General features: G+C 44.8%; 39 protein-coding genes (1 of these 39 running past the window's edge). 7 read left to right on the top strand and 32 right to left on the bottom strand.

Features of this window, described 5'->3' with window-relative positions:
• Window positions 1-663, top strand: a 663-nt coding sequence (gene ttcA, locus VR7878_RS08725) for a tRNA 2-thiocytidine(32) synthetase TtcA (RefSeq protein WP_077335315.1), incomplete at its 5' end; no start/stop codon positions are given.
• Window positions 664-790: 127 nt separating this feature from the next.
• Here the strand turns inward: ttcA and uspE are convergent.
• Window positions 791-1738, bottom strand: coding sequence for a universal stress protein UspE (gene uspE, locus VR7878_RS08730; protein ID WP_077335317.1), 948 nt, complete (start codon window positions 1736-1738; stop codon window positions 791-793).
• 131 nt (window positions 1739-1869) lie between these two features.
• Window positions 1870-2619, bottom strand: coding sequence for a fumarate/nitrate reduction transcriptional regulator Fnr (fnr, locus tag VR7878_RS08735; RefSeq protein WP_021020298.1), 750 nt, complete (start codon window positions 2617-2619; stop codon window positions 1870-1872).
• Window positions 2620-2952: 333 nt separating this feature from the next.
• Between fnr and VR7878_RS08740 the strand changes: the two genes are divergently transcribed.
• The 3 genes from VR7878_RS08740 to VR7878_RS08750 all read left to right on the top strand — a co-directional run bounded on the left by VR7878_RS08740 (window position 2953) and on the right by VR7878_RS08750 (window position 6318).
• Window positions 2953-3312 carry a hypothetical protein gene (locus VR7878_RS08740; protein WP_077335319.1) on the top strand — a complete coding sequence of 120 codons (360 nt, stop codon included), beginning with the start codon at window positions 2953-2955 and terminating at the stop codon, window positions 3310-3312.
• A gap of 79 nt (window positions 3313-3391) precedes the next feature.
• Window positions 3392-4588: an FIST signal transduction protein gene (locus VR7878_RS08745; RefSeq protein WP_077335321.1), complete on the top strand. Its 1197-nt coding sequence runs from the start codon at window positions 3392-3394 to the stop codon at window positions 4586-4588.
• Window positions 4585-6318, top strand: a complete 1734-nt coding sequence (locus VR7878_RS08750) for an ATP-binding protein (RefSeq protein ID WP_077335323.1) — start codon at window positions 4585-4587, stop codon at window positions 6316-6318. Before VR7878_RS08745 ends, VR7878_RS08750 begins: the two co-directional genes overlap by 4 nt.
• Before the next feature lie 52 nt (window positions 6319-6370).
• Here VR7878_RS08750 and VR7878_RS08755 read toward each other — a convergent pair whose 3' ends face one another.
• From VR7878_RS08755 to matP, 17 genes are all read right to left on the bottom strand, one after another.
• A complete protein-coding gene (locus VR7878_RS08755; RefSeq protein ID WP_077335325.1) occupies window positions 6371-7921 on the bottom strand; it encodes a hypothetical protein in 1551 nt (516 codons plus the stop codon).
• 243 nt (window positions 7922-8164) lie between these two features.
• On the bottom strand, window positions 8165-8893 hold the full coding sequence (locus VR7878_RS08760; protein WP_077335327.1) for a DUF1295 domain-containing protein: 729 nt from the start codon (window positions 8891-8893) through the stop codon (window positions 8165-8167).
• Window positions 8894-8946: 53 nt separating this feature from the next.
• Window positions 8947-9996 carry a hypothetical protein gene (locus VR7878_RS08765; RefSeq protein WP_077335329.1) on the bottom strand — a complete coding sequence of 350 codons (1050 nt, stop codon included), beginning with the start codon at window positions 9994-9996 and terminating at the stop codon, window positions 8947-8949.
• Between the two features lie 2 nt (window positions 9997-9998).
• Window positions 9999-10769, bottom strand: a complete 771-nt coding sequence (locus tag VR7878_RS08770) for a 4'-phosphopantetheinyl transferase family protein (RefSeq protein ID WP_077335331.1) — start codon at window positions 10767-10769, stop codon at window positions 9999-10001.
• The gene (locus VR7878_RS08775) at window positions 10753-11067 is read right to left on the bottom strand and encodes a RedY/HapK family protein (protein WP_077335333.1); all 315 of its coding nucleotides are present in this window, start codon (window positions 11065-11067) and stop codon (window positions 10753-10755) included. The genes VR7878_RS08770 and VR7878_RS08775 overlap by 17 nt, the downstream gene beginning before the upstream one ends.
• 14 nt (window positions 11068-11081) lie before the next feature.
• Window positions 11082-13511: a prodigiosin MBC biosynthesis protein PigJ gene (pigJ, locus tag VR7878_RS08780; protein WP_077335335.1), complete on the bottom strand. Its 2430-nt coding sequence runs from the start codon at window positions 13509-13511 to the stop codon at window positions 11082-11084.
• Window positions 13508-14974: a D-alanine--poly(phosphoribitol) ligase gene (locus tag VR7878_RS08785; protein ID WP_077335337.1), complete on the bottom strand. Its 1467-nt coding sequence runs from the start codon at window positions 14972-14974 to the stop codon at window positions 13508-13510. The genes pigJ and VR7878_RS08785 overlap by 4 nt, the downstream gene beginning before the upstream one ends.
• Before the next feature lies 1 nt (window position 14975).
• Entirely contained in the window at window positions 14976-16919 is a 1944-nt protein-coding gene (locus VR7878_RS08790) for an aminotransferase class I/II-fold pyridoxal phosphate-dependent enzyme (RefSeq protein WP_077335339.1), read from the bottom strand.
• Window positions 16916-17182: an acyl carrier protein gene (locus VR7878_RS08795; protein WP_205409441.1), complete on the bottom strand. Its 267-nt coding sequence runs from the start codon at window positions 17180-17182 to the stop codon at window positions 16916-16918. Before VR7878_RS08795 ends, VR7878_RS08790 begins: the two co-directional genes overlap by 4 nt.
• A 7-nt stretch (window positions 17183-17189) precedes the next feature.
• Window positions 17190-18224 carry a methyltransferase gene (locus VR7878_RS08800; RefSeq protein WP_077335343.1) on the bottom strand — a complete coding sequence of 345 codons (1035 nt, stop codon included), beginning with the start codon at window positions 18222-18224 and terminating at the stop codon, window positions 17190-17192.
• A 64-nt stretch (window positions 18225-18288) separates the two neighbouring features.
• Window positions 18289-20844 (bottom strand): prodigiosin MAP biosynthesis aminotransferase PigE, encoded by a 2556-nt coding sequence (gene pigE / locus VR7878_RS08805; RefSeq protein ID WP_077335345.1) that lies wholly within the window; start codon window positions 20842-20844, stop codon window positions 18289-18291.
• Window positions 20841-23429, bottom strand: a complete 2589-nt coding sequence (pigD, locus tag VR7878_RS08810) for a prodigiosin MAP biosynthesis protein PigD (protein ID WP_077335347.1) — start codon at window positions 23427-23429, stop codon at window positions 20841-20843. Before pigD ends, pigE begins: the two co-directional genes overlap by 4 nt.
• 215 nt (window positions 23430-23644) lie before the next feature.
• A complete protein-coding gene (pigC, locus tag VR7878_RS08815) occupies window positions 23645-26305 on the bottom strand; it encodes a prodigiosin ligase PigC (RefSeq protein WP_077335349.1) in 2661 nt (886 codons plus the stop codon).
• Window positions 26302-28371, bottom strand: coding sequence for a prodigiosin MAP biosynthesis oxidoreductase PigB (gene pigB, locus VR7878_RS08820; protein ID WP_077335351.1), 2070 nt, complete (start codon window positions 28369-28371; stop codon window positions 26302-26304). The genes pigC and pigB overlap by 4 nt, the downstream gene beginning before the upstream one ends.
• A gap of 2690 nt (window positions 28372-31061) precedes the next feature.
• Window positions 31062-32837 carry a diguanylate cyclase gene (locus VR7878_RS08825; protein ID WP_159440445.1) on the bottom strand — a complete coding sequence of 592 codons (1776 nt, stop codon included), beginning with the start codon at window positions 32835-32837 and terminating at the stop codon, window positions 31062-31064.
• 144 nt (window positions 32838-32981) lie between these two features.
• The gene (locus VR7878_RS08830; protein WP_077335356.1) at window positions 32982-33299 is read right to left on the bottom strand and encodes a DUF3634 family protein; all 318 of its coding nucleotides are present in this window, start codon (window positions 33297-33299) and stop codon (window positions 32982-32984) included.
• 15 nt (window positions 33300-33314) lie between these two features.
• Window positions 33315-33764 carry a macrodomain Ter protein MatP gene (matP, locus tag VR7878_RS08835; protein WP_077335358.1) on the bottom strand — a complete coding sequence of 150 codons (450 nt, stop codon included), beginning with the start codon at window positions 33762-33764 and terminating at the stop codon, window positions 33315-33317.
• 165 nt (window positions 33765-33929) lie between these two features.
• On the opposite strand from matP, the gene VR7878_RS08840 reads away from it, so the two are divergent.
• Both VR7878_RS08840 and fabA read left to right on the top strand, forming a co-directional pair.
• Window positions 33930-35618 (top strand): S16 family serine protease, encoded by a 1689-nt coding sequence (locus tag VR7878_RS08840; protein WP_077335360.1) that lies wholly within the window; start codon window positions 33930-33932, stop codon window positions 35616-35618.
• Window positions 35619-35683: 65 nt separating this feature from the next.
• On the top strand, window positions 35684-36202 hold the full coding sequence (gene fabA, locus VR7878_RS08845; protein ID WP_077335362.1) for a bifunctional 3-hydroxydecanoyl-ACP dehydratase/trans-2-decenoyl-ACP isomerase: 519 nt from the start codon (window positions 35684-35686) through the stop codon (window positions 36200-36202).
• A 133-nt stretch (window positions 36203-36335) separates the two neighbouring features.
• Here fabA and rmf read toward each other — a convergent pair whose 3' ends face one another.
• From rmf to msrC, 13 genes are all read right to left on the bottom strand, one after another.
• Complete coding sequence (rmf, locus tag VR7878_RS08850; RefSeq protein WP_059122701.1) at window positions 36336-36509, bottom strand: ribosome modulation factor; 174 nt, start codon at window positions 36507-36509, stop codon at window positions 36336-36338.
• Window positions 36510-36681: 172 nt separating this feature from the next.
• A complete protein-coding gene (locus VR7878_RS08855) occupies window positions 36682-38385 on the bottom strand; it encodes a DUF3466 family protein (protein WP_077335364.1) in 1704 nt (567 codons plus the stop codon).
• Window positions 38385-40334, bottom strand: coding sequence for an ABC transporter ATP-binding protein (locus VR7878_RS08860; protein WP_077335366.1), 1950 nt, complete (start codon window positions 40332-40334; stop codon window positions 38385-38387). Before VR7878_RS08860 ends, VR7878_RS08855 begins: the two co-directional genes overlap by 1 nt.
• 221 nt (window positions 40335-40555) lie before the next feature.
• Complete coding sequence (gene rlmKL, locus VR7878_RS08865; RefSeq protein ID WP_077335368.1) at window positions 40556-42685, bottom strand: bifunctional 23S rRNA (guanine(2069)-N(7))-methyltransferase RlmK/23S rRNA (guanine(2445)-N(2))-methyltransferase RlmL; 2130 nt, start codon at window positions 42683-42685, stop codon at window positions 40556-40558.
• A gap of 419 nt (window positions 42686-43104) precedes the next feature.
• Window positions 43105-43641, bottom strand: a complete 537-nt coding sequence (locus VR7878_RS08870) for a cell division protein ZapC (protein WP_077335370.1) — start codon at window positions 43639-43641, stop codon at window positions 43105-43107.
• A 179-nt stretch (window positions 43642-43820) separates the two neighbouring features.
• Window positions 43821-44831: a quinone-dependent dihydroorotate dehydrogenase gene (gene pyrD, locus VR7878_RS08875; RefSeq protein ID WP_077335372.1), complete on the bottom strand. Its 1011-nt coding sequence runs from the start codon at window positions 44829-44831 to the stop codon at window positions 43821-43823.
• A 46-nt stretch (window positions 44832-44877) separates the two neighbouring features.
• On the bottom strand, window positions 44878-49725 hold the full coding sequence (locus tag VR7878_RS08880) for an NAD-glutamate dehydrogenase (RefSeq protein ID WP_077335374.1): 4848 nt from the start codon (window positions 49723-49725) through the stop codon (window positions 44878-44880).
• 152 nt (window positions 49726-49877) lie between these two features.
• Window positions 49878-50096: a DUF2835 domain-containing protein gene (locus tag VR7878_RS08885; RefSeq protein WP_077335466.1), complete on the bottom strand. Its 219-nt coding sequence runs from the start codon at window positions 50094-50096 to the stop codon at window positions 49878-49880.
• A gap of 77 nt (window positions 50097-50173) precedes the next feature.
• Window positions 50174-52777: an aminopeptidase N gene (pepN, locus tag VR7878_RS08890; protein ID WP_077335376.1), complete on the bottom strand. Its 2604-nt coding sequence runs from the start codon at window positions 52775-52777 to the stop codon at window positions 50174-50176.
• Window positions 52778-52995: 218 nt separating this feature from the next.
• Window positions 52996-53655, bottom strand: coding sequence for a hypothetical protein (locus VR7878_RS08895; RefSeq protein ID WP_139344062.1), 660 nt, complete (start codon window positions 53653-53655; stop codon window positions 52996-52998).
• Between the two features lie 184 nt (window positions 53656-53839).
• The gene (prc, locus tag VR7878_RS08900; RefSeq protein ID WP_077335380.1) at window positions 53840-55846 is read right to left on the bottom strand and encodes a carboxy terminal-processing peptidase; all 2007 of its coding nucleotides are present in this window, start codon (window positions 55844-55846) and stop codon (window positions 53840-53842) included.
• A 17-nt stretch (window positions 55847-55863) separates the two neighbouring features.
• Window positions 55864-56475, bottom strand: coding sequence for an RNA chaperone ProQ (gene proQ, locus VR7878_RS08905; RefSeq protein WP_077335382.1), 612 nt, complete (start codon window positions 56473-56475; stop codon window positions 55864-55866).
• A 90-nt stretch (window positions 56476-56565) separates the two neighbouring features.
• Entirely contained in the window at window positions 56566-57051 is a 486-nt protein-coding gene (gene msrC / locus VR7878_RS08910) for a free L-methionine (R)-S-oxide reductase MsrC (RefSeq protein ID WP_077335384.1), read from the bottom strand.
• Window positions 57052-57331: 280 nt separating this feature from the next.
• Here msrC and rsmF point away from each other — a divergent pair, with 280 nt between their 5' ends.
• On the top strand, window positions 57332-57671 hold the 5' end (the start) of the coding sequence (gene rsmF, locus VR7878_RS08915) for a 16S rRNA (cytosine(1407)-C(5))-methyltransferase RsmF (RefSeq protein WP_077335386.1). Its footprint extends 1088 nt past the window's final position; the window shows 340 of its 1428 coding nt (coding positions 1-340); its start codon is at window positions 57332-57334; the stop codon falls past the right edge of the window.

The raw sequence follows: 57671 nt of genomic DNA on the forward strand, positions 1-57671 counted from the left end.
AAACAACCTGGTTTTCCCGAACATGTATTACCGCAGTATTTTGAGAGTTTGAACATCCCCTATTATATTGTGGATAAGGATACCTATTCAGTCGTTAAAGAAAAAATACCGGAAGGGAAGACGACATGTGGACTGTGCTCTCGGTTACGTCGCGGGACATTATATTCATTTGCGGAGAAAATCGGGGCGACAAAAATTGCGCTTGGCCATCATTTGGATGATATCGTTGAGACCTTGTTCCTCAATATGTTTCACGGCTCGCGGATGAAAGCAATGCCACCGAAATTGCGTTCCGATGATGGCCGTAACATTGTCATCCGGCCATTAACCTATTGTCGGGAAAAAGATTTGATCAAATATGCGGAACATAAAGTATTCCCGATCATTCCTTGTAATTTGTGTGGTTCTCAGGAAAATTTACAGCGACAGGCGATTAAAGCGATGCTGATGGAATGGGATAAGAAAACCCCCGGACGTGTCGAAAGTATTTTTAAATCACTACAAAATGTCAGCCCCAGCCAACTGGCTGACAAATCACTGTTTGATTTCATTGATCTGCCACTGGAACGCGATGGTGACAGAGGGGAATATGCCTATAGTGAAGCTGTTGTATCGTCAACGAATATCGATGAATCTATGTTTATTGATGTCACAAACGTTTAGGCTGAATATTCACTAAGCCAGAAGAGTGATTCGGTTCGAAAAAATGAGCTAAGCAACTAACAAAAAAACCTTGCGTCAATGGCGCAAGGTTTTTTGTATATATAAATGAATTTATATCGCGATTAGTCTATGAGCTCTGATTCGGATCAAGCGGGCTAATATAGCCTTCCGGTTTAATTGCCAACACATCACAATCAATTTTATCAATCACATGTTCCGCGGTGTTACCGATAAAAATTGAAGATAGTCCGGTTCTGCCTGTGGTGCCGATAATCACCATCGCCACATTCAGCTGCTTGGCTTGTTTCGGAATAATATCCTCGGGTAATCCTTCTTCAACAATCGTTTGTTCATCGTCAATCCCAAAAGACTGGCGTAGCTCTTTCATCGATGTCAGACAGTGAGCACGAACAGCATCCCGGTAGGCCGTAATATCGAACTCAGGTAACTCAAGTGTAATGTTACTTGGGGTGACCGGATATGAACTGACCAAATACGGTGTTGCATCAAGATAATCAGCAATACTCAATAGTTGTTCGGTCAACTTTACATTCAATGAATGATGAATCTCATTTTCAGAACCGACATGAACAGAAGCCATCACATTGGATTGTTTTTCCCATTCAGCATTTTTGACCAACAGTACAGGAACAGGGCATTTGCGCATCAGATGCCAGTCGGTCGGGGTAAAGATCACTGACTCAAGAAAGTCATGTTTGCGTGTTGCCTTAATTAAAATATCGTACTGTCCGGAGAACACTTCAGCGATAATCGCCTCATAAGGACGATTGTACCAGACGACTTTGACGGTAAAATCAACGGTATCATCTATGTAAGGTTTCGCGACATTCTTGAGCCAGGTTTCTCGCTGATGAATGACACCGCGACGCATCGCTTCTCTTTCATCGGCAGACAGCATGGACGTCATATCATAAGAAAAATCATAGATAGAGAGGAACAAAGTGATGTGGCTAATATCTTTACTTTTTTTGGCTAACAGCATTGCTCTTGCAAGCGCTGGTTGCTCATCATGGTTAACATTTGCAATCACAAGAATATTATTGTAAATACTCATTATATCTCCCTCATATCATGGGGTTTCAATACAACTTTAGCTTAAAAGAAGGCAGAAGAAGAGAAAAATTGCAGGGGAGTCTATAGAATTTTGATACAGCTCATTCATTGAATGAACTGTATCGTCATGGTTTAGCTGTCAGCAGAGACACCAGCCAGTTCCATGAGAGAATCGTGATCTAATATCGTGATATATTTACCTTTGACACTCAAGATCTCTGATTTTTGGAATCGACCGAGTAAACGACTGATTGTTTCAACGGTCAAACCCAGATAATTACCGATATCACCCCGGGTCATTGTCAGGCGAAATTCCCGCGGACTAAAACCCCGTTGGGCAAAACGGGTCGATAAATTGAAGAGAAAAGCGGCTAAACGTTCTTCCGCATTTTTCTTGGATAACAACAGAATCATTTCCTGATCGCCTTTAATCTCATTACTCATCAGGCGCATAATCTGCTGTCTCAGCTTGGGCATCTTTCCTGACAGATCATCTAAGATTTCATAAGGAATCTCACAAACCATTGAGGTTTCTAATGCTTGAGCAAAACTAGGGTGGCTGTCTCCGGTTATGGCATCGAAGCCCACTAAATCACCTGCGAGATGGAAAGCCGTAATCTGTTCATCACCTTGTTCAGTAATTGTGTAACTTTTGATGGTTCCGGAGCGAATTGCATACAGCGAACGAAGTTCATCACCAGCTTTGAATAATTCCTGTCCTTTTTGGATAGGTTTTTTTCGCTCAATAATTTGATCGAGCTGATCTAACTCAGACTCATTCAAAGTAAAAGGGATGCAAAGTTGGCTAATACTGCAATCCTGGCAGTGAATCGCACACCCTCCAGATTGAATCCGTTTCGTACCTGGCTTATCTGAAATCATAATAACCTTTCACTATCTTGATATACATCAATATTTTACCATTCCTTAATCGTAAAGAATAGTTAAAAAAAGAGTACAGGAATCAGGCGATTATATAGAAATCTTACAAAATTGACAGATAAACTTTACCTGATTGATACCTGTATTCTTGTCACATATTCTTGCTCAAAGTGATGAGTGAACATTGTAATTGTAACACGCTATCTGTGGCATACAAATCTGCGAATCGAATTTCCATCCGTTTAGGCTTCAGTGATATAATAATTGACTTTCAACAGTCGGTTTTTAGTCTTTACCGACTGTTCATCTGAGATTGAGAGCATTAAAGCAACTATGCCAGCAGAAAAACTCACCAAACAGAGATTAATACATATCACCGTGATTTTAGCCATTTTAAGTGCTGCATTTTTTTGGCGAACTTATCACTATTCAGCCTCTGAGTCACTGACCTGTGAATATCCGTGTCAGATTTCGATTGATGGTCGCCTCACTCATATTACGGCCGGTGAAGAAACGGGGACCATTTCGGTTGACCCTGCGCAAAAAAGTTGGTCTGTGATAGAACTCTCACCCCAGATTAAGAACAAGGCAAATGGTCAAGTGAAGCTGATTTTGGCGCTGGCGAACCGCTCTCAATTTACATTAGTGACCGGTATGCATAAAAAATATATCATTCATATAAAAAACAGATAGAAAGGCTACCGAGTCGATTGTATCTCATATAATTATTGTTAAAATGCCCAACAAATAAAATAATCATCAACGGTGGCCGATGCGATTTCTAACTCAAGTTTCTCAGATTATTGATCCTGTTGCGGCCGTATCGTCACTGATTTCTTCGTTAGATCGTCCTCACTTACGTGGTGTATTTTTCTATTATACCGAAGAATACGCGCCAGAAATCTTATGGAAAGAGTTAACTCGCCAGTTACCGGGGGTTCCGATTGTCGGGTGTTCCTCATATCAGGGAATCATGACAGAAAAAGGCTATTTTAACGGGCCAACCGTTGCTTTGATGGCCGTCCATCACGATGCTTGTACGTTCGGAACGGGGTTTGCTGAATTTGCAAATCACGCCACAATCAATGATGCCGTTCAGCAGGCGATTTTTCAGGCATTACAACACGCACAACGATACGGAGAAGTGCCGGACCTGGTTGTGTTACATGCCATTCCCGGGTATGAAGAAGAGATTATTGCTGCAATTGATGCGGTGTTTGGCATGTCGGTACCGATCATTGGCGGTAGTGCTGCGGATAATTTTATTCAGCAACGATGGTCAGTGATGACGGATAAAGGCTGGTCCGGCAATGCTATTGCAGTTCAGCTTTGTTTTTCTCTTAGTCCCGTAACAACCGGGTTTTGTGCGGGTTATTCTCCGACTGAATGCGTCGGAACCATCACTAAATCTCATGGTCGTCTGCTTGAAGAAATTGATGATGAACCCGCGATAGATGTTTATAAGGCATGGATTAGTGATCATTCCAATCGGCTGATTTCGGATGAATATATCTATCAACACATTACGAGTTTTCCCCTCGGCCGTATTGCCGGACAAATCTATGACCAGCCTTATTATAAGTTGACCCATCCAAGAAGAATTACGGAACGGGGTGGGCTGGAGTTATTTGCTGATGTTCAAATCGGTGAAGAGATCACTCTGATGACCGGTTCTCAGGAGCAATTGGTTCACCGGGCAGCCAGAGTCTTGAAAGAAGCAAGTGCAAAGAATCATACCCACTCGGAGAGCCTCGGAGCCATCTCAATTTTTTGTGCCGGAGCCATGGCCCGATTGGGAAGTGATATCCAACGCGTCCAAAAACAGATGTGTGAGCAGTTAAATCACAAACCTTTTATCTGTCCGTTTACCTACGGTGAACAAGGGCAGTTTGTCGGTGGTGAAAATGCCCATGGCAATTTGATGATTTCATCCGCTATTTTATATGAGCCGGAGTCTTTTTCATTATGAAGAATCTTGAGCATATAGAAGAGCTGAATGAAACGTTACTGGAATTGAGGCGTTGCCGTGAGCGGGAAATCAGTCTGGCCGAAGAAAACCGAACCATTCTGGCAACATTATCAGCCTTAAGCTATTCAGAAAACAAATATCAGATATTTGATGGGCTCCAAAAAGTGCTGGGGCAATACATTGATTTCAGCGACTTTATTGTTATTTCCAAGCAGAAATCAGAAGAGACATTTACCACATTTCTGACTACCAATGGTGTTTTTAAAGACAGGCACTGGCGCTACGGCGATAAATTTCAACGCGTACTTGATGGGGAATGTATTTTATTATTCCAACCTGATTCCCTCGATGAATTCAGCTTTTTAAGTGAGTCGCTCAGACAAAGCATCGGAATGGCGCTGATGATTGGTATCCGGGCTCAGGCCAGCGATTCGGTGTTATTGCTGCTCGGTTCTGAAAGTGGTCAGTTCAATACGGAGACCAAATCCACTTTTCTCCGCTTTCGGCCTCTGATCGAGCGGGCAATTAGTGAGATTGAACATAAAGAAGCGCTGCAAAATATCGTTGATCAGCGAACCAAAGAGCTACAGGAAGCCCGGCAGATTGCAGAACAAGCCAATGAAACCAAATCTCAGTTTCTCGCAATGATGAGTCATGAATTGAGAACACCACTTAACGCGGTGATTGGTATCATTGATATTTTGCAGCAGGATTCCGATGACTATCAGAGCGATCTGCTAACCCGCATGGAGCATTCAGCGGAATTACTGCATGTGATTATCGGTGATATTTTAGATGTCAGTCAGATCGAGTCGGGGCACTTTAAACTACATCGCCAGTGGACGAATTTAAATGAACGCCTGCTTGGTTCACTCGAACATTATCAAGAGAATGCTGAACAGAAAAATCTGGCGTTTCACATTTCAGCTCAGGTTGCAGACCACTATGAATATTTCGTTGATCCGGTTCGGCTCATGCAAATTATTTTTAATCTGGTCGGTAATGCAATCAAATTCACCGATGAAGGTGAAGTCAAGGTTGAACTGGACATCACGGATGATCAGTTGACGATTATTGTGAGCGATACCGGGATTGGGATTAAACCGGAAAAATTGCATCATTTATTCACACCGTTTATTCAGGCTGACAGCACCAAAACAAGAAATTACGGCGGAAGCGGGCTTGGTTTAGCCATCACCAAGCACCTCGTTGATCTGATGGGGGGACAGATTCATGTTGAAAGCCAAGTCGCAAAAGGCACCACTTTTCGCGTCAACCTGCCATTGTGTTTAAAAAAACCTTATCAGCTATCTCAACCCACGTTGTCAGCACCTGTTGCTCCCTCGCTCAAAACCACTGCCCAGAAGCATGTCTTGGTGGTTGAAGATACAAAAACCAACCAGATGGTAATTCAGATTCTGTTAGAACAGATGGGTTACAACGTCACAATTGCTGAGAACGGGCAAGAATGTCTGGATATCATCGCAGAGAATACTGCATTTGACTTGATTCTGATGGATGTTTCGATGCCGGTGATGGATGGGATTGAAGCCACCAAAAGGTTACGCCATCATAATATTCTCACACCAGTCATTGCCTTAACAGCCCACTCAACACCGGAAGACCGGGAGGAATGCCTTCTGGCAGGAATGGATGACTTTATTGTCAAGCCATTCAGAAAGCATCATATTCAAGCAATCGTGAATAAGTACCTCAACGAGAACCGCTAACATATTGATTCTGGAGATGTTCAGGGTGACCAAGCATCTCCAGTACCACATCTTATTTTGCGCTCGACGTAAATTCGAAGAGCATCAGATCTTGCATAAATTCAACCGGGATCGAGGTCGGAGAATACTGACAGATATCGGATACCGGGGTAAGTGTCCCACGCCAACCATATAATGTACGGAATGAAATTAGTCGTCCTGAAGCGTTGCGTTGCTGATCTTCCGGGATTTCTGCAAATTTCATATTCCGATCAAGACATCCTCTGCGGGCACTGATAATTCTTGCTCGTGCATCAATATAATAAGGCTGTTCAAATACTAGATCATTTAATGCGGCATCTCGCAGAGCAAGTCTGACTGTTTCTGGCTGAGAGGTAATCGTTTTGATATGAGCTTGGAGTGTGCCAGACCAAAATAGCGGAACATCAAGAGTATATTCACCATATTCATCAGATTTAGGTTGACTGAGATAACCTTGTATCTTGGCACCTTGAACGGGGAGATAGTCTTGCGTTAACACTCGTCCGAAGAGTGTGACCATTGGAAATGGGTGCGTATACAACGCTGACTGTGCAGCCCCGACCAATAAAGTGCCGTGACTAAACCCAAAAGAGTAGCCAAAATTAGGGTTGGGGGAGTCATTCGTCAGAACATTGCTGTACTGCCATTGTCTTTGTCTGTTCAAATCAAAGCGGTAGATTTTTTGCAGTTCATCATCACCGATCAATAACGTCGTACCTTCCAGTTCCACATCATGACCAAAATACCCTATATCAGTATCAATGTCAGACTGGTAGATGGTTTGGGTATGAGTCCAAGGTTGTCCGATATGACGACGCGTATAAATACGAACATAACCCGAGCCCATCATATAACTACTGACAGCAAGAACATGGCGATTGACATCAAATGCAAAAGAGAATTTCACACTGACATCTGAGTTATCGTTGGCCGGAGCTTCAATCACTTGCGTTCTTTGCCAGTGACCTTGGGTTTGTTTAAAGACTAAAAGTCGATCCGCGTCAGAATCACTGATATAAAGTTCATCATCAACTCGTCGTATCGTAATCCCAAAAGATTCTAAGTTAGGACGAGGCAGTTCTTCAGCGCTGAGCGTATCACTGAGTTGCCATTGGCCTTGTGACTGGGTGTAGAGATACACAACTTGCTGACGGACATCTGCGACCGCGATCAGATGGTCATCAACATAAACGGATTCACCGTAAGCAGAACTTTCTTCAACAGACGGGGGCGTTAAGATGGCTTCTTGCAGCCATTGATTGCCTGAACGGCGAAAAACCCAGACCTGTCCCTCATTTCGCGAACCGATCACTATCAATTGATTGCTGATACCAATATGGCGATTCGAGAAACTGCTTCCTTGTACCGGTAGTACGGGGCCACGCTGCCAAATACCATATTGTTTATAAATCACCTGATTATCAATGACACCGACATTCCGGTATAGAGCAGCCGCACCGGATGCGTCATCAATGACGTGCTTTGCACTGAGATCAGGATGTTGTATATGTGCAGAAACCGTCCCAGAAAGTAACAGTAGACCATATATGAGCCACTGTTTTATGTGATGAATTTGTATCATATATATAATTCCTTTGAAGGTAATGAATATTCCGCTTTATTAATTCACATGAATTATCCAGTTGTTCTGTTTTATTTGGAAATTATATATGAAACAAATGAGACATTGTGTCTATATATGTCGCTTTATGTCCCTAAAAGAATTGCTCGATGACCGTTCATTAAAGCATTCACTTACCATTTTTTCTGACCAAAAAAATAACCAGCCCGAATCGGACTGGTTATTTTTATCTGTGCAATGGTATTACACGACAAACGGAATAAAACATTTTACTTTCCGTTTATAATTTTCCCACTGTTCGCCATAACGTTCACCAGACATTTTTTCGCTTTTCGGAATCGCATCACCATAATATTGTCCGATATTGGTAAGCGGTGCGATGAGCCCAATCCAATGATTCGCAAGCAGACCAAAACTGACAAAAATCAGGAAGTCACCAAAATAATTCGGATGACGGGAGGTTCCCCAAAAACCGGTATTTAACAGCTTGCCGCGATTGTTAGGGTTCTGTTTGAAACGACGCTTTTGATAGTCACTGCCGAAGTGATAGATGGTGCCGATAATATAAACAATAATGGCTAACCATTGCATCGCGCCGAACGGCCCTTGAATATCGGCAGCCCAGTAAAACGGTAAACAGTAGAGCCAACCAAAAATGTTGACCATCATCACCGCCAGCATCGGCTGTTGCTGCTCGGGGATGACGCCACCGAGTTTCGCTGCGGCAGTATTAACATACCAACGCGTCAATACAATATTCATCCGCAGCAGATAAATACCGACAAATACAATAATTAACGCTTTATGACCAAAATCACCGCTTCCCCAATAACAATAGGCAAGGGCAACCGGAGCCATGGTATTAAATCCCCAGACAAACATAGGGCGAGTATCCTGTGCTTTTCGCGTAGCCCGATAAGCCAGCCCGGATAAAACCAACATAATGACAATTAACGTGATCCAAATTTCCATAATAACTCCTTCTTGCGAGGACAATTTATATTTTCCCTCTTGTCGCTGAGGGCTTAATCGATGGTTAAAATACTGTTTAAATGACGTCTCGGCGAAACATCTGATGCTATTTTGATCTGCCCGAATCGGGCAAAAAATATCGGCAGATGTGTCATTCCCAACGTATTTGCCAGTGTTGCTTTAGGTAAATCGTGTTGAACAAGTACACTGAGCGGATGGATACCCCAGCCCCATTGTTGCAGCAACAACCATAACCGGGCCAGTGTCATCCCGGTCAGAAACAGGTTGCGCTGGCTGGGCTCGGCAAGACTCAGCGCCAGATATTGCGGCCCTTGTCTGGTCAGTTTCGAGAATTCGCGAGCCATGACCTGAGGTAACCGCAGTAAGCGCGTGAATCGGTTCAGCTTCGGATGAAAGCCGATCCGGAATAACCACTCGGCATAAGCAGGGATCTTGCCGAATAGGTGGTGGAGGTAGAATCCATCCTCTACGGGTTTATCTTTATCAAAATGAATAAAACTATAGGTTTCCTGCCAAGCTTGTTTGTCGGCAAAATCCAATGCTGCATATTGGTAAACTAAATCAGCAACCTGTTTACGGCTGACTTGATCTTGCCATATATCTAAATGGGCTGGAGAATCGGTGAAAATTTCCTGAAGCCGGTACTGCTGTAGCGCGGAAAGTTGTGTGCTTTCGTAAGGCATCCGGTTGGTATGGCGCTGTCGGATCTGTTCGGCCAGAGCAGAATAAGCCTCTGAGTTTGTCGGCTGTAAATCCCCGGGGGAAAAACAGATGAGACCGTCTTGATCCCCGGGAAGTGGTGATGTCGCATGAGATGTATCAAACCATACCCATTGCAGTGGCGTGCCGGCATTTCGCATTAATGCTTCAATATGCTGAAAGAAAATCCCACAGCTCATCAGCATTTCATTTTCTAATGAAGGCAGTCCCTTCAGGGCTCTACGACGATCAATGGCCAGATAACCGGTTCGGGATAAAGGCGAATAGTGAACAGCCCAAGGCTGACAATTATGAGAAGAGGGGGCAGAACGTGCAATCTCAATCGCAGCGGCCAAGTTTTGTTCAAACGATGTCGTAAACATAATCATGCGCTCCTGCCGGATAACATAGTCACAGGTACAGATGTAGATAACGTTGTCACATCCAGTCTCGGTGGATAATTTTCTTCCGGATAGTTTTTTTCCGGGTAATCTTTTGTCGGACAATAACAAATCGCACAGACCCAATATAAGCCATAAAAGAGCCCGAACATGCGTTCATCCAAGTTTGCACTGAGATTCGACACCCGCTGTTGCTGCCAGTCGATATCGATGGTTTGCAATAAATGGGGAAGCCCGACACCATGACTTTTCAAAAATGCTTCACGCACCGCCCAGATGGCACAAAGTAATGGTATAGATTGTGTTCGCTCTTCAGCCGTGAAAGCCCATTGTCGGGCTGACGAACCAAAATGCCGGTAACACTGGAGATCAATCCCCAATGTCTGTCGCGCAGCCGTGGCAATGGCGTACCAGATACCGCTGTGGCTGACGGAGACTCCCCGGACACCGAAATCGGGGTGAACCGCCAATGGCTGACCTTGCTGAGTATATATGATATTAAATTCAAAGCACTTAGTTTTCTGTGCAACGATAGTCCTTGTTTGAGCTGCAAGATCAGATGATGATGGGCTCCATACGTGATTCAGCCATTGCTTCGTCTGTCGGCGCGCTTGCTGCCTGACTTGTGAGCGCATATCAGCCATTGTTGTACAACCATCGAGACACGCTTGGGCAATCATCAGGCGGGGCTCATCAGTCCCCGCTGACAACCACCGACTGGTGATATGCCGATTGTCTTCACTGTTGATAGCCATTGCCGATTCTTTCTCCGGAAATTTCTTCAATGACTTCAGCCATCTGCTCGAAACGCGCAACTAAACTTTGGAACACGGGCGTTTGCATATCTCGATCAAATGCTTCCAGAGAACTGAGACGAATAATCTCAATAAAGTGGAATTGAGCATCGGCAGCCTGACTGACATCAATCACATCAAATGCCAGAACAGAATCAAGCTGGTTGCAGGCTTGATAGTCGGTGTGAACCACCCAGTCGCGAAACTCGTGGTACAGGGCGATATCTTTCAGGCGAATTTTATGCACAATTGTTTTCATTTCATGATCCTTTTCTAATCTGTATGGTTATTTGTCCGTGATTGATTACAACCTGACTCACTATTGGTTTGCTTGATGATATTGGTTTGTTCAATGATATTGGTTTGCTCGATGAGCAGGTGATAATTAATGCCCCCCGTGCCGAAAGCGTTGATGGCGGCCATTCGCCCGCCCGACTGAGGGTAAGACCAAGGGATCGTCTGCTGAGGAATTTCAGCCGGAAGATCTGCCAGCATCAGCTGAGGATTCTGCTCACCGAGGAGCGGGGTCGGGGGAATCTGTTCATGTTCAAATGCACTGAGTACCTTACACACACTCAAAGCTGCGGCACCGGCAAAACAGTGGCCGAAATTGTATTTGACTGAACCGATATACAACGGTGCAGATGGCGGTTGCATTTCTGTTGTGTCCGCTGTGCGTTGATAATGTTGGCGAATTGCGCTGATTTCCGAGACATCCCCCAGAGCGGTTCCGGTGCCGTGGGCCTCAATATATTGAATTTTGCTGGGGGCAACGTCTGTCAGAGACAGTGTTTTTTCGATTGCGAGAGCTTGTCCTTCCGGATCCGGAGCTGTCATCGACCGGCTGTCACATGAGCCGGATATGGCACGAATCGTTGCCAGCGCTTGTGAGCCATCCGATTGACGGGAAAGAATAAAGATCCCACCGCCATCTCCGGGCGTAAATCCGTCATTTTTATCGGCAAACGGACGAATCCGAGATGTTGATAGCATCATTTGAGCACTGCACAACACTAAATCGCGTTCTGTCGTTGCCATCTCAATCCCAGCGACAATCACTTGATCGTAACGACCCGACTGCAATGACCTGACCGCATCATGGAGCGCTGCCATAGCGCTGGCACATGCAGCCTCTACCGCATAGCAGTCTGCCTCAATTCCCAATTGTTGTGCGAGCAACATTGCAGAACCAATACCACTGGCACCATACCAGTTCCAACGGTTAAGAGGGGCTGGCTGAGGGCGGGGGAGCGCAACCGTCTGAGGCAATTCATCCCATAAGTGACGTACGGTTCGAATTCGATCCGGTGTCAGTGATAAATTGGTAGCAACAATAATGGCTGTACGACGATTGGTCTGTATTGATTGTTGCGATAAGCAAGTGCTGGCGTTAAGCAGATATTGCTGAGTAACATCCAACCGATGTTGCTTCACCGGCATCATCGGTTTACTGGCAGCTACATGCTGAATATTATGGCTGGGGAAACACATTGCCTGACGGATATAGGTACTGAGTTTCTGAGGATTTGGCCGAAACAACGCAACCTGATGGAGCTGTTCGGAGGATAAGGTCTCAAGAGTGTCTCCGCCTTGTGCTAATGTTTGCCAGAATGACTGTTTATCCTGACCGAGTGCTGTCAGCGGTGCATAATCCAGAATCTGGATCGGTGCCTGTGGCTGTGTGATATTTTGGCTCGATGATGTCGGACTGATTTGCCAGCCGGTACCCGTAAATGAATGACCGGCGCAAGATTGCTGCTGCTGGCGTAACATATCAAGCAACTGACAGAACACCTGATTGGCACCGGCAAAATAGTCGCAATCGTTTTTTGTAACCTCTGTCGCTGGCAGCGTATCAATGTCGCTCAACTCAGCCAGGATTGGCCATTGATTCGCCTGAGCTATATTGACCGGGCAAACCAGCAGACTGATCGCACCTTCCAACCACGTCTGATTCGCAGAGACGCCTTGTTCCAGTAATAGATTGGCTTGTTCCGGATGGTGAAAACACTGAACCGATGTCAGCAGCGCTACCCGGCTGTCTTGAAAGCGAAAACTATCTTGCGCCAGTTGCAATAACCGTAAACCGCCTAAATCGGCACCATCGATAGCCTGACATTTGCCCCGGGTCTGAGCGAAATGTGCAATTCGGGCAGGGATACTGGAAGCCATTTCTCCGACACGGTCATGAGAAGAAGCTCCTAAACATTGCGCCAGTTGCTGTTTATACGTATCGATTTGCTGTTCGGTTGTTTGAAGAGTGTGTCCCTGTTCGAGCAATTGATCGCCAAGCAAGCGCAGTGCCTGAACTTTCGCAGCATTTCGATAGGCCGAATCACTCCCCAGATGTACCGCACAGAATTGATCACAGTGATCCCGCAGTGATTCGGGAATGGTGATCTGTCTGAAAACCTCATCTGCGGCTAACAAAGCCAGCCGTGTTTCTTTACTGACAGCCTTGCGAAACAGCGGCGGGATGGCGAACTTTCTGAAATCAAAGTCCTGATCACTGACTTGGCCGATAGAGAGCGCCGCTTTTACGTTCAGCTCAGTATCTACATGTTGCCATGGCGAAACATAATGCTGTTGCACCAGTTGTTGCCATGCTTGTGGCTCTGCCAGATGGTTAAAATTGCGTTGTCCGGGGAAAACACATCCAATACTAACGATCGCCAACGGGTGACTCGATTGGTCTGAACTCATCTTGATGTAACCTCTGCTAAACGTCTGCGGTCTACTTTGCCATTCGCATTCATTGGCAATTGATCAGTGATCACCAGTTTTTGGGGCAACATATAGGCGGGGAGCTTCTCCCGGAGAAATTGTTTGATAGCAAGCAGACTCAATTTGGCTTCCGGGTCTTTCAGCACAGCGACCATCACCAATTGCTGGCTGAGTTCCCCGAGTTCGACAAACAAGGCAACCTGTTGAATGGCCGGATGTTGGTATAAAGCCGATTCGATTTCTCCCAGCTCAACCCGATAACCGTTGATCTTGACCATATCGTCGATTCGGCCACGATAAATGAGACCGTCTTGGGTCATTTCCACACGATCCCCGGTTGTATGGCACTGTTTGGCATGAAGCGCAGTTTGTCGCGATTCGGGGGCGTTCAGATAGCCCGGTGTCACGCATGGGCCTGAAATTAGCAGTTCACCACTGATACCGACGCAATCCGGAATTTGATGGCGTTGACCGGCATCATCCTCAATTTCGCCTTGCAGACCAGAGAGTGGATAGCCGATAGGGATATGACTCAGCTGAGACAAGCGGTCACGATCAATGGTGTAGGCAGTACACACATTGGTTTCTGTCGGGCCATACCAATTGCTGATCCGGCAGTGCTGGGGGAGATGTACAAGTAACTGGCGAAATGCCGCAATCGGATAGGCCTCACCAGCAAAAATAACTCGTCTTAGTGACGCTGTCACATCTTGATTCAATAAACCACTTTTCTCCATCATGGCCAGAATTGAAGGAACGCTGTACCACACCGTCACTTGATGTTGCGCGATACCTTCAATCAATGCGGGACAATTTTTTTGTTCCGACTCTTGAATGATCCAGACACAAGCACCGACGGAGGCTGCTGCAAACAGGTCGAAAGTGCTCAGATCAAAAGCAAAGCTGGCATGATTCGACAGAGTATCTTCCGCCTGTAATTCAATATCATCAATCGCCCATTCAATGAAAAAGTTCAGCATCTCATGGGTCAGCTGAACACCTTTCGGCTGACCGGTCGATCCCGAGGTGTATAACACCGCAGCAAGTGAATGCGTGAAGGTCTGAAAATCTTCAATGGCAGCCACCGATATCTGTTGATGATCGAGTGAATCCAGCCAATCCTGATCAATGATCAATTCTGGCCGGGCAATGTCGATAATCCGCTGAATTCTCGATTCCGGTTGACTGAAATCAACCGGAATGTAGTGGTTATCCGTCAGCCATACCGCATAAATCGCTGCAACCGTATCCGGGCTTTTGGGCAGATTGAGCAAAATCCCCTGACGGGATAAGCCCATCTGTTGTAGTGCTGCAGCAATTTGCAGCACTCGGTGACCCAATTGCGCGTAACGCCAGTGCTGCGTTCCACAACGCAGCGCTGAACGATCCGGGGCATAACGAATATGAGATAACAAACGGTCTAAAATCGTTGGTATCGCCATATTATGCCTCCGCGATGGCAACTTTTTCCCGTACCCGAGCGGTATCAGCAACAGGGACACCCACCTCAAGTGCTGAATCGACTAAGATTTGATAGGCTTCATCAAGATCCTGACGGGTATGTTCACTGGTGACACTAATCCGCAACCGGGCATCACCGACACTGACACCGGGGAAGACAACAGTCTGGCAATACATGCCACGTTTTCTGACTGCGCGACCAAACAGTAAGGTTTTCGCATCATCACCGACCACGACCGGGATAATCGCTGAATCAGAATTTTCCAGATCAAATCCGGCATTGAGCAGACGCGTCCGGAAATAATAGATATTATCCCACAGGCGAGTCAGCCGCTCCGGTTCGCGAAGCATGATATCGATAGAAGCGATAACGCCAGCGGCCACATGGGCAGGGATGGTTGCGGCAAAAACGTAAGAATTGGAATAGAAGCGCAGATACTCGACCACGTCACCATCGGCACACACATATCCGCCCAATCCGGAAAGGGATTTACTCATGGTTCCCAGCTCGAGATCAACCTGACCTTTCATATTGAAGTGTTCAGAAGTACCGGAGCCGGTTTTTCCTAACACACCGGTTGAGTGGGCATCGTCAACCAGCACTTTGGCACCGTAACGCTCGGCCAGTTTGACCAGACGCGGCAGATCAACAATATCCCCGTGCATACTGAATACACCGTCGGTGACAATCAGTTTTCCTCCGGGATGATCAGCATATTTCGCCAGCGACTTTTCTAAACTGGTCAGTGAATGATCGTAAATTTTGCGTTGTGCGCCTGCCAGTTTACAACCATCTTGAATACTCATATGGTTAATCGAGTCAGTAAATACCAGATCATGTTTACTGGTCAGAGCCGAAATACAGCCGAGATTGGCTGAGTAACCGGATGGATAGACGATACAATCATCTCGTCCTTTCAGTTTTGCCAGCTTACGTTCCAGTTCTAAGTGCAGCATGTTACTGCCGGCAATAATCCGGCAGCCGGTATTGGTCGCACCGTATAAACCGGCTGCGTCCTGAATGGCTTGAATCACTTCCGGGTGACTTGATAATCCAAGATAGCTGTTTGAGCCAAACATCAGAAATTCACGGCTTTTCCCGGTTGTTTCGTCAAAGATTACCGCCCGGTTTTTACAAGGGGTTTCCAGTGGCATTCCATACCAGTAAAGCTGATTATCGCGTTTTTCATGGTAGAACTTACGGAACTCACGAGCCTTGTGAAACAGATCGGGATGTTGAATCCCGACGAAGTCGCGCATCGTGCGCGGATCACCGACTTGTTGGCGGTCTTCTGCTGAAGACATCGCCAGATGCGCATATGGGTCTTCATCACTCAGGAGTGGTTTTTCTGCTTTTGCAATAACCGGCGGTTGATAACCTTCGCCGTTTTGCGGCAGCTGATTGACAAGGGCAGCTTTCATTGCTGCCAGTGTTTCGGCTTTAGGTAATTCCAGTTTTGGATCCAACCCCAGCAGGGTCAGTAATTCACTTTGAACTGAGAGCACATTGATCGAGTCAATCCCTAAATCATTTTCAATCTGAGCATTCATACTGATTGATTCAACAGGATAACCGCTGTGACTGGCGAAGACCTGACAAATCATATCATCCAGCCAATGCGTATCAGAGGTTGCTTTGGCAGCAGACGACGCTGTCGGTAACTGATATTTCGTGGATTCAATCGCTGCAACAATATCCGCGAGTGTATTAAGTTTGTCGGTCGCCAGAGGCGTTGCAAGCTGAAGTTGCTTGGTCAGCGTGGTGGCAATATCCGCCAAGGCAATTGAATCAACACCTAAATCATTTTCCAGATGGCTGGTTACTGACAATGCATCGACCGGATATTCAGTGATTGCGGAAAACGTTTGCAGAATGAACTGCTGTAGTTCTGATGCATCAGAGACTGCTTGGTTATGTTCTGTCATACTTTTTCTCCTTGAGTTTGATTCGCCTTCAACCGTTCGACAAGGGCAACCATTGCGGAAACGGATGCAAAGTTTTCCGGGTAGATATCTTGCATTTTGATCTCAACCTGTGCTTCATTTTTTAAAAAATCGACCAGATCAAAAATTGCAGCAGAATCAACAATGTTCAGCTCAAATAGCGGGGTATCGCTGGTTAAACCGTCCGTGTCTCCGTCAAGAAACTGTTGGGCGATATGTTGAATTAATTGGTTCGTTAGCATCATGGTTTCCTTACAGATTGGTTGATTGAGGCTTATCACCGCAGATAAGTGTCCGCGGACCGGAAAGCTCGATAATCCGGACATTTTCAAACCCGACAGCCCGGAAACGCTCCAGATATTCCTCGGTACTACTTTCAATGCCGCCATCCGTTGAAACCAGCATGTTCAGTGAGAGCAGGGCGGTAAACTCAGGGCCGGATTTCTCATCATTCAACGGAGTTTCTGATGCCATGAAGCGCCCGCCGGCTGGCATTGCTTGATAAATGTTCTGCAAAATAGTTAGCTGAATTTCTGGTGCGTAGTCATGCAGCATCCAGCCTAAATGAATCAAATCGTGATCCTGTAACGCCAGTTTGCCGGAAATGACATCGCCTTCGATAACATTGATTCTGTCACCGTAGCCTTGAACGGCTAAGCGATCGCGCAGAAATGCACACGCCTGAGGTAGTTCGCAAATTGTCAGATTAATGTCGGGATGACTCTCGGCGACAGCAATTGGCAATGTGCCGATGCCACTGCCGATATCCAGAAATGAATGATGTTGAGAAAAATCGTAACCCTGAATAAATCCTTCAATAAACGGGGCTGCAAATTTCCCCAGAAATTCTTGAAAATCAGTCACATCTTCCGGGTTCTGATAAAGAATGTCGAACCAGCTCCGGTTGTCACCAAACACCTTCTGCCGTTGGTTGCTATCACTGACAACGGCGGTGTTCAGTTCCCCCCATAAGGGGTATAAAAATGTATCGATATGGCGACCTAACCATCCCAGCCACATCGGTTCACTACTGACCAAAAATGAAGCGTGTTCCTGTGGCAGGTGGTAGCACTCGCCCTGTTTGTCCAAATAACCCATTGCCCGCAGTGCAATCAGCATTTGCTCAACAGAGCGAAGCGGGCTATTGAGTTTGTCAGCGACGGCCTGAGCACTCAAATCTTGGTTATGTAAATGGTCGAATAGCTTTAAATCTAATGCTGCTGTAAGTGTCTTCGCCTGAAAAAAGCCCATCATCTGATTAACGGCATCTTGTTTCGTGAGTGTCATGAAAAATTCCTTTATCGGTGTTCAGTTAATTTCAGCAATTGAATTTCGTGAATGAATTCAGTGCTCAGTCCATAAATGTCGAGAGTTCTTCACAGACATCTGCGAACGCAGTTATAAACCGTTCCATCTCTTCCTGTTCAATGATCAACGGGGGTTGAATCCGAATCACGGTTGAGCTGTTGGCGGTGATAAATGTCAGAATGTTGTGATCCAGACATAGCTTCGTGACAAATTTCATACAGAACATTTCACCAAGGGATTGCTCCATACGGGTCATAGCAATCTGGAGATGTTCACGGACCGGATCGGGTAAAAACTTCCACATGGTGTGCCAGTCCCCGGGCAGTCGTGTCGCAAATTCACGGGCTGATGCAGCAACAGCTCCGGCAAAAGATTGCTCAAACTGAATGCCCAGCATCAGTCCGCGTCCCCGAATTTCCTTAATAAACGGATATTTTGCGGCAATCTCTTCTAAGGCTTGCTTGAGATATTGGCCGGAGCGGGCTGCTCGCGTCGGCAGATCTTGTGCAACCAGCTCCCGCAGCGCATTGAGGGCAACCACGGAAGCAACGTTACCGCCACCAAAGGTTGAACTGTGAACCAGAAAACGATCCGCTGTGCCATAAGCGCGCTGCCAGATTTCAGCACGACACAAGGTAGCGCCAATCGGAACCAGCCCTCCGGAAAGGGATTTCGAGAGCATCAGAACATCCGGTTCAATGTTGTCCCATTCACAGGCGAACAGTTTTCCGGTTCGGGCAAGGCCGGTCTGAACTTCATCGACCATTAACAGCGTTCCGGTTTCCCGGCATAACGCTTGGGCGCGTTGCAGATAACCTTCGGGGAAGAGATGTACACCACCTTCGCCCTGAATCGGCTCAAGGATCAGCGCACCGACATCATCCCGGCGGATCGCGGCTTCCAGTGCGTCCAGATCAGCAAAGGGGATTTCCACCATGTTTTCTAACAGGGGTTGGAAATAACGGCGGTGTTTATCACGACCGGTGAGTGAAAGTGCACCGAGTGTTTTACCGTGATAACTGTTGTTGATATACGCAATGCCCGGTTTGCCCGTGGATGCTTTCGCAATTTTGATCGCAGCTTCGACGGCTTCCGTACCTGAATTGCTGAAAAAGACGCGTCCCATGTTTCCGGGAGCGAGATAACAGAGCAGTTCAGCCAGTTTTGCCGTCTGTTCCGGGATCGAAATATACTGAATAAAATTTGGCCCTTGTGCATCGAGATAGTCTTTCAATGCATTAACCAGTGGTTGAGGGTTGTGCCCGAGACTCAGACAGCCATATCCCGCGACCATATCCAGATAGGCGGTGCCGTCTGCCGTCCACAATGTTGTTCCGGCGGCCCGTTGGAACACATTGTCACAATGTTGCAGACGGAGAAAATCAACCATCATTGGATTGACGTACTGACGATAACGATCCAACGTGTCTTCCCGTTCAGCATTTTGATTGAGCAACCCGTCAATAAAGGCTAACTGTGTCGCGGACGTGTTATCGGATGTTTGATCATAAATGTCGTGGTGGTAATAGCGTTTAAGGTTGGTCACCTGCTGACGTTCGAGACGTTCGCCAAAAGACGCAAGCGGATAGGCGTAAAACCCGTGTTTCTCTGCTATTTCACCAATCTCAAGCACTTTTTCCGGTGGCAGGTAGCGGCCTAATGAGAATTTTTCCCGGCGGCCTTCTAAAGCCAATACGATCGTCTCAGCCATACAACCATTTAACTGTTGCTTGATGGTCACGTTCAATGACTCACCACCGAGTTTGACGGCATCGGTTGCGGTAACACAGCCACCGTCGATGATCAGAATGTCTTCCCGCTGCGGGCGAACTTCGGTATCGACGTCCCGGGGCAGTGCAATATCAATAAAGATCGAACCGGGTTGAAGACGAGCCGTTTCGATAATGCCGCCTGAAGAGGTTGCCCCCGCGAATAAACGACATGACTGATAAAGTGTCTCCGGATCACCGGTTAATGTGACACGATGGTGATACTGTTCCGGCAAGTGGCTGAGGAGTTCAGCCTGATCTTTGTGGCTGGCACGGTGGAGCAGGTAAAGAGAATAGCCTTCGGCCAGCAATAACCGGCTTAAAGCCAGACAGATTGACCCGGGATAACCGACGATGGCAATCGGTTCTTTCTCCGGATTGATATCCAGCCATTCGGTAATCTGACGCAGTGCGCGGTAACCTGCATAGGTTGTCAATGAATTCCCGGAGGTGACCGGTACGGGAGATTTTTCAGCAGTCGCTTCGCCACGTCGGCCGACAATAGAAGTAAATCCACCCAGACCAACCAGTTCCGCGCCATCTTCAACGAGTTCTTCAATACCTTGTATTACCCGTTGGGCAATCACGCGTGGTTCTGCCAACATTTCGTCGGCAACCAACGGCATATAGCGGATGATCCCTTCACAAGTCGCCCCGGTTGCTGAGGTGATATGCGCAAAGTTCATAAACGGGACGAGATTTTCTTTATGCCATAATTCCCGATTGTAGCCACTGTGGAGTTCATTTGAACTGCGCTGCAGCATATCCAGCATTTTGACATAACGTTTTAAACCAACCGATGTTGGATGAGCAATGAACCCGAACTTCATGATGTGATTTCCTTTGCTTGAATTTGGTCGAATGATTGACTGGCAGACTCTGACGGGCTGGCAGCCGCTGTACGTTGGCGTAATGTTTCTTTATCGCAGGGGTCGCGCTGCCAGCCTTTGGCGGTTGCCAGTGAAATCCCGTCCCCTTCATTGTTGTGGCCGAGAACCACAGAAAATAAGTTAAGGCGTTTCGGACTCGTCAGCGCATCCCGGATGACGGTTTCATCAAAATGGGTCAGCGTTTGATTTTTGATCTGAAAATCATTGATGTGCTGTTCGAACGCCGGCTGATCGAGATTCATCAGACGCATTTGCCGGGATGTCCGGTTGAAGAGAATACGCTCCTGATAGGTATTGATGACGGATAATCCGCCGTTGCATAAATAGAACACCGTAATGCTTTTATTGAGTGATTCCGGATGGGTGAGAATGTTGTCGATAAACGCCGGTAACATATCTGGCACAATACCTTTCGCACCGTCACCGATGAATGCGATGACATGGGTCGGGCTGGTGTGTGCCAGATAGGTAGTTGCCATTAAGGCGTCTCCCATCAGGGCTCGGCCATACCAGCCAGAAAAACCGCGGCGGGTTCTGGCGACATTCCTGACCGCAGAGATCCCACACCGGCCAACATCGTAAACCCCGGTATAGTCGTACGACTGGGTTTCAATTAAATCTTCAATCACTCGATTGAGCTGAGAAAAGAAATAGTTCGGTGACATCGGTAATGTCGGTAAACGACTGACCACATCTGAAGGTGAGTCCAGATAAGTGCGGATCAATGACTGACGTTTTTCCCGCAGACTGTCACTGACATTGAGATTCGCTTTGACCGCCTTGAGGAATGTCAGGCAATCCATCTGCAGATGGATATTGGCATAAGGCGACAGATGGCGTTCATCATGGGTTAACTGGACAAGATGAACCTTATTTTCTAACCGGCCATCAGAGAAGGGCGTGGTGATCTGCGCGACACGGCTTTTAATCATGAACAGGCTCTGCTCATGGAGTGGATTGATCTTATCTTTCGTATGCATGAAGTTATAGACGCGCGGACTATAACCGTAAATCGCCAGTGTGCCGAGATAGTGCGGGTTCAATTTCCCCTGATAATATTTCGGTGCCGTACCGGGGTGTGCCAGTGAGTCAACCAGTGCAATCCCGGCCATGTCAGCAATCTCATGAATCAGGGCATATTCATCGTCAGTGACCGGACCAAGTTGCCAGATGAGCTTTTCCGGCCCGGCGTTGATCAGTTGCATGGCCTGTTCAAATGCTTCACCGGCTACCGATGCATTATCAGAGGATTGAATCGGCAGGGTGGATACATCGCTGATCACATGATCCAATGGCAAGCTGGATTCCAGCACATTTTGAGTGGCGAGAAGCACGACTGGTCCTTGATTCAGGTGATAAAGCCGGAAAACTTCTGTCAGTCCTTCAGTCATCTGGCTGACATCATGAATGTAGACATGGGGAATCCGCCGGGCTTGCAGGACTTCACGCATATCTTCGGTTGGTGTCAGGGTGCCCTGAAAGCTATACCACTGGTTCGTGCGGTTTTCTGCAACGACCAGAATACCTTTGGCTGCCGTCTCACGCAGATTGGCTAGCGTTCCTTTGAACTCATCCATCATGCCGGAGGTTACCACCCCCAGAAACGGCATTCGGTAGAGCTGCCAGTTGGCAATCGCACCACAGGCGATCGCATGTTCATTCGGGCCTCGCAGGGTTAAGGCACCGTGCGCTTGCGCATGTTTATCCAGATAGCCAATCAAATTAGAGACAATTGAACCGGTGTAATAAGAGAACAGCCACCGATCCGGTGTTACATCCTCGAAAAACCGGATCAGTTGATCCGCCAGAGTGTTATGTAACAATGCGGCACCTTCAGGTTTTACCCGTCGGTTGGTGTAGTTCATCTCAAAAAAGTCCATCCATAAACAGAGGAGCTCGGTTTGGAACACTTGCGGATCTTGAGAACGAACGATTTCCCGGTATTGCTGTGGTAAATAACGACAGGGGGAACGCAGACTACGAATAAATGTCACCGTAGAAAACGTGGTATAAAATGCCGGAATCCCCGTTTTTTGCATCGCACAATAAAATGCATCCAAATCCCGGTCGATTTTCTCGATCTGATCATCACTTTGCCCTAAAGAGGCTTGATCGTAGAACAACATTCCGACCTGAAATGCCGATTGTTCTTCCAATGCATGGGAATACACAATTTTACCCGTGGCTTCTGCAAGACTGCTGCATTGAATGACCTGAATGTTGATAGCTTTTCTCTGTTCTTTGAGAAAGTGAATGGCTTTGCCTCGTGTTTCCAGATAAAGCTCATCATAAGATAAATCGAGTAACTGCAAAGGCAGGTCTGACTGAATATGGACCTGATTAAATGAATAATCCCGGATATCATTCAATACACTCAGACCCGTCTGAAAAAAGTCGGGATCTTGAGTGACGACAATCACACCGACAGTAATTGTATCCAGTTTCATCTGAGACTGATCTTCGTGACTTGCTTGCCAAAACTGCTCATATAAGGCGCCGGAAGCGTTTGTTGCTTGTCCTATCATGGATCGGTTCCTTGTTTTCGCTGAAATCATGGGAGTCATCCAACTCGCATGAGTACCTGTTCAAATGGGTGAGCCGTAGGCAAAAATACAGCCGTTGCCCGATTAAAAAACGTAGCAATCCCCGTCGAGTCATCAGTGATGATTCGATGTTATGTGTTGAATCATGTTGTGGACGGTGACAGGCGTGCTGTCACCGGAGTAGTTGATTCGTTTGTCTATGATTCCTGACGCTGGATCCTGACGTGCCCGTTATCACCATCAATAATCAGCGTGTCGCCACTCTGAATCTGCTGCGTTGCCGTTTTCAGATTTACAACTGCCGGAATTCCGAATTCACGCGCCACAATACAGCTATGGGAGAGGGCAGAGCCGATATCGGTAACAACCCCTCCGGCCAGCGCAAATAGGGGCGTCCAACTGGCGTCAGTAAATTTTGCGACCAAGATTTCACCGGGTTGTAATTCTCCGGCTTGGGTCTGCAAGTCGGTAATCACCCGGGCTTTGGCGACAATTTGTCCGGGACTTGCGGCTAAACCTTTTAACTGATCCGGGTTATCGTTCGTTTCTGACACTTTGATCTGTGGCGTATATCCCCCGATAATCGCCATCGGGGGCTCATCCGCATGAAGATTCAATAAATGCTGATGGCGGTTTCGATTAAGCAATTCGGGATCAAACGCTTCATCGGTAGAAATCCGACCGGCGACATAATCACGAAAACGCTGAAAATCGATATAAGGCAGATCCTCACGGCACACAATGTTCTGTGCTTCCAAGCGTCCCAGCACTTCAAGAATAATTCGGCGATAGAACCATGTTTCGGTGATAAATGTCGGACGCGTTGCTTCGCGCCGCTCGGCCATCACACCATAAAGTTTCATCAGCATTTTCAGCTTGAATCGTCCCGCAAAAGGCAGCCCGCTCAATAATTGTTCACTGTCCTGATTGCGAAGGCTCTCTGTCTCTTGTAATTTCTTTTGTAAATCAACCGGATGCTGGATATACATCTTCATGACTTGTAACAAGTAACTTGGATCATCACGCCAGCGTGGAATACTTAATTCAAATTCTTGTCTTCCACGGGAGCCGAATTCAAACAAAAAGTCTTCAAACGGTCCGTTCCAGAAGGCTTGACCATCGGAATCTTTCTGCAAACGTTCGACCAGCTCAGTTGCTTCATATTTGTCAAAAAGCTGTTTCAACGGAGGTTGCTGATTGATCGTTTCAACCAGCTTAAGAATACCGAGGGTGACTTCAATCGTCCGTAGATTATTCATCGACGCTTTGATGCGATTTTGCAGACCATTGCCTTTGTCGCCCAAATATGTCTCACAGGTTTCCGTTAATGCATCATACAGCGCAAAAGATTGCAGGAAGAAGGGCATATAAGCGGCACAACTTTCCAGAAAGTATTGATCCGCACGCTCTAATTCACGATTCAAATCGGCCAATGTCATTTTGCTGAAATCCAATGCCAGAAAACGTTGTGTTTCTTGCTGACGCAGGGCGATCATGCGTTCAACGATTTTCGGTGCATGACGGACATTATGAACCTGCTGTTTAAGCCAATGCCAGGCACTTTTGGCATAATCCCATCCCTGAACGCCGGGACCATAAGGATTCTGATAGTGGGAAAAATCAATATCGTCGGTCGCATACCGCGTGGTAAATTTCATCTCATCACGAGTCGGCGGACACTGTCTGAGCATGTGGGCTGAGCCGGAAATGTTCAGATAAACGTGCCCCTGAATGTAACCCATGTAGATCGTCCAGTCCGAGATATCTGCCATGCCCATTTTCTGAATCGCCGGCCCGTGAATATGTTTCTGATAATACTCACAAAATGACAGCCCCAGCGGGGTCATCAGCCCGGTCACAATTTCACCGGTATCCATCCGGGAAAACAAGGCGCCATCTTTCACAGACTGTCTGGATTCCCAAGGGTTTGCGTAAATAACGGTCGCTTCTTTTGCCTCGGTGGTGACCGGCCGAGCCTGCAGTAACCAAACTTTGTTATCTTTGACTGCCCATTCGATATCTAAATCTGTACCGTAAATTAACCGGGCCTGACGCGCCAGATTGTTCAGCTCGCTCAAGTGTTCCGGTGTCAGGCTAGGTTTTTCTTGCAATGCTTCCGGGGTCGGAAGAATGGTGACTTGTCCCTTTTCGTCACACTGGCAATAGTGCGGCTTATGGCGAATTTCCTGTGCGATCACGCTGCCGGTATTTTTGTCCAGTGTAAAGGTATCGGTCGTAACCTGACCGGAAACAACGCCTTCACCCAGTCCCCAGCAACTATCGATAACAATTTGATCCTGATTGCCGGACAAGGGATCGCAGGTGAACATGACCCCGGCTGCATCTGCATCGACCATCTCCTGTAAAACCACAGCAATTGCACTTTCACAGGCATGTCCTTGGCGATAAAGTGCAGCCCGATCAGCCCAAAGCGATGCCCAGCAGGAACGCACTTTTTGCAGAACGTCTTGAATTCCCTGAACATGCAGATAAGTTTCATACTGACCTGCAAATGACTGAGATTGCCCGTCTTCATCCAGTGCAGAGGAGCGCACCGCAATACGGGGGTTTTCACCCAGATTTTGATAGGCTTGCTGAATTGCCTGCTTAATCGGCTCGGGAATATCAGCATTTAAAATCGTTTCTCGCACCTGCGCCATTTCTCCGGATTCGAGCAGGGGGGCTGGCAGAGTTTCCCGTATAAACTGCTGATAAGCATCGGCAGTGACACAAAAAGCGACCGGAACGGGCAGGCCCGCATGAACCAAATGGTTCAGTGAATACCCTTTACCGCCTAAATGTTGATGAGCCAGTTGCTGATCACCGGAGATCCCGACGACGATATGTGCATCCGTCATAGTGTTGCTCCTGCTAAAGAATCTTCAGTTTGATGTTGAGATACGCTGGCCTCCGACTGAGGAGCAATCGCAGCATTTAGCCGTTGTTTGACTGCTTTGGATGTCTTCAGGCCAGAGAAAATCGCCCCTTCAATGTTTCCGATTCCGGCACTGTCCTGGTTGGCAAATTGAATACACTTGAATGGCTGGGCAGCAGTCTTGAAAATACCACGACTATGATGTCCTTTAATGGCTGTAACCAACCCGCCAGACCAGTGCCAAATTTTGATATCTTGAATCACATTCGGATTGATACCGATATTGGTCAGCAGTTTGGAAATTTCAAAGTGAGTTTGTTTTTGCAGCGATCTGAATTTTCCATAAGCATCGCGACCTTTACGCTCAGGGCGTGTTGTAGGCATGAGTAGTGAAAGCACACCGACTTCAGCGTTGCTGTCAGGATCCATCCAGTTTGCGACCAGACAAGTGCCGGGTTTACACCAGTAATACGGTTCATTCACTGAAGCGTGTTCAGGTTCGATCATATACCCGCCAAACGCATGACTGAGCACCGGTTTTGATAACAGCACGCTGGCCATATAATAATCTTCGTAACAAATCGTCTGAATGGCTTCAACCTGAGACTGTGGTAAGTCTGGAACATGAGGAACAATAGCGCTTTTCTGTGCAGCCCAAATGACTTGACGTGTATTGATCTGTATCGTCTGGCCACCAACCATGAGTTGTAATTCAGCATGCTCATCAGCAAGTTGATTGATGTTCTCCAAAGTCGTATCGGTCACCATCGTCACATTTGCTTTTGCATCAAGGTAACGACATAAACCTTCACCTAATCCGCCATTTCCTCCGGGCAGAGCCATGAGGTTGCCGCGTAAATAACCGATAAGGAAGTAAAGACCGGCATAGGCAGACACATCATTGAGATCAGAACATTCAACCCGAAGAGCAACCCGAATTGCATTTTCAACTAATTTGCCAAGAGAAACGGGTGGACGCAGGTGTTGGGGGAAATGGGTAATTTTTTCAGGTTCAAACAGATAAGTGTACAGAGAAATATTATCCAGCAGTTCCATTTCTTCCCGAGGCCAGCCACTTTCTTCACTCCATGGCACTTGAGGATAGAGCCGGGTTCCGGGAGCGAACCGATCAAGAAAACGATAAAGTTCAGCAAAAGTGGGATCACCAAGTTGTTTGGATGAACTCACATAGGGTTTGCCAATAATGGCGTTAATAAACAGCTGGCAAGTGAGTCCCCATACTTCAGGCTTGAGCAGAAATGCCGGTTTTTTAAGAAAACCAACAATCACTTCTCCCAGACAGCGCATCAATAGCATTGTATCGAAGAAAACCAACATGTCTTCAGCATTGGAGCGGTAACTTTTATCCATGCCGATTTTCTTCAGAATGTACATCATTTCAGAATCAGGGAGCGGTTCTTGAAAACAGACACCGCCGACAGGATGTTTAAGCCCCTGATAGGATTCATGGCGGGCATTTCCTCCCAGAGATGCAGTTTTCTCGACGACTAAGACGCGTTCGTGATCAAATTCGCTGGCTGCAGTTAATCCGGCAATACCGCCACCAATGATGACAACATCGTAGGCGTCGCCATTTTGCAGTTGATCTGTCTGATTTGTAGTTGACGACTGAAGTGTCGAAAAATCTTGTGTAGGGAAGGGGCGAAATGCTGTTTTGCGGTGAAATTGATTACGGAGCATATACAGGGCAGCTAAAGCAAACACAGCATCGAGTAATATGACCTGAGGTTGTGAGCGGTGCAAAATGGTGACAAAAACGACCATCATCAAAAGCTGACCATAAATAACCCATTTTGTCCAAGGTGGATTCAGCAACAAAACCAGACCTGAAATGAAAAGAATTGCACCGGAGAGAAGATTAAAAAATTGGGCATGAGTACCAATCCAGGCTGAAACGCCTTCATACCAAGTTCCCTGATTTGCGACTGCTGCGATTTGAAGTTCTGCAACAACATTTTCAAACTGAGGGAAAAGTTTAGCAATGCCGGCAAGCATATATAGTACGGCGAAAATACGTTGAATTATCATTCGATAGTTACCTCTATAAAGCCTATTTTAAGAGCAATAATCACGGATTATCACTCGAAGCGGACAACTCATCGGGTGGGTAACTTACCTTATTCCTGAAACCATCGATTCAACAAATCACATGATGCTATCAATAACCGTTGAAAGACGGTAAATCTGGTTATTCAGTTCGTTATATCTTCAACAAGCTTTAAAGTTTAAACAGCACTCAACCTTACATCTGTATATATCAGATGTAAGGTTGAGATGATGATAATGCTGATAAAATAAAGCCCATTAGCCTAGCCCCGACGTTGTTATAATTATTTGCTCAAAAAAACACGTAATGATAAATATGTAAATATAGTTTTTTTGAAGCTATACCTCGATTTTCATTTTTATAATTAGCCATTGTATATTGATGGCTATCTGAAGTCATTTTATAAAGCAATAAGGTTAAACTTTTAAGTCAAAGAATCTTATTTAATTAAAATTCTTGTTCTTTGTAAAAATAGAGTTACCACATAATCCGAGAGGCTATCAAGATAGAAATTTTAAGGTGAATATTTTCGCAACAATAACTAAGTGTTTTTTATCAATAAAAATCAATAGGATAATGCTTTCATTTCATATTTGGAAATATTTATTGAAAATTTCAACATGAGATTTACTTCTCAAAATCTCAGGAAACAAGAATTAAGTTTTGCACTTCATGTTGAGTCGGTATTTGTTCTATTTATTTGATTGATATCTTATTTATATCAGCATTTAAGTGACAGAATTGTGAAAAATAAAATAGAGCTTATACTTTAACAGATAAATTGTAGACGAAAAAATGCATTTTGCGAGAATTACTCCAATGAAAATTGTTGATACACTATCAGGGAGAAAGTATGTTAAACACAAAAGCAATAGTTTACATTTCTATCAAAATAAGTACATTGTTATTTAAGGTTATTTAAAATAACCACTAACCAATAATCAAAAAAATATAAGATAAATCCCTCCATAGATAGAAGGAAAATACCTAAGGTCTTCATTCAGATTTTGGGTGAGAAGCTATCCGTGGATTAATTCAATATTTATTATTTTTGTCGAAGTATTTGTGTCTATTTTGGAGCAATTACTCCAGAAATTGAAAGTGAGAAATATTAGAAAAGGCAGTTTTTAGTCAGGCTAAAAACACCACTTAAATACCAGAATAGAAGCCTTACAAGATATGTAAATAACGTAAAATTTCAGATACAGATATCAGCCAGAAGGCATAGATGAGATAAAGATAACCGTCGGTGACTTGTGGAGAAATTCGTTCAAAAGGAAAAGAAAATAGTGAATATGTAGAGATATGACTTAAGTTAGTTAGCAGCCAATTACTCAAGAACACAACTCAGCAGATATGAACATTAATGTATATAGATATACTCAATATGATAAGCAAAATTTTTGTATATCAGTTAGAATTAACAGGATGCGGAGCTCGCTGAACCTCTTTCTATGCTAACGGCCCCAAAATGAAGATGAAGCAAGCGGTAAGACTTAAGGCTACGGCCGTATGCAAGTGAAGGAAAAGCAATTAGGCATGAAAGACGTTACAAAAAATTCTTATCGGAGTCGCTGCTGCTGTTGCTGGGGCGTATACCATCAAATTGCTATCAAAAGCAGTAACACCTGATAGATATATTGATGTATAGGTGATGTTAATACAGGCTAGCTCTCAAGAATACAACTCAGACAATATGAATCATTGTGTATATAAAAACATTTAGAGGGCACAGTAATGAAATCATATCTTATGGATCGAATGAAGCTACTTTCGTTAGCCTTATTATTTGTGTCTATCATGGTTCTGGACAGTGTATATCTTCATAACTATATCAAAATTGCTTTGGCCTGTGCTTACGGCCTTTATTTGATATTGAGTATTTATTACAAGATAAAAAACCGTAATCAGAACCCGCCAACATAGGCGGTTTTTTCTTATTCAGCAAAAAATAAGAACTGATGATTTCGGGTGTTAGGGCGCTGAGTTTTCATCTAACACTCAATATCTGAGGAATGATGTGAATGATTGCTATGAATGTATCAATTAGGGGGTGAGAAGCGTTAACGCATTGAATAGTCTCGAAGTCGTCCCGAATATTATATTTAACATAATATATATAATACGCACTAATATTGTAGGTAGATAAAACACTGTAATGCCAGTTTACATACAATTCAATCGAGCTCACTGGCTCTAGCCCTTGTGACTGAGTTCAATGATTGGTTCGCCAGCGACTTGTACCGAAACAAAACCGGCAACGATTTAAGTGCCTGCCAGCAATCAATATATCCAGATATCCATCAAAATTTATCACCGATAATTGCCTTGGCGCTCTGTTTAAGTCCGTATTTTCCCAGAGATATACCCAAACCATACCAGTAAAATCATCCGCGGCCAGCGCTGTGATGACAGCGATTCAACTCGCACACATACCATTTTTTCCATCAGCACGGGATAACTGCTTCGTAGCTTTTCATGGTTCATATGGGTTTTTCTGAGCTTAAGTTTGTCAGTTGTTCCTCCTCGGACTTGGTGATTTTATGGTTATGGGAACTACTGTCTGTTTTTTTTGTATGTTGATGTGATGATTTGTTTTTTAACTATTCATCTAGTTATAGTGTATTAGCATGTAATAAAATCTAGCTTTGCTGTACGATTTACAGCAGTTTTACCTGTCTCTTGCGTGTTTGATTTCTGAGGTTGCACAGCTCAAACGTCCGACAACCTGACAACGTCCACGGTCTTTGGCTTCATATAACCCTTGGTCGGCTTCATTCAATAACTCAGCGACAGAGTCTTTGCCAAGCGACGAACTGACACCTAAACTAATGGTCACTTGGCCGGTCAATCTGAAATGGTGTTGCGCGACAATATTGCAAAGTTTATTAGCTATATGAAATGTTGTTAAATAATCCGACTGAGGACAAATAACGACAAATTCCTCACCACCCCAGCGACCAATTTCATTCGGTTGATTCAGAGATTGTTTCAGCAGTCGGGTCATTTCAATCAAAGTATTATCACCAACCAAATGGCCATATTCATCATTAATGGTTTTAAAATAATCAATATCAATCAGAATGATGGAGAATTCATGGCCTGATTTTCGTGACTGCTCGAGATATTCTCTCATTAACTCATCAAGTTTCATCCGATTATAAATACCGGTTAATGGATCTCTTTCAGCCATTCGCTCGACTTGCTTACGGTCGGTTCTGTCGGTAAAAATGGCCATATATCCCGTCAAATTCTGGAGTTTATCAAACCTCGGGATAATTGATGTATGCAACCACAGTTCGTCGCCACTACGTGTTTGACTATGGAGCTCACCTTGCCACTGTTTCCCGGGTAACAGTGTTCTAAACATTGAAAAAGAAACTTGGTTTACTACAAGTGAATCGCTGAGCATACCGTAAGATTGTCCGAGTAAGTCATTTTTTGTATAGCCGGTTAATTTTAAAAATGCATCATTGCAGCGCAGAATCAAACCTTGTCTGTCGGTGAAAATCACTGGAATATATTGATCGATGATATTAAGACTTGCCTGATTTTCTAATTGGTTGAACATTATCTTACGGTACCACATGATTAATGTGCCGACCAGAATTGAAAAAGTAATCACAGCCATGACTGCTGCAATCACTAACAGATTTTTATCAGTGTGATAAAGCGTCTCCCCTCGCATTCTGTATACCAGTGTCAATTCATTATGACTGGAGACCAGATGAGATAAACTAAACGTCGTAAATCCGGAGGCTTTCCACATCGCTAAAGTTGTCGGCAGAGATGTCAGATGAACTTGCTGGGGATCAACACTTCTGTCATTTGAGTTTCGATTCGCATATAAAATCTGACCGTGTTTATCCAGCAAATAAATGTCTGCATCCGGCTGAAAAAATAGGTGTTGCAAAAATTCAGTCATATCGAGGTTCACAACCAGCGCACCAAGCAGCCTTTCTTGCCTGAAAATCGGTAAGCCAATTTGCAGCACCAATCGTTGTGCTCTGATTAAACCGGATTTCAGCATGATCTCAGAAAACCAAATGTCATTCGGTTTGGCGCGATGCAACGAGTGAATACGAGGGAAAATGGCGAGGTGCTCAGACGATAAAAAATCTATTTGAGTATTCTGTGCAATTGTCTTCACAAAATGGAGCAGTGAGTTGCCGTTTTTGTTCAGAATATCCAGCTGTTCAATCGCGGGAAAACTCTGTGTAAGCTGCTCAATCATGGCACGAAGAAAGAACTGATTATCAGGCTCTGAACGGATCAGATAATCATGTAGAACCTCGCTTTTTTGTAGCGGCTGAAGCGAATGTCTCACCTGTTTCACATAGAGTTCAGCATATTTTTCGACACCGGAAAAGAAAGCCCGAGCATGATTATCTACAATGGTATCTCTTTGATTCTGCAATGTAATCAAAATAAAAGATACAGAGGCCATCGAGAGAATGACCCCAAAAATGAAGTATATATACTTCACATATGTTTTTGACAGAACCATGGCATTGTTCTTATTCCTTATTTAAGCCATATAAAAGCTAGCTCATAATCAAGGAATTGCAAACAAAAGTCAGGTTTATCGCATTTAGTGTTTCTTTTTTTTCTCGATGCCCGATTTCTTCAGGCCGTTGAAAGGAAAAACATTGCGAATTCGTTGTTGAATACTCTTTGGTACCGACGGCGAAAATTTGAGTCGAATCCCCTCTCGGCGCTGGTAAGCTTTCAGGTATCCATTAAACGGAGAATGGTGACCAATTTCAGTCAAATTATGCTTTAACGTCACTGGTAAATGACCTTTCACTTTGACTAACTGCCCGCCTTTAAAATGAACGTACAACACGGGTCGATCGAGAACAAGCAACCAGAAAATCACAATCGCAGCAATGATTATGATGTACATCATAATATAACCTCTTGATTATTCAGATAATAGTCGATTTAAATCTTCTTTCAGTGAGCTCATTTTCTGACTCGCTTTTTCAGTTTTAGACGCTTCGCTGAGTAAATATTCAATCGCTTCAGATAAGGTGCATCCTAATTCATTCGCACGAAAAGCCAGTTTTTCCCAGACGCGATAATCCAAATCAATTGATTTTTTCCGGGTGTGTATCTGTTCAGCATTATAGTGTCTTTTCCGTTTGGCCCGGATCGCCTGTTTCAGCTTGTTATCCAGTTCAGGTGACATATGTTGCTCGATCCATTCCAAAACATGGATAGGCTCATGTTCAATCTGACTCAGCAATGCAATGGCATGATCAATCTCACTGTTATCGATATAACGAGTAATCTGAACCCCCTCTTTATATCGGTGCATGAGATATTGCCATTTCCATCCACATTCCAGATTTTCAAGTTGCTGGTATTTCATTTGGGATAACCTATTGTCTAATGCAGAATAAGTTTAGATGCAGTGACAGCGTAACCCATCATATGAATATCTGCAAATAGATCATTGATCAATGAGACTTGAATCTGTTTTCCAGATGACTTTTTCTATATAATCTTTCATCTTTTAATTCATATCGAATATGCAATGACAAATGATATATGGCGCTTTGTAACGCCTCAGTTTGACGACTACAGCACACAATTTGCACAATACCCATCCATTCAACCTGCTGATTTTATGTCAACCCAGCCTCGACTCCAATCGACACTACGTCGCTTTACCGAGCTGACAGGACTGAGCCGCTTATTAATTATTCATGCACCGGACAATTCCGTTTATCGCCATATCATCCAGAATAGTCTCTCAGCCCTGCTGCCTGAAAATATACCGGTGATTACCAGTGAATCTCTGGAAAAAAGCCACCTGTTCACCACAATTAAAGCCGAAAACGGCCACCTTGTCAGCGAAGTTTCCGGTCTGCTCGATAAAGCTGACGGCGGGTATCTTATTATTTCACCGAACTGGCTGATCAAAAATGCCGATAGCTGGCCGATTCTGAAAAGTGTTCTGTTTGGTGAAGAAGTCTCGGCACTGAACTGTGATAACAGATCGCCGCTCCAGTATGAATGGTCAAAACGTTACAATATTAAACTGATCATCTCCGGTGATCGCGAACAGCTGGCTACGGTCGATTATATTGATGACGATATCAGGAGCGGTTTATCTCTTTATACAGAGATTGAGCTGGAGATGAAAATTGAACCGGACAACCTGACTCACTACTTCGCTTATTTGAAATGGTTGCTACATACATATCGTTACCCGGCACTGTCAGAAGATGCCGTCAAGCTATTGTTGACAGCCGGCGTCCGTCAGACAGAGGATCAACAATACATTCCTCTGTGTTTATTCTGGCACCGTACTTTGCTGGAAGAAGCAACAATTGAAGCTGGCAATAGTACCATTGAGCCAGCTCATATTCAGGCTGCGCTGGATAAACGCTATTATCGCGAAAGTTACCTGCCGGAACGAGCCCTGAGTGATATTCTCAATGGTCAGGTCTTAATCGAGACACAGGGAAAACAAGTCGGTCAGGTGAATGGTTTAACCGTGATTGATATTGCGGGACATCCTGTCTCTTACGGAGAGCCGGCTCGAATTTCATGTGTTGTGCACTTTGGTGACGGGGATATCAGTGATGTCGAGCGTAAAGTTGAGTTAGGTGGTAACCTTCACGCCAAAGGCATGATGATTATGCAGGCATTTGTCAGCAGCGCGCTGGAACTCAATGCACCGCTGCCCTATTCTGCATCGGTTGTATTTGAGCAATCATACAGTGAAGTTGATGGCGACAGTGCATCTTTGGCTGAAGTCTGTTCACTGGTGAGTGCACTATCAAATATCGCCATTGATCAACAGATTGCGGTCACTGGCGCAGTCGATCAATTTGGCCGGGTTCAGGCGGTCGGTGGTTTAAACGAGAAAATAGAAGGGTTTTACCATGTTTGTTGTCACCAAGGCTTAACCGGCAAACAAGGTGTCATTCTCCCTAAAACCAATTTAAGTAATTTAGCTCTTCACCATACACTGGTGAGTAGTATACAAGCAGGAGAGTTTCATATCTGGCCTGTTTCAACTGTTGATGAAGCGATTCCTATCCTGATGGGAAAACCCTTTCGTCGAAAACACACTAACGCTGTCCCGAACAAAGATAGCGGCTTTGAAAAAAATAGTGTTCTTGAAAAAATAGCGGAAAGAATTGAATTATTCGAGCGTGAAGAAAATCCAGAAACTTTGTGGAAAAAACTCAAAAATAGACTGAATTTTTACTGATCGGAGTTGTTTCACATACACCGCTTCACTAACATGCTCGCTGTTAATATTTGGAGTAATAAATAATGCAAAATAAACGTGAATCTTATAATCGTGACGACCTTCTGGCATCAAGCAGAGGTGAACTCTTTGGGCCAGGATATCCACAATTACCAGCTCCCAATATGTTGATGATGGATCGTGTCACCAAGATGTCAGAAACGGAAGGTGAATTTGGTAAAGGTTTGATTCTGGCTGAGCTTGATATTACTCCTGATCTATGGTTTTTTGACTGCCACTTCCCTGGTGACCCCGTTATGCCGGGATGTCTCGGACTGGATGCAATGTGGCAATTGGTCGGCTTCTTCCTCGGCTGGGTCGGCGGCAAAGGTAAAGGCAGAGCTTTAGGTGTCGGTGAAGTGAAATTTACCGGTCAAATTCTGCCAACTGCTAAAAGAGTTACTTACGAAATTAACATGAAACGTGTCGTCAACCGCAAACTGGTCATGGGTGTTGCAGATGGCCGGGTTTTGGTGGACGGTAAAGAAATTTATGTCGCTAAAGATTTGAAAGTTGGTTTGTTCCAAGACACGTCAACCTTCTGATAGCACCATAATATAAGCGATCCTTAAATGGGTCGTTTTTTACTAATACAAAAAATTAGTTATAGTGCACTAGAACAAGATAATAAAGCCCCTGTCTATAGGGGCTATTTCTCAGTGTATGTGGAATGTTTCGTTATTTATAGAGACCCGAATTCTTATCATCTCTGGCTTCGCGCCAACCGCCCATCCAATAGGAGCGAACATCCATCTGTTGGTAAGGGCACTCTTCAGCAGAGCGACCATTTAACCCTGCTTTGTACCCTTGAGACTGTGCTCTTCCCAGACGATCTCGCTTTTGTCTCTTCATAGTAAAGTCCTCATACATTAACGATTCATTAACTGATAACTGTTACAGCGATGTGGCTTTTTTATGACCACATCTCTAAGAATCGCTCAATTAAGAATCAGACTCAAGCATAAAAAGAGGCCAGAAAGCGTGCAAATCCAAATCTGTGACCTATTCCGATTATTGACAAAACTCACCATTTTCGACGGAACAAAAGCAGTGTCAGTAGTGTCAAACCTGCGCTACCCAAAGCACCACCACTGCGCTTAGCTGCGTTTGATTCCAGTCCTCTGGGGCTGATATCACTACTGGTTGCGTTTTCGATCGGGATCAACTTCACCGCAACGGTTGTCTCTGTCTGTCCGCCATTACCACATGTTGCATTGTGAGCCGTTGAATCGTATCCGCCACTACATTTAATCGCAGTTGCAGCAATCACACCCGCATCGTTGATATCGGATGCGTTGAGAATGCGATACTGGTTATTATTGGCAGAGAAATTACCACCATTGGTCAAATCATCCAGTAACCAAGCCCGGTTGGCAAAGATGCCCATTCGTGTGGCGTTACTACCGGCTGTATTATACGGATAGATAAAAGCACGTTTTCTGCGCGGCTTACCACTACTTTCACGGTTGGATTCTGTATCGACCTGACCAACAATTTCGTTAAAATTATTGATCGCATTGGCATGGCCGCCCGCACCGGAAAACGAAATATTATCCGAGATAAACTGCGCTGACGGAGATGCAGCACTGACATCCGGCACAACAAAAAACCGATTGGCGGCCGCACCACCCGATGGCCGGCTTCCCGCCCGTTTCGCTTCACCTATTGCAACCAGATTATCATTCACGGCAGTCAAAACAGTATTGCTATAGATACGATCACTGCCTGACTTGGTCTTCGCGTTATTAATCTCAGTCGGAGTCCAGTTTGATGCTGTTGCATAATCACTGCTAGCGACTTTAAAGACCGTTGCATTCATAAAATTATTGTCCCTGTCATAAGTATTGTAACCAACCCCGTAGATGGTTCCGCTCTTAACGACAAAATCACGTATACTACCCTGAGCCAGACGTTGATCTTTCTCCTGACTGACACCAGAGCCCCAACCAATTTTAACCACTACACCATCACTGCCCCAAATCGCGGCATTAGAGCTGTAATAGTTACCAAAAGTATTGGTCCGATTATCAGATACACTACCGACCGTGAAAGTACCGTCCGTTTTCCAGGCCCGGGATTTATCAAATCCATTCTTTATAGGTTTTAAAGATGCTGGAACTTGGGCTTCAACAGTCTGACGATTATCCCCAGTCGAGCTTCGAATACCAACAGGCTTTGAATCTGTTGTCAGGCTATTAATTACTATATTAAAATTAATACCATCTACAATAGAAGGACTACCTTCAACGAACGCCATCGCGTTAACAGTGATATCCCCGCTCAACTCACGTTGCCACTCCGCCCAATGGACTTCACCCCAGGCATCACAAGTTGAGTAGAGTAACTCACTCGCACAATAATTCTTCATATCGTTTTCGGTCTGAGCATAAGAGAACGCGTTATCCATCCCGAATGGTGCTTCCTCCCGGTAACTCATCCCGTCAACCGCCTGACCGGCCATGGTTTTCTGAATCCGCGTTTCTCCGGCGAGCGTAAAGTCAGAACAAGCCGTCCCGCCGATTGAGCTGGCGAGAAAACAACTATTGAAGTTGGTGGCTGAACTACTATCATCCGTCGAGGGTTGAATCGCGACACCAAAGGCACTTTGAAAACTCCCTGAAGAAACGGGAGGCGTCACTTCAACCACTTGATAAAGGGCTGCGTGCGCCTGTGTGGCTGCAAATACAGAAAAGGCTAAGAGCGATATATTTGTCTTGATTGGTGTCATTATGATTTACTGTCCTGTTGTAATGCTTCAAGCTCTTCCCAGCGGTTAAATGCCTGCTCAAGCTCTGCTTCTGCTGCATCTAATCGTTCTAAAATGGGTTGAGTCTGTTCCACACCCTGCGAAAAAAAGTCAGCATCGTTGACTTGTGCCTGAAGTGTCGCGATCTCTTGTTCCAAAGCTTCAAGCTGTTCCGGAAGCGACTCAAGTTCACGTTGCTGCTTATAAGATAACTTTTTACCTTTACTGACCTTCGCAGGTGGGTTGTTTGTTGCTGAAGACTCCGAGGTTTGTGCCGGCGGTAAATCCGACGGTGACGCCTGGCGCTTCATCTCTTCATTTCTTGCGGCCAATACTTGTTTGCGCTGTTGCTGCGCATCGTGATATCCGCCGACAAATTCTTCAATCCGGCCATTGCCTTCAAAAATCCAGCTGGTCATCACCGTATTATCTACAAAATGACGATCATGGCTGACCAGAAGTAATGTACCCTGATAATTGGCAAGTAAATCTTCCAAAAGTTCCAATGTCTCGATATCTAAATCGTTCGTTGGTTCATCCAACACCAAAAGGTTATTCGGACGCAGGAAGATTCGGGCTAACAATAATCGGTTTTTTTCTCCGCCAGATAACGCTTTTACCGGGGTTCTTGCCCGCTTCGGAGAAAATAGAAAATCTTGCAAATAGCTTAAAGCATGGCGCTGACGCCCACCGACCATGACTTCCTGCTTACCGTCAGCCAGATTATCAATCACTGTCTTTTCAGGATCCAATTTCTCCCGATACTGGTCAAAATAGGCAACTTCCAGTTTTGTCCCACAATGTAAGCGGCCATGAGTCGGTTGAATTTGCCCTAATAACAATTTTAACAGGGTACTTTTACCGCAACCGTTTGGCCCGATCAAGGCAATTCGGTCTCCCCGCATAACATTAAAGCTAAAATTATCAATAATGCAGCGCCCGTCAATCTCATACGAAAGATTTTCAGCCTCAAAAACAATCTTCCCAGAGCGAACCGTATCATCAAGTTGCAGGTTGACTTTACCTTGAACATCACGACGCTCAGTGCGCTCTTGGCGAAGTTTCTTTAATGCCCTTACCCGCCCTTCATTGCGGGTTCTACGGGCTTTAATCCCCTGACGAATCCAAACTTCTTCCTGAGCCAATTTCTTATCAAATTCAGCATTTTGTAATTCTTCAACCCGTAACAACTCTTCTTTTTCAGTCAGATATTGTTCATAACTGGCGGTGAATGAAGCCAGTTGTCCGCGATCTAAATCGACAATCCGAGTAGCCATTGACTGGATAAAGCTGCGGTCATGCGAAATAAAGATAATTGACCCTTTAAAATCTTTGAGAAAACTTTCCAGCCATTCAATCGTCGTTACATCCAAATGGTTTGTCGGCTCATCAAGCAACAACACATCCGGATCACAGACCAATGCTCGTGCCAGTGCAGCCTTACGCTGCCATCCGCCAGACAAATCAGTCAGTAAGGTATGTTCATCAAGATTTAACGAGGCGAGGACATTCTTAATCCGTTCATCAAAACGCCATCCGCCATTGTGATCCAGTTGTTCCTGCACTTGTGCGAGCCGTGCAATATTTTTCTCGCTCGGATCATGTTCCACCAACGTCAGTAACTCTTGATAGCGTTGGAGCTGCTTACCAACCTCAGCAAGACCGTCAGCAACATACTCAAATACAGTCCCTTCCTGATTTCTGGGCGGATCTTGCTCCAGACGGGAAACCACAACGTCCTGCGTCACCGTCATCTTTCCATCATCCAGATGAATCTCCCCGCAGAGAACTTTCATCAGGGTTGATTTCCCCGCACCATTTCTGCCCACCAGACAGACTCGCTCGTTTTCTTGCAAAGAAAAATCAATATGATCGAGCAACGGATGATCACCAAATGCCAGATATCCGTTATGAATGCTTATTAATGCCATATGCTGCTAACCAAATCTTGAATGCTGTGAATATAAACGGCTACTTTCATACTAATCTCTAAGAAATCCGAGCGCCACCAAGTGACAGCGTCACTCAAGTTAAACTTGTATTATTTTCAGTCGTAGCCATTCATTGACAAAGCAGGCTGACTTTCGGTCAGTCTGCTCAACGAAGTAAATTACTGAACTGTATGCTATCGGGAAATGAAGCAATATATCAATTATTCCGAATCAGCTTCGCAATGACGAATGATCCAACAGTTATGGATCTGCTGATGCCGTTTAAAATCTAAAGGCAGTGTTTGTGATGAGATATTCTCTGCAGAGAGCTGCAATGCACTCATCCCTTCCATATCCATCTTAAACTGCCGCTTATTATTGGAGAACACGATTACACCATCCTGACGCAGAATACGCTTCAGATGTTGCATTAAATGGATGTGATCCCGCTGGACATCAAATGTCCCTGCCATACGTTTCGAATTCGAGAATGTCGGGGGATCAATAAAAATTAAATCATACTGGCCTTTGGCTTGTTCAAGCCATTGCAGACAATCGGCTTGCTCGTAGCGATGTTGCCGCCCTATCTGCTTATTCAGAGCCATATTATCTTTCGCCCACTCCAGATAGGTTTTCGACATATCAACCGTTGTGGTTGATTTTGCCCCGCCTAAAGCTGCATGAACCGTTGCTGTCCCGGTATAAGCGAACAAATTAAGAAAATCACGCCCTTTTGCCATTTCTCCCAGACGCCGGCGCGTTAAGCGGTGATCGAGAAACAGCCCTGTATCGAGATAATCATATAAATTGACAATAAACTGAACACCATATTCCTGTACTTGTGAAGTTTTGGCTTTGGTGGACATTTTCTGATACTGCGTATGTCCTTTCTGTTTTTCCCGCACTTTCAGGACAATATGATTCGCATCGACATCCATTACCTGCGTTGTAGCCCGGATCATATCGGTCAGACGTCGTTTGGCCTTCTCCGGTGCAATCGATTTTGGTGCCGCATACTCCTGTATGACAACATGGTCACCATACACATCAATCGCAGCATTATAGTCCGGAAGGTCGGCATCATAGACGCGATAGCAATCAAGTTGTTCTCGCTTCGCCCATACTGAGATTTTTGCAATATTCTTGCGTAAACGATTAGCAAAATCGGCAGCAACTTCCTGAGTTGCCGACTGCCGCTGGGACTCATCCCGCTCAGCAATAGAATAAAATTTTAAGTGACAAGGTAACGAACCATTTCTCATTTTGAATTGTTTATCAGCCCGCATCCGCAGACAGCTTAATAACTCATCAGAACTGGAAAGAAACATCGCCTTGCATCCGCCAAACTCAGATTTCAGTTGCGCACCTAGCGAAGCATACAATGCAATCAGACTTGGCTCCGTCCCTAACCGCTCACCGTAAGGTGGATTAGAAATAATTAAACCCGTCTGAAAAGATGCCGGACACTGTAACTTTGTAGCATCCATTGACTGAAACTCGATCAGATCACGAACACCGGCACGACGCGCGTTTTCTTTTGCCAAATTCAGCATCTTCTCATCATAGTCATAACCATAAATCGGCACAGAAACTTGTTTGATTCCCTTTTTCGACTGAACAGTGGCTTGTGTTTTAACTTGTGTCCAAATCTCCGGCTCATAATCAGGCAGAGACTGAAATCCCCAGTGAGATCGTTTGATACCAGGGGCGATCCCTGCGGCGATCATCGCAGCTTCAATCACGATCGTACCGGATCCACACATCGGATCCAGCAGCGCAACATCACCCTGCCAACCACTGCGCATAATCATTGCAGCGGCAAGGGTTTCTCTCAACGGTGCAGCGCCGGCTTCGGTTCGGTAGCCTCTGATATGCAGACTTCCGCCAACCATATCGATCCCCATGATTGCTTTTTCTTTATTAAGCCGTACATGCACCCGAAGATCCGGACGATCTTTACTGATCATTGGTCGAGGTAAGTTTCCTTTCGTAAAATGATCAACGATCGCATCTTTTACTTTCACAGCGCCGTACTGACTATTGCGGATCGATTGATTGGTACCGTTAAAGTCAACAATCAACGTTCCCGATGGCTGTAAGTAATCACTCCACCGGATGGCTGATGCTGAGAGATAAAGATCCATATCATCCTGACACGAAAATTCGGAAAGAATTCGGATAAAACGTGAAGCAATTCTGCTCCAAAGACAACAACGATAAATAAGTTCATTGCTGGCGCGGAACCGGACACCGGCCTGAACGACTTGGGTGTCACTGACACCTAAACGGTTCAACTCTTCTGCTAATAAATTCTCAAGTCCGATTGAAGTCGTGGCTAAATACTGATGCATCGTTGGTCTTTATACTCTGAAAATTGGTTCGCAATTATACCTGACATTCGACTATTTGGGTAAATCAAACCACGGAATTTTTCTTTTTCTACTCTGAAAATCTTCATTTTTCACTTCCTTATATATCAACACTTTCCCAGTAAGTGAGTATTTATTCACTTATAAATTGGTCTATACCAGAACCCTATTTACAATGTAAATTAATTACAAAAACAGACAAAAAGAGGAACTTCTATCTTAAAAAGGTCATCACTGTAGGGGTTATCATCACCGCATTGGTGATAAATTTATCGAAATTTATGGATGAATCTCACAGTTGAGATATCCAACTTCATGGAAGGGAGAGAATATCAGACAAAAAAAATCGGCCTTTCAGCCGATGGGAAATAAAAAAAGGAACAAAATACGAATGGAAATCACTAGCCAACTAAGGCTACTGGTTGTGAACCTAGGTTCACGTACTCCATACGATCATGCATCACTTTGATAGCCTGACCATATGTGAGTTCTTTACCCGGAGCAAGTGTAAATGCTTCAAGTTCAATGCTGGCGCATAAACTGGCATATTCACCCACTTCCAGAACAATAAATCGGCCTGCGTTCATCCGGTTCTTCAGCTGGATAATGTCCCCGACATGTGGGACAGTTTCAGTATTCTGGATATCAAAGAACCAACTTTTCGGCTGAACCGGTTTATGAAATCTTTTCGCTGCAACACAGTTTAGAATCAATTCCACTTTTCTTGGTTCCGACAAGTCCAGATACTCAACGCTCTCTCTAAACACTTGGTAATCACTGGCATCATCAACGGTGAACTGACCAGAAGTAAAAGCGCAAGTAACAAGCAATTTTTTGGGTAAAAGGGTTTTAAAAACCATCTCATTTCCCAAATCGAGCATTAAGTAGCCTTCTCTGTCACAAAAATACCAGTTCCATTTGTCACTCGGTTTTAGCATATTACGACTCTTTTCATGCGGTTCATTTATGATACTCGTGCCCTGTCAGAGCAGGTTTACCAACGTAATCAATACCATTCTAAAAGTGAAAAGAGAAAAAAAAAGAGGAAATGAAATCTCATTTCCTCTCGATAATTTCAGGCTAATTTGGTGCAAATCAGCTCAATATTGTCAAATCACTATAAATTTTTGACGATGTCTCTTACTAGACCAGGCCCATGGTAAATAAAACCAGTGTAGACCTGCACCAATTTAGCACCGGCTAGCAATTTTTCTTTCGCGGACACATAGGAATCAATCCCGCCGACACCAATGATCGGAATCTGTTCTCCCAATTCCTGATATAACTTGCGAATCACTTCAGTACTTCTGAGTTGTACAGGACGCCCGCTCAACCCTCCCGCTTCAGTAGCGTGTTTCATCCCCGTTACGATTGAACGATCCAAAGTCGTATTGGTTGCAATTACCCCGTCGATATTATTACGAAGCAAGGATTGACAGATCTGTTCTAATTCATCATCGCTTAAATCAGGTGCTATTTTTAATGCAAGCGGCACATATTTATCGTGCTGCTTCGCTAATTCGGCTTGCTTTGCTTTTAATAACGTCAGTAATTCATCCAACGCTTCTCCATACTGCAACGAACGTAGCCCCGGTGTATTCGGTGATGAGATATTGACGGCAATATATCCGGCATATGGATAGACTTTTTCCATACAGATCAAGTAATCATCAGATCCTTTCTCGATCGGTGTATCTTTATTCTTACCAATATTGATCCCCAAAACACCATCATAGTTAGCCTTTTTGACATTTTCGATGAGTTGATCAACCCCTTGGTTATTAAACCCCATACGATTAATAATCCCTTCCGCTTCCACCAGCCGGAACAGTCGGGGTTTATCATTCCCGGGTTGTGGTTTTGGTGTGACAGTGCCGACTTCGACAAAACCAAATCCCATCGCACCAAATGCATCGATACATTCTCCGTTTTTATCCAGCCCTGCCGCCAATCCGACCGGGTTTTTGAACGTCAGACCCATGCATTCAACCGGACGATGCGGTAAATGCTGACGGTAAAGGAGATCGAGAGGTGTACCGGTGAAACGTTTAAAGTTTTGAATTGCAAGATCATGTGCCTTTTCGGCATCTAACTGGAAAAAGCCACTTCTGGCGATACGGTAAAGCATTGTGCCTCCGAAAGAAAAAAGCCCCGTACAAACGGGGCATTATTATTTACTCATTTGCCGCACAATTCAAATTTAATAGTGTCAGTTCCCTGAGTGCCACTGAGAATTTGGCAAATTCATGAACAGCACCGACTTTAAACTCGTTGAGAATATTTTCCCACCGTTGCAGAGTTGTCTGATTCGCTTCGATCCATTGTTCCAATAGTTCAATCTCATCAAATGAATCCCCGAGACAACCACAGGAAAGTACCTGAGATGTTAACTGACGCTGTTGCCAGTCAAGATCTTCTCTGAATGCAGCCCGGGCCAAAGCTTGCCAGTTATTGTCAACGGCCTGATGATTGATTTGCTCCAGGAACCAATGGAGCGATAACCGGACACCGAGATGGAAATACAATTTCGCCGTTTGCTGCACCGTAATCCCTTTCTCTCTGGCGACAATACAAATATCCAGTGCAGAATTGAGACTGGAAAGCCGGGAAACATAACGTGCCATCTCTTCCTCAATCCCCTGTCCGATCCAACGGTTGGCAAGTGCATCATGATCACTGATTTCTCTGCCGACCAGAACCTCATTCAGATGAGCCGCGATTTGTTGTACATCATCTTTATAAAGTTCAATCAGTTCATTGACCGATTTTTTACCCATATGATTACGGAGAATCCAACGGGACAAACGTCTTAAAAACCGCCGGACAACTCCCAGCACTTCATATTGTGCTGCGGTTGTGGCCTGATTATCCAGTACCCGGATTTTTTCCATAATATGGTCAAGATTATAAATATCCCGGGCCGCACAATAAGCATTGGTTATCTCAACGACACCGGCTCCGGTTTCATCCTGCAAACGAGAGACAAAATTACAGCCCATTTCATTGACCATCTGATTCGCCAGTGCTGTTGCAATGATTTCTATCCGCAATGGGTGGGTCGGTAGCAACTCACGATAGTTACGGCGTAACTCAGAAGGGAAGTATTGAATCAACTGCTCAGCATGGTAGCTGTCACTGGCTATCCTTTCATCGGCCAGTTGTTCTTTCAAGACCATTTTTGCGTAAGCAATCAGCACGGAAAGTTCAGGGCGAGTCAGCCCGACTTCCTGTTTTTCGCGCTCCAAGAGTGTTTCATCATCAGGCAGGTATTCCAGCGCCCGATCCAAAGCACCACTCTTTTCAAGTGCATGAATAAAGCGGATCTGCTCTTTAACCTGAGATACTCCCTGCACTTCTGCCACTGAAATTGACTCAGCCTGCTGGTAAGCATCGGCAAGCACAATCTCTCCGACTTCATCCTGCATGGATTGTAGTAACTGATTACGCTTCTTCATGGTCAACTCACCATGAGCAACCAAGGTGTTGAGGAAGATCTTAATATTGACTTCATTATCCGAACAATCAACACCACCGACATTATCGACAAAATCAGTATTGATTCGTCCGCCTTTCAGGGAATATTCGATGCGTCCTAACTGGGTCATTCCAAGGTTACCGCCTTCACCGACAATTTTAGCCTGCAAATCAGCACCATTAATTCTCACAGCATCGTTAGCCCGGTCACCGACGTCAGCATCCGTTTCCTTAGCCGCCTTCACATAAGTACCGATTCCGCCATTCCACAGTAAATCGACATCCATTTTCAGGATTAAACGGATCAAATCATTCGGCGCCAGCCGTTTTTGATCCGTTTGCAGCATGGTACGAACTTCCGGTGACAGTGTGATTGATTTCGCCTTGCGCGAGAAGATCCCACCACCTTTTGAGATCAGTTTCTGATCATAATCTTCCCATGATGATCTGGGTAATTTAAATAAACGATCCCGTTCCTGCCAGCTTCGTGCAGGATCCGGATCGGGATCCAAGAAAATATGCAGATGGTTGAAAGCGGCGAGCAAACGCGTATGTTGCGATAACAACATACCGTTACCAAACACGTCACCGGCCATATCACCGATCCCAATAGCAGTAAATTCAGAGGTCTGACAATCCACACCTAACTCACGGAAATGGCGTTTAACTGATTCCCAGCCACCTTTGGCGGTGATACCCATCGCTTTGTGGTCGTAGCCATTCGAACCACCGGATGCAAATGCATCCCCTAGCCAGAAGTCATAGGCCTGTGAAACAGCGTTGGCGATATCAGAAAATGTTGCCGTTCCTTTATCTGCCGCAACAACCAGATATGGATCATCAGGGTCATGACGAACTACATGAGCCGGCGGTACTACTTCCCCTTCTTGAATATTGTCCGTGATATCCAGTAATCCCTGAATAAACTGGCGATAACACCGTTGTCCTTCCGCAAAAATTTCATCGCGGTTACTGAACAAATACTGTTTCTTACAGATGAAGCCGCCTTTCGCTCCCACCGGAACAATAACGGTATTCTTGACTTGCTGGGCTTTCACCAATCCCAGAATTTCGGTTCGGTAGTCTTCCAGCCGATCTGACCAACGTAATCCCCCCCGGGCAACTTTGCCCCCCCGTAAATGGACACCTTCAACATCCGGCGCATAAACAAAAATCTCATAAGCGGGTACCGGAGCAGGAATATCGGGGATGTCACGCGGGCTCAGTTTCATCGACAACCAAGGCTTGGGCTGCCCTTGTTCATCAGTCTGGAAGTAATTGGTTCGTAGTGTGGCCTGAATCATTTCCATATAACGCCGCAAAATCCGGTCATCATCAAGGCTTTCAACATCTTCAAGTTGGGCTGAAAGTTCATGCACCAGCTTCTCAAATGCCCGAATCCGTTTTTGCTCATCCAGAGCCGGATTGAAGCGCACGGTAAATAAGCCGACGAGACCTTTGGCCAGATTCGGATAGTGATTCAGTGTATCTTCAATATATTGTTGGCTGAACGGGAACCCGACTTGCCGCATATACCGGGCATAAGCTCTCAGAATAGAGACTTCTCTTCCCGTCAGTGAAGCGCTCAGTACCAAACGGTTAAATCCGTCATTATCGAGCTCTCCGCGCCAGATCGCAGCAAAAGCCTGTTGGAAACGATCTCGTGATTCACGAATATCAATCGCCATGTCAGTTTTATGCAACATGGAGAAGTCGAGAATCCAGTAAGTCTGGCCGTTCGTTTTATCAACCTCATAAGGAGACTCACCAATCACCCGCAGTCCGAGATTTTCGAGCATTGGCATGACATCGGACAAATGGATCGGTTCATCCCGATGATAGAGTTTCAGTTTAACCACTTTGGAGTGACGATCTTCTTCCTGTGGGCGATAGAACAGCATATCTAATTTATGTGATTCACTTAAAGACTCCAGCCGCTCAATGTCCGCAACAGCCGTACTTGGCATCATGGCTTCTTTATAAGATCGCGGAAAAGATCGCATATACTCTTTTGAAAGCGGTAATCCTTTACTCTCACCCAAATTGGCAACAATGGCTTCAGATAATCGATCATCCCAACTGGTGGATGCTTCCATCAGGTTCTGCTCTATTCTTTTCACATCAACATCCATATTGTTGTTATCAACCCGCACAATGTAATGTGTCCGGGCTAACGGGCTCTCAGAGAAATACACGGTGTAATCCACCGGTTGTTTGGAGCCAAAATAATCAGCAAGTACCGCTTGAGTTTTCTTTCTCAGCTCTGTCGTATGCCGATCTCTCGCGACATAAACCATACAACTAAAGAAACGTCCGAATGGATCTTTGCGAACAAATAGCCGTAACAGATCCCGATCCTGCATCTGAACCACGCCCATGCCGACTTCGAGTAACTCTTCCTCATTGGCTTGTAACAGTTCATCCCGCGGATAATTTTCAAGAATATTGTGCAACGCTTTATACGAATAAGCGCCCTCACGATAACCGCTGGCAGCAAGGATCCGGTCGACTTTATCACGGATCAACGGGATACTTTCGACGGTTTGGTTATAAACCGCTGAAGTGTACAAACCCGTAAAACGATGTTCCCCGATCACTTTGCCGTTTTTATCAAATTTTTTGATCCCGATATAGTCGGTATAAGCCGGACGATGGATCCGGGACTGACCATTCCCTTTGGTCATGATCAATAAGAATGGTTTGGTTGCCTCTAAGCGCGCTGAATCAGAAAAATCTGAGAGCTTGACTCCTCTTACCCGCTTTGGATTGGAAAAAAGCCCCAGTCCGGCATCGTCGGTCGGTCTCAGTTCCCCGCCTTCCGAGGTATCGATCAAGTCGTACTCTTTGTAGCCCATAAAGGTGAAATTATGGTTGGCCAACCAACGTAAAAATTCAATGGTTTCTGAGAAGCGCCCTTCATCAACCGGTAGTTGCTTCCGCTGTTTTTCTAGTTGCTGAATGACACGATTCAGTTGTTCGACCATCGGCAACCAGTCCCTGACAACCAATCCCGTATCAGCGATCACCCGGCTGACTTCATCACGCAGGTGTTTTATTTTTTGGCTATCGGTTAATCGATCCACCTCGATGTGAAACATCGAATGTAATTCGCCCTCACGCTGACCAATGGTGATAATTTTATTATTCTCATCACGCTGAATCTGAGCAGGACCATGCAACATAATATGACAAGCCAGATCAAGACGGTTCAACACCATTTTGATGGAATCAACCAGAAAAGGCGTATCGGGAACAACGATTTCAATAATTGTATGCGTCGATTGCCATCCGTGTTTGCTGACCACCGGGTTAAAAACTTTGACGGATTGTTCTGTGACTTTGGCTTCATTCAAATGATGCCAAAGGCTAATCACCGCACCATAAAGATCGGACTCCGTTCGATCAATCAGGTCATCCTGTGACACGTTATTAAAAAGATGCTGCGCTAACTGCTTCACGACCGAATGTTGCTCAGAATCTAATTTCGACTGAATCAGTTGGTATACTTTCTCGACTAAAACTGGCTGTAATGTATCGCGGGAGCCCATAGAAACCTCATCTATTACTGGATTACCTGTTATTCTTATTAGTTTATGCGTTCAAGAGAATATTTTTGTAAAACAAACAACTGAATTGTGAAGTAATTTTAATAAAAATTAACTAATTCGCATCACAAAAGAGAAAATGTGTTGCGTAAATGTCAAATTAATTCGAGGCGCTGGAATTTATATTGGGCATCAGTGGTGAGCCGGAATCTGCCCTTCAAACCAAACTGAGTCAAATAAGGACGAAAATGTGTCGCGGGGAGTTGCAGTGTCAGTCCATTATCCGTTTTCACCACAAGATGACTGGCGGAACCGGAGTAATGTGCAAGATATTCCTGATAAGGAATATAAATCGAAAAATAAAAATATTTCATCAGTGAACAATGACCGTAGCAAACGATGACCGTGGCCAAGCCACGGTCTTTCCTCATTTTAACCAATGATAATACAACTAAGCTTCCAGAGCTTTGGTGACTTTTTCATATAAATCTTTCGCTAAATTATCCATACTGAGCAACGCTTCTAACTCTTGCTTCATCAGTTTCTGACGAGCTTCATCATAACGTTTATATTTCAGTAACGGATCAATTAAACGCGAAGCAACTTGCGGGTTGGTCGTATTGAGTTGCTGTAATATTTCACCGGCAAAACGGTAACCACTACCGGACTTGTCATGAAAATGCGCAGGGTTCTGATTCAGGAATGAACCGATCAGACTCCGGATGCGATTCGGGTTTTTCAGCGTAAATGCTTGATGACTCATTGTTTGCTGAATCACCGTTAATGCGTCATCAGCCGGATTCGTACCTTGTAACGCAAACCATTTATCCATCACCAGACCATCATGTTTCCACTGACTGCTATAGTCAGACATCAATGTTTCCCGACAAGGCAGCTCAGCCTGATTGGCCGCAGTCATTGCCGCGATTGTATCGGTCATATTGTTGGCATTTTGGTATTGCCGGCGTACCAATTCATCACCTTGCTCTGTCAATGCTAAATAGGATAAACAGGTATTTCTCAGCGAACGTTGACCAATTGCGGCGTGCTCAATCGTATACTCATTTTGCTTCAACGAGTGATAAAATGCAGAGAATTCATCTTGTAACGATTGCGCTAAAGCAAGTTTGATCGCTTTCAGCACCACTGAGATAGCATCGACATCAACGGTTTCAAACCAACCTGACACTTCATTATGATTTGGCAATGCCAACATTTCGGCAATAAATTCATGTTCCAAAGACGGGTCAAGCAATACCCCACGGAAAGCATCCATCACCGATTCAGGCAACGCCACTGATTGTCCCTGTTGCACTCGCTCAATATTGGCACGGATATATTTAGCAATAAGCATCTGTCCGGCATCCCAGCGAGCAAATTCATTTCTCGCATGTATCATCAAAAATGCTAACGCTTCATCCTGATAGTCATAAACCAATTTTACGGGAGCTGAAAATTCTTTCAGCAGTGAAGGAACCGGCTCACTGGTAATCGATTCAAACACAAATGTCTGTTCACCTTGGGTAACATTCAATACATCAGATACTTTTTCACCGTTACAGCGTAACTCAAAAATATTTCCCTCGGCATCGTAGAGTTCGATAGCAAAAGGAATGTGCAGTGGCTGCTTTTCTTTTTGATCGGCCGTCGGTGGTGTGTGTTGTTTCACTGATAAAGTAAAGGTTTGTGCATCTTGATCATAAACACCACTCACATGAAGTTCCGGTGTTCCCGATTGGCTGTACCACAAACGGAATTGCTGTAAATCAACACCCGACGCATCTTCCATTGCAGCAACGAAATCTTCGCACGTTGCAGCCGTACCATCATGGCGTTCGAAGTAAAGCTTCATCCCTTTCTGGAAATTACTTTCACCGAGCAATGTATGAATCATCCGAATCACTTCACTGCCTTTTTCATAGACCGTCAAGGTATAGAAGTTATTCATCTCTATCACTTGTTCCGGACGAATCGGATGTGACATCGGTGAAGCATCTTCGGCAAACTGTGGCCCACGAATAATCCGAACATTATGAATGCGATTCACAGCCCGGGAGCCCAAATCAGAAGAGAACTCTTGATCACGGAAAACAGTCAACCCTTCTTTCAGACTGAGCTGGAACCAATCCCGGCACGTAACACGGTTCCCGGTCCAGTTATGAAAATACTCGTGACCAATCACCGACTCAATTCCGAGATAATCAGTATCTGTGGCCGTCTGGTCATTGGCTAAAACGAATTTAGAGTTAAAGACATTTAATCCTTTATTCTCCATCGCCCCCATATTAAAGAAATCGACAGCCACGACCATGTAGATGTCGAGATCATATTCCAGCCCGAATCGCTCCTCATCCCACTTCATTGCATTGATAAGCGAACGCATCGCGTGGTGTGCCCGGTCTAAATTGCCTTTATCAACAAAAATTTCAAGCGTAACATCCCGGCCAGATACAGTTTGATAAGAATCGCGAAGCACATCAAAATCACCGGCCACCAGCGCAAACAAATATGATGGTTTCGGATGTGGATCTTCCCAGCGAACCCAGGATTTCCCCTCATCAGTTGTTCCTTGGGCAACTTTATTCCCGTTACTGAGCAGATAAGGATAATTCTGTGGCGCTATAATTGTTGTGGTATAACGTGCCAGTACATCAGGCCGGTCAAGATAATAAGTAATTCTGCGGAACCCTTCAGCTTCACATTGTGTGCAGAATGCACCGTCAGATAAATACAATCCTTCCAATGCAGTATTTTCTGCCGGATTAATCAGCGTCTCTATTTGTAATTCAAATTGAGTCGGGAGATTATTCAATTCTAAACCAGCTTCGACAATCCGGTAGTCTGTCCACAATTGCTGGTTAACCTGAACACTCACCAATTCAATATCTTCTCCATCGAGTATCAACTGATTGCTTTCTTGTAACTGTTTCACCTGAGAAACCGCAACGACGCGGGTTTGATTTTCGTGAAGATCAAATGTGAGATTGAGATCAGTGATCGTATGAGAAGGCGATTGATAATCTTTACGATACTTGGCTTGAAGCATACTTGCCATCTTGAATCCTTTTACGTTAACGATATAAAACTTTTCCAGAACATGCGGAAATAGATTTTGTCAGAGATATAGAACGTCTTTCACGCCTATAGATAGAGCTACTCTAGGCGATTCTTGTATTAATCTCAATGACCGGAGCGAGATTAATCCGAAGATACACAGCTTGGTTATCTCATTGTGATTTAATCGGTTCCATACTGAACAGTTCGTTCCCGGACTCACTGAACCCGGTTCAGTACTGCGACCATCGCTCCGTTTTCAAAATTGACTGTCAGCTGATCGGCATTAACCTGAAAACGGGTATCGTGTTCCCCCTGCTCATACAGTAAAACCAGATGGTCATTTTCGGTATAATAGACACCACGGTGAACGGCTTCATTACCCTGTCCGTCAACAGAACGGATAAAAAATAAAAAATCCGGTTGGAGAATCAATTGCATTTGTGTCACCCCAATCACATCTAACTCCGTTCCCGATAGGTGATCACTTTGCCAGTAGCCGACCAAAGAGCGTGAAAGCGCTTTGAAGAAAGTCACACCATTTAACATGAGCCGATTATGGGTGGTTTGATAGACATAAGTTTGTGGCTCCATACTGTGGGTACCGAGCATTAATGTATTCTGACTGACTGCATATCCACCTTCCCAATATTCAACGGAACTATCACGCTTTTTAACCTGAACAGCAAATGTGTAACTGGAACTCAGCGTCAAATGGATGGACATAAAATCTTGATGCGGGTCGTCGGGATCCGGATTAACCAGATACCACTCCCCGACCAAAAAGGGAAAATCAAACTGAGTGAGATCATTCTTGTGACTAGTAGTAAACCCGCTACCGGAACACACGAAGCTGAGGATGGCAACATACCATTTCACATTTCGCATCAGACAGACTCCTCACTTTTTTCTTTAAGCTTAGAATCCATATATTGATAAAGCGAACAATTCCATCATTTACTAACAGAGCAAGGAAGACAATGACAGGCGATCTAAAAGCAGACAAAAAAGAAAACGCGCTTGTAAAAAGCGCGTTTGTCTAAGCTAAAATCAAAAGATGAAATTAAGCACCAATCTTGACCATATCAACAGTGATTGCGACAGCTTCATCCAAATAAGCATCCGGAGCGACATAGTCCTTCGGCACATCTTCTAACTTGGCGTAAGGCTTTTTGCCTGCTTGCTTCTGACGCAGATTGATCCGTTTTAATTTCAACGCATCCTCAGTTTCCATTTCCTGACGTCTGACAGCTTCATTCAGAGAAAGCCAATTTTCACCCTCTTTCTCCTGTTTATACTTGGCAATATCTTGCTCGATAAACTGAAACTCCATGTCTTTAGCAATGCGTTTTTCATGGCGTTTTTGTAGCGTCTGAATCAGCTTCTGATAGTGATGAACTTGGCTGTAATCAGCACGGCCAATACTATCCCAAGGCAACGCATTGTCTTCAACACTTTCGCCAGTCTCACTCGGATCGACGGCTGTCGGGAATGCAATATCAGGGGCAACGCCTTTATCCTGAGTGCTCCCGCCATTGATGCGATAAAACTTCTGAATAGTATATTGAATGTATCCCAGTGGTTCACTGAACAAATCATAAATACTATTCAATGAGTAATGTTGCTGAACGGTTCCCTTGCCATAAGAGTTTTCACCGAGAATCACCGCGCGATCATAATCTTGCATGGCTGCCGCAAAAATTTCAGAAGCCGAAGCACTATAACGATTAATCAATACCGTCAGAGGGCCGTCATAACTACTCTTGCCATCCGTATCACTGTTGATATTGACTTGACCACGACTGTCACGCACCTGAACAACCGGCCCTTTTTTAATAAACAAGCCAGTTAATGCCGTCGCTTCCGTCAAAGCGCCACCACCGTTATTACGCAGATCAACAATCACACCATCAATGTGCTGCTTCTTAAATTCTGTCAGCAATTTATCGGTATCCCGGGAAAGTCCGACATAAAAACTAGGGACTTCAAGCACCCCGATTTTCTTACCATCCCGCTCAATAACTTTTGATTTAACTGCGCGGTCTTCCAGACGAATCTTATCTCGTGTAATTGTGACAATGTGACTTTTGGCGTTCTTCCCTTCAGGCAGAACTTGCAGCTTGACCTCGGTACCTTTTGGCCCTTTGATCAATTGAACCACATCATCCAGACGCCAGCCGATCACATCAACGATTGCCTTACCTTCCTGACCGACACCGATGATACGGTCACCTTCAGCAAGTTTGTGACTTTTATCCGCGGGGCCGCCAGCAACCAATGAACGAATCACAGTGTAATCATCTGTCATTTGCAAGACAGCACCAATCCCTTCGAGGGACAGATTCATTTCTGATTTAAACTGCTCGGCACTGCGGGGAGAAAGATAGCTGGTATGCGGATCGATCTGACGCGCAAAAGCATTCATATATAGTTGAAATACATCTTCACTATGAGTCTGGGTTAAGCGCTTGATCGCATTATTATAGCGTTTCGTCAGCGTCTCTTTGATTTCCGGCCATTTCTTTCCGGTCAGTTTCAAATTCAACGCATCATATTTCACTCGCTTACGCCATAAATCATCCAATTCCTGCTGATTCTTTGGCCATGCCTCTTTAGAACGATCTAATTCAATCGATTCTTTGGTATCAAACTTTATTTCATGATCCAATAATGAAAGCGCATATTTAAATCGTTCATAACGCTTTTTAACTGAGATGTTATATACGTCAAAAGCGATTTGATCGTTGCCTGAATTGAGTTGGTCATCCAATTCAACCGACCACTGTTTAAACCCATCGATATCTTTCTGAGTAAAAATATTACGGTTGTAATCGAGTAATCCAAGATAACGCTGAAATATTTTTTTGGAAAAAGCATCATCCAGATAAATATGCTTATAGTGAGACTGAACAAACTTATTCTTGACCCGTTCCGTGGCGAGCGAATGTTGACTTTCGGGAGTAAGAACAGGCAAATCCGATTCACGGATTGAAGGTGCAGAGGCTTGAACAGAAGAGACTGCCAGCCAAAGGCCAGCAGCAATTAATGTCAGTTTTGAACGGCATTTCATGCGTAGGAGGTTCTCCTTTATGCGCTTAAGTACTCCGCTTTAACGACCATTTGCAGGCCATTTCCAAGCTGTACGCGCACATCTTCCTTATTGATCTCAACAATGGTCGCAGCCATGTTACCTTTACCCATGTTGACTTTGACCTGACGACCTACACTTAGTTCATCAGCATTCAACGCCCGGGGTTGTACAGTTTTTTCCTGAGCACGTTTTGCAGTTTTTGCCTTAGGATTTGGCTTTCTGGTCTTAGGCTGTGCATTGTTCTTTTCTTGTTTCTGTTTTTCTTTGCGTCGAGCCTGAACTTTTGCCTTACTCTCGGCCAGCGTATTCTGGGCATGTTCGACATGTTCTTGCTCTAATGTACCACATGGATTCCCATCTAAGTCAACTCGTTCAGCACCGGGTTTTACGCCATGCAGATAACGCCATGATGAGGTGTACTGTCTTAACGCTGCACGAAGTTGAGTTTTACTCACCTTCGGATCACCTTCCAAACGTTCAACAAGATCTTGAAAAATGCCAATTTTCAGTGGCTGAGCTTCACCTTCAAGAGTGAAGCATTTTGGGAAACATTCAGCAATATATGCAATAACTTCTTTGCTGTTTTTTAACTTTTCAGTGTTTTCCATGTGGGTTCCTGGTTATTACGGTTTCATTCCGTAAGACATGAAGATATCAATGTTCGGGTATTATAGTGTTCTGAATCGGAAAAACCACCGTCAGACTACAAATAATGTCTCGTTAGTCTGTGAATTAAACAGCTTTTCTACCTGATTCACCATTTCTGTCAAACCTTGTTCGTCAACTTCAGAGAATCGTCCTGTAATCGGACTGTCAATATCCAGTACACCTCTCAATTGACCGTTAATCGAAAAAGGAATCACCAGCTCAGAACGGCTATCGGCATCACAGGCGATATGGCCATCAAACGAATGGACATCAGCAATCCGTTGTACACTGTTGGTCTCAATTGCTGTTCCGCAGACACCTCGTCCGACAGGAATTCGAATACAAGCAGGTTTTCCCTGAAATGGCCCCAATACGAGCTCATCACCTTCTAACAGGTAAAAACCAACCCAATTGATGTCGGTCATTTCCATATTCAGCAGCGCGGATAAATTCGCTAAGTTAGCCACGAGATTGGTTTCAGAACCAATGAATGCCACGGCCTGCTTGGTTAAAAGTCGATACTGTTCAAGTTCCATAAATCTTTCCGTTATCATGCAATCTGTTCAATCATTATTGTAAAAATCGCTTTAAAACAAGTCGGTATATCGCTCAATGATTGATAATACAAGCGAAAACTAACATTCATGTTGTATTGATGCAAATACATCCATAGCTAAGGCAATGTTTACAGCATCAATCGGCCATGATCTCACCTTCAAATACGTTGGAAAGCCCGTCTGATTGTGTATCTTGATATGACTTGTGTATATAATGCAGCGCTTCCCCGCAATTGAACGTTAAATTGAGAGAGTTATTTTGCACACGAATACTTATTTGCCGGATGAATTTCTGCGGACGATCGAACAGATACTGCCATCACAACTGACGATGGATGATTTTATTGCCGCCTGTCAGCGCCCGCTGCGCAAGAGTATTCGCGTCAATACCTTGAAAATATCGGTCACTGATTTTTGTCAGCGAGCCAAAGAAAATGGCTGGCGCCTGACCCCGATTCCTTGGTGTTCAGAGGGATTTTGGGTTGAACCAGAAGATTTCACCACACCGATAGGCAACACTTTCGAACATATGACCGGCTTATTTTATATTCAGGAAGCCAGTTCCATGATGCCGGTCAGTGCACTATTTCATCAGCAGA

This window comes from Vibrio ruber DSM 16370, from assembly GCF_900163965.1.
GTDB lineage: Bacteria > Pseudomonadota > Gammaproteobacteria > Enterobacterales > Vibrionaceae > Vibrio > Vibrio ruber.

What these genes read in the sequence shown, in the direction of transcription:
- uspE (WP_077335317.1), bottom strand. Translation starts at nt 1,738, where the DNA reads ATGAGTATTTACAATAATATTCTTGTGATTGCAAATGTTAACCATGAT.
- fnr (WP_021020298.1), bottom strand. Translation starts at nt 2,619, where the DNA reads ATGATTTCAGATAAGCCAGGTACGAAACGGATTCAATCTGGAGGGTGT.
- VR7878_RS08740 (WP_077335319.1), top strand. Translation starts at nt 2,953, where the DNA reads ATGCCAGCAGAAAAACTCACCAAACAGAGATTAATACATATCACCGTG.
- VR7878_RS08745 (WP_077335321.1), top strand. Translation starts at nt 3,392, where the DNA reads ATGCGATTTCTAACTCAAGTTTCTCAGATTATTGATCCTGTTGCGGCC.
- VR7878_RS08750 (WP_077335323.1), top strand. Translation starts at nt 4,585, where the DNA reads ATGAAGAATCTTGAGCATATAGAAGAGCTGAATGAAACGTTACTGGAA.
- VR7878_RS08755 (WP_077335325.1), bottom strand. Translation starts at nt 7,921, where the DNA reads ATGATACAAATTCATCACATAAAACAGTGGCTCATATATGGTCTACTG.
- VR7878_RS08760 (WP_077335327.1), bottom strand. Translation starts at nt 8,893, where the DNA reads ATGGAAATTTGGATCACGTTAATTGTCATTATGTTGGTTTTATCCGGG.
- VR7878_RS08765 (WP_077335329.1), bottom strand. Translation starts at nt 9,996, where the DNA reads ATGTTTACGACATCGTTTGAACAAAACTTGGCCGCTGCGATTGAGATT.
- VR7878_RS08770 (WP_077335331.1), bottom strand. Translation starts at nt 10,769, where the DNA reads ATGGCTATCAACAGTGAAGACAATCGGCATATCACCAGTCGGTGGTTG.
- VR7878_RS08775 (WP_077335333.1), bottom strand. Translation starts at nt 11,067, where the DNA reads ATGAAAACAATTGTGCATAAAATTCGCCTGAAAGATATCGCCCTGTAC.
- pigJ (WP_077335335.1), bottom strand. Translation starts at nt 13,511, where the DNA reads ATGAGTTCAGACCAATCGAGTCACCCGTTGGCGATCGTTAGTATTGGA.
- VR7878_RS08785 (WP_077335337.1), bottom strand. Translation starts at nt 14,974, where the DNA reads ATGGCGATACCAACGATTTTAGACCGTTTGTTATCTCATATTCGTTAT.
- VR7878_RS08790 (WP_077335339.1), bottom strand. Translation starts at nt 16,919, where the DNA reads ATGACAGAACATAACCAAGCAGTCTCTGATGCATCAGAACTACAGCAG.
- VR7878_RS08795 (WP_205409441.1), bottom strand. Translation starts at nt 17,182, where the DNA reads ATGATGCTAACGAACCAATTAATTCAACATATCGCCCAACAGTTTCTT.
- VR7878_RS08800 (WP_077335343.1), bottom strand. Translation starts at nt 18,224, where the DNA reads ATGACACTCACGAAACAAGATGCCGTTAATCAGATGATGGGCTTTTTT.
- pigE (WP_077335345.1), bottom strand. Translation starts at nt 20,844, where the DNA reads ATGAAGTTCGGGTTCATTGCTCATCCAACATCGGTTGGTTTAAAACGT.
- pigD (WP_077335347.1), bottom strand. Translation starts at nt 23,429, where the DNA reads ATGATAGGACAAGCAACAAACGCTTCCGGCGCCTTATATGAGCAGTTT.
- pigC (WP_077335349.1), bottom strand. Translation starts at nt 26,305, where the DNA reads ATGACGGATGCACATATCGTCGTCGGGATCTCCGGTGATCAGCAACTG.
- pigB (WP_077335351.1), bottom strand. Translation starts at nt 28,371, where the DNA reads ATGATAATTCAACGTATTTTCGCCGTACTATATATGCTTGCCGGCATT.
- VR7878_RS08825 (WP_159440445.1), bottom strand. Translation starts at nt 32,837, where the DNA reads ATGGCCTCTGTATCTTTTATTTTGATTACATTGCAGAATCAAAGAGAT.
- VR7878_RS08830 (WP_077335356.1), bottom strand. Translation starts at nt 33,299, where the DNA reads ATGATGTACATCATAATCATTGCTGCGATTGTGATTTTCTGGTTGCTT.
- matP (WP_077335358.1), bottom strand. Translation starts at nt 33,764, where the DNA reads ATGAAATACCAGCAACTTGAAAATCTGGAATGTGGATGGAAATGGCAA.
- VR7878_RS08840 (WP_077335360.1), top strand. Translation starts at nt 33,930, where the DNA reads ATGACAAATGATATATGGCGCTTTGTAACGCCTCAGTTTGACGACTAC.
- fabA (WP_077335362.1), top strand. Translation starts at nt 35,684, where the DNA reads ATGCAAAATAAACGTGAATCTTATAATCGTGACGACCTTCTGGCATCA.
- rmf (WP_059122701.1), bottom strand. Translation starts at nt 36,509, where the DNA reads ATGAAGAGACAAAAGCGAGATCGTCTGGGAAGAGCACAGTCTCAAGGG.
- VR7878_RS08855 (WP_077335364.1), bottom strand. Translation starts at nt 38,385, where the DNA reads ATGACACCAATCAAGACAAATATATCGCTCTTAGCCTTTTCTGTATTT.
- VR7878_RS08860 (WP_077335366.1), bottom strand. Translation starts at nt 40,334, where the DNA reads ATGGCATTAATAAGCATTCATAACGGATATCTGGCATTTGGTGATCAT.
- rlmKL (WP_077335368.1), bottom strand. Translation starts at nt 42,685, where the DNA reads ATGCATCAGTATTTAGCCACGACTTCAATCGGACTTGAGAATTTATTA.
- VR7878_RS08870 (WP_077335370.1), bottom strand. Translation starts at nt 43,641, where the DNA reads ATGCTAAAACCGAGTGACAAATGGAACTGGTATTTTTGTGACAGAGAA.
- pyrD (WP_077335372.1), bottom strand. Translation starts at nt 44,831, where the DNA reads ATGCTTTACCGTATCGCCAGAAGTGGCTTTTTCCAGTTAGATGCCGAA.
- VR7878_RS08880 (WP_077335374.1), bottom strand. Translation starts at nt 49,725, where the DNA reads ATGGGCTCCCGCGATACATTACAGCCAGTTTTAGTCGAGAAAGTATAC.
- VR7878_RS08885 (WP_077335466.1), bottom strand. Translation starts at nt 50,096, where the DNA reads ATGAAATATTTTTATTTTTCGATTTATATTCCTTATCAGGAATATCTT.
- pepN (WP_077335376.1), bottom strand. Translation starts at nt 52,777, where the DNA reads ATGGCAAGTATGCTTCAAGCCAAGTATCGTAAAGATTATCAATCGCCT.
- prc (WP_077335380.1), bottom strand. Translation starts at nt 55,846, where the DNA reads ATGAAATGCCGTTCAAAACTGACATTAATTGCTGCTGGCCTTTGGCTG.
- proQ (WP_077335382.1), bottom strand. Translation starts at nt 56,475, where the DNA reads ATGGAAAACACTGAAAAGTTAAAAAACAGCAAAGAAGTTATTGCATAT.
- msrC (WP_077335384.1), bottom strand. Translation starts at nt 57,051, where the DNA reads ATGGAACTTGAACAGTATCGACTTTTAACCAAGCAGGCCGTGGCATTC.